The organism is Devosia sp. MC1541 (assembly GCF_012847305.1).
GTDB lineage: Bacteria > Pseudomonadota > Alphaproteobacteria > Rhizobiales > Devosiaceae > Devosia.
Window position 1 is genome coordinate 1 of sequence record NZ_JABBDZ010000016.1, and the last position, 55598, is coordinate 55598.

At 57.8% G+C, this 55598-nt stretch carries 59 protein-coding genes and 1 tRNA gene (1 of these 60 running past the window's edge); 33 read left to right on the forward strand and 27 right to left on the reverse strand.

Annotated features, from left to right (window positions below; all coding sequences use genetic code 11):
* Nucleotides 1-776: hypothetical protein (locus HKD40_RS14510; protein WP_169196506.1), on the reverse strand; the 776-nt coding region annotated here is incomplete at its 3' end.
* Between the two features lie 257 nt (nucleotides 777-1033).
* A tRNA-Ser gene (locus tag HKD40_RS14515) sits at nucleotides 1034-1123 on the reverse strand.
* A gap of 504 nt (nucleotides 1124-1627) precedes the next feature.
* Here HKD40_RS14515 and rplU point away from each other — a divergent pair.
* The 16 genes from rplU (at nucleotide 1628) to HKD40_RS14595 (ending at nucleotide 14879) form a co-directional block, all read left to right on the forward strand.
* The gene (gene rplU / locus HKD40_RS14520; protein WP_169196507.1) at nucleotides 1628-2122 is read left to right on the forward strand and encodes a 50S ribosomal protein L21; all 495 of its coding nucleotides are present in this window, start codon (nucleotides 1628-1630) and stop codon (nucleotides 2120-2122) included.
* Between the two features lie 12 nt (nucleotides 2123-2134).
* The gene (gene rpmA / locus HKD40_RS14525) at nucleotides 2135-2401 is read left to right on the forward strand and encodes a 50S ribosomal protein L27 (RefSeq protein ID WP_169196508.1); all 267 of its coding nucleotides are present in this window, start codon (nucleotides 2135-2137) and stop codon (nucleotides 2399-2401) included.
* Between the two features lie 118 nt (nucleotides 2402-2519).
* Nucleotides 2520-3047, forward strand: a complete 528-nt coding sequence (locus tag HKD40_RS14530; RefSeq protein ID WP_169196509.1) for a GNAT family N-acetyltransferase — start codon at nucleotides 2520-2522, stop codon at nucleotides 3045-3047.
* The gene (locus HKD40_RS14535; protein ID WP_169196510.1) at nucleotides 3044-3604 is read left to right on the forward strand and encodes a GNAT family N-acetyltransferase; all 561 of its coding nucleotides are present in this window, start codon (nucleotides 3044-3046) and stop codon (nucleotides 3602-3604) included. Before HKD40_RS14530 ends, HKD40_RS14535 begins: the two co-directional genes overlap by 4 nt.
* A gap of 5 nt (nucleotides 3605-3609) precedes the next feature.
* The gene (locus HKD40_RS14540) at nucleotides 3610-4137 is read left to right on the forward strand and encodes a GNAT family N-acetyltransferase (protein ID WP_169196511.1); all 528 of its coding nucleotides are present in this window, start codon (nucleotides 3610-3612) and stop codon (nucleotides 4135-4137) included.
* Nucleotides 4134-5171, forward strand: a complete 1038-nt coding sequence (gene obgE / locus HKD40_RS14545; protein ID WP_169196512.1) for a GTPase ObgE — start codon at nucleotides 4134-4136, stop codon at nucleotides 5169-5171. Before HKD40_RS14540 ends, obgE begins: the two co-directional genes overlap by 4 nt.
* A gap of 115 nt (nucleotides 5172-5286) precedes the next feature.
* On the forward strand, nucleotides 5287-6420 hold the full coding sequence (gene proB, locus HKD40_RS14550; protein ID WP_169196513.1) for a glutamate 5-kinase: 1134 nt from the start codon (nucleotides 5287-5289) through the stop codon (nucleotides 6418-6420).
* On the forward strand, nucleotides 6417-7703 hold the full coding sequence (locus HKD40_RS14555) for a glutamate-5-semialdehyde dehydrogenase (RefSeq protein WP_169196514.1): 1287 nt from the start codon (nucleotides 6417-6419) through the stop codon (nucleotides 7701-7703). The genes proB and HKD40_RS14555 overlap by 4 nt, the downstream gene beginning before the upstream one ends.
* Nucleotides 7704-7765: 62 nt before the next feature.
* Nucleotides 7766-8401 (forward strand): nicotinate-nucleotide adenylyltransferase, encoded by a 636-nt coding sequence (locus HKD40_RS14560; RefSeq protein WP_282567603.1) that lies wholly within the window; start codon nucleotides 7766-7768, stop codon nucleotides 8399-8401.
* Between the two features lie 181 nt (nucleotides 8402-8582).
* On the forward strand, nucleotides 8583-8972 hold the full coding sequence (gene rsfS / locus HKD40_RS14565) for a ribosome silencing factor (RefSeq protein WP_248306085.1): 390 nt from the start codon (nucleotides 8583-8585) through the stop codon (nucleotides 8970-8972).
* Between the two features lie 6 nt (nucleotides 8973-8978).
* Nucleotides 8979-9464, forward strand: coding sequence for a 23S rRNA (pseudouridine(1915)-N(3))-methyltransferase RlmH (gene rlmH / locus HKD40_RS14570; RefSeq protein WP_169196516.1), 486 nt, complete (start codon nucleotides 8979-8981; stop codon nucleotides 9462-9464).
* Between the two features lie 117 nt (nucleotides 9465-9581).
* Nucleotides 9582-10991, forward strand: coding sequence for a peptidoglycan DD-metalloendopeptidase family protein (locus tag HKD40_RS14575; RefSeq protein ID WP_169196517.1), 1410 nt, complete (start codon nucleotides 9582-9584; stop codon nucleotides 10989-10991).
* An 8-nt stretch (nucleotides 10992-10999) separates the two neighbouring features.
* Entirely contained in the window at nucleotides 11000-12412 is a 1413-nt protein-coding gene (locus HKD40_RS14580) for a S41 family peptidase (protein ID WP_169196518.1), read from the forward strand.
* A gap of 86 nt (nucleotides 12413-12498) precedes the next feature.
* Entirely contained in the window at nucleotides 12499-13653 is a 1155-nt protein-coding gene (locus HKD40_RS14585) for a divergent polysaccharide deacetylase family protein (RefSeq protein ID WP_169196519.1), read from the forward strand.
* Nucleotides 13654-13662: 9 nt separating this feature from the next.
* Nucleotides 13663-14196 carry an RNA pyrophosphohydrolase gene (locus HKD40_RS14590; RefSeq protein ID WP_169196520.1) on the forward strand — a complete coding sequence of 178 codons (534 nt, stop codon included), beginning with the start codon at nucleotides 13663-13665 and terminating at the stop codon, nucleotides 14194-14196.
* Nucleotides 14193-14879, forward strand: a complete 687-nt coding sequence (locus HKD40_RS14595) for an aspartate/glutamate racemase family protein (RefSeq protein ID WP_169196521.1) — start codon at nucleotides 14193-14195, stop codon at nucleotides 14877-14879. Before HKD40_RS14590 ends, HKD40_RS14595 begins: the two co-directional genes overlap by 4 nt.
* Before the next feature lie 81 nt (nucleotides 14880-14960).
* On the opposite strand, the gene HKD40_RS14600 is transcribed toward HKD40_RS14595, so the two are convergent.
* The 6 genes from HKD40_RS14600 to HKD40_RS14625 all read right to left on the reverse strand — a co-directional run bounded on the left by HKD40_RS14600 (nucleotide 14961) and on the right by HKD40_RS14625 (nucleotide 22393).
* Nucleotides 14961-15383, reverse strand: coding sequence for a F0F1 ATP synthase subunit epsilon (locus HKD40_RS14600; protein WP_169196522.1), 423 nt, complete (start codon nucleotides 15381-15383; stop codon nucleotides 14961-14963).
* Between the two features lie 92 nt (nucleotides 15384-15475).
* On the reverse strand, nucleotides 15476-16915 hold the full coding sequence (gene atpD / locus HKD40_RS14605) for a F0F1 ATP synthase subunit beta (protein WP_169196523.1): 1440 nt from the start codon (nucleotides 16913-16915) through the stop codon (nucleotides 15476-15478).
* 21 nt (nucleotides 16916-16936) lie between these two features.
* Complete coding sequence (locus HKD40_RS14610) at nucleotides 16937-17824, reverse strand: F0F1 ATP synthase subunit gamma (RefSeq protein WP_169196524.1); 888 nt, start codon at nucleotides 17822-17824, stop codon at nucleotides 16937-16939.
* Nucleotides 17825-17845: 21 nt separating this feature from the next.
* Nucleotides 17846-19381, reverse strand: a complete 1536-nt coding sequence (gene atpA / locus HKD40_RS14615) for a F0F1 ATP synthase subunit alpha (RefSeq protein ID WP_169196525.1) — start codon at nucleotides 19379-19381, stop codon at nucleotides 17846-17848.
* The gene (locus HKD40_RS14620; RefSeq protein ID WP_169196526.1) at nucleotides 19382-19942 is read right to left on the reverse strand and encodes a F0F1 ATP synthase subunit delta; all 561 of its coding nucleotides are present in this window, start codon (nucleotides 19940-19942) and stop codon (nucleotides 19382-19384) included.
* 282 nt (nucleotides 19943-20224) lie between these two features.
* Nucleotides 20225-22393 (reverse strand): primosomal protein N', encoded by a 2169-nt coding sequence (locus tag HKD40_RS14625; protein WP_169196527.1) that lies wholly within the window; start codon nucleotides 22391-22393, stop codon nucleotides 20225-20227.
* Nucleotides 22394-22640: 247 nt separating this feature from the next.
* Here HKD40_RS14625 and HKD40_RS14630 point away from each other — a divergent pair, with 247 nt between their 5' ends.
* From HKD40_RS14630 to HKD40_RS14645, 4 genes are all read left to right on the forward strand, one after another.
* Complete coding sequence (locus HKD40_RS14630; protein ID WP_169196528.1) at nucleotides 22641-23756, forward strand: FUSC family protein; 1116 nt, start codon at nucleotides 22641-22643, stop codon at nucleotides 23754-23756.
* A 41-nt stretch (nucleotides 23757-23797) separates the two neighbouring features.
* Entirely contained in the window at nucleotides 23798-24727 is a 930-nt protein-coding gene (locus HKD40_RS14635) for a tyrosine recombinase XerC (RefSeq protein WP_169196529.1), read from the forward strand.
* Between the two features lie 61 nt (nucleotides 24728-24788).
* On the forward strand, nucleotides 24789-25730 hold the full coding sequence (locus tag HKD40_RS14640; protein WP_169196530.1) for a DMT family transporter: 942 nt from the start codon (nucleotides 24789-24791) through the stop codon (nucleotides 25728-25730).
* 68 nt (nucleotides 25731-25798) lie between these two features.
* Nucleotides 25799-27139, forward strand: coding sequence for a hypothetical protein (locus HKD40_RS14645; RefSeq protein WP_169196531.1), 1341 nt, complete (start codon nucleotides 25799-25801; stop codon nucleotides 27137-27139).
* A 73-nt stretch (nucleotides 27140-27212) separates the two neighbouring features.
* Here HKD40_RS14645 and HKD40_RS14650 read toward each other — a convergent pair whose 3' ends face one another.
* The 6 genes from HKD40_RS14650 to sdhC are packed head-to-tail and all read right to left on the reverse strand — an operon-like array spanning nucleotide 27213 to nucleotide 31522.
* Entirely contained in the window at nucleotides 27213-27995 is a 783-nt protein-coding gene (locus HKD40_RS14650; RefSeq protein WP_169196532.1) for a succinate dehydrogenase iron-sulfur subunit, read from the reverse strand.
* Nucleotides 27996-28052: 57 nt separating this feature from the next.
* Nucleotides 28053-28349, reverse strand: coding sequence for a hypothetical protein (locus HKD40_RS14655; RefSeq protein ID WP_169196533.1), 297 nt, complete (start codon nucleotides 28347-28349; stop codon nucleotides 28053-28055).
* A 4-nt stretch (nucleotides 28350-28353) separates the two neighbouring features.
* Nucleotides 28354-28902, reverse strand: coding sequence for a hypothetical protein (locus HKD40_RS14660; protein ID WP_169196534.1), 549 nt, complete (start codon nucleotides 28900-28902; stop codon nucleotides 28354-28356).
* A gap of 21 nt (nucleotides 28903-28923) precedes the next feature.
* Complete coding sequence (gene sdhA, locus HKD40_RS14665; RefSeq protein WP_169196535.1) at nucleotides 28924-30735, reverse strand: succinate dehydrogenase flavoprotein subunit; 1812 nt, start codon at nucleotides 30733-30735, stop codon at nucleotides 28924-28926.
* A gap of 4 nt (nucleotides 30736-30739) precedes the next feature.
* Nucleotides 30740-31132 carry a succinate dehydrogenase, hydrophobic membrane anchor protein gene (gene sdhD / locus HKD40_RS14670; RefSeq protein ID WP_169196536.1) on the reverse strand — a complete coding sequence of 131 codons (393 nt, stop codon included), beginning with the start codon at nucleotides 31130-31132 and terminating at the stop codon, nucleotides 30740-30742.
* 3 nt (nucleotides 31133-31135) lie between these two features.
* Nucleotides 31136-31522, reverse strand: a complete 387-nt coding sequence (gene sdhC / locus HKD40_RS14675) for a succinate dehydrogenase, cytochrome b556 subunit (protein ID WP_169196537.1) — start codon at nucleotides 31520-31522, stop codon at nucleotides 31136-31138.
* 384 nt (nucleotides 31523-31906) lie between these two features.
* Between sdhC and HKD40_RS14680 the strand changes: the two genes are divergently transcribed.
* A complete protein-coding gene (locus HKD40_RS14680; RefSeq protein ID WP_248306086.1) occupies nucleotides 31907-33934 on the forward strand; it encodes a methyl-accepting chemotaxis protein in 2028 nt (675 codons plus the stop codon).
* Between the two features lie 114 nt (nucleotides 33935-34048).
* Here HKD40_RS14680 and HKD40_RS14685 read toward each other — a convergent pair whose 3' ends face one another.
* On the reverse strand, nucleotides 34049-34255 hold the full coding sequence (locus tag HKD40_RS14685; RefSeq protein ID WP_169196538.1) for a DUF1737 domain-containing protein: 207 nt from the start codon (nucleotides 34253-34255) through the stop codon (nucleotides 34049-34051).
* Nucleotides 34256-34322: 67 nt separating this feature from the next.
* On the opposite strand from HKD40_RS14685, the gene HKD40_RS14690 reads away from it, so the two are divergent.
* The 3 genes from HKD40_RS14690 (at nucleotide 34323) to HKD40_RS14700 (ending at nucleotide 35905) form a co-directional block, all read left to right on the forward strand.
* Complete coding sequence (locus HKD40_RS14690; RefSeq protein ID WP_169196539.1) at nucleotides 34323-34961, forward strand: carbonic anhydrase; 639 nt, start codon at nucleotides 34323-34325, stop codon at nucleotides 34959-34961.
* A gap of 330 nt (nucleotides 34962-35291) precedes the next feature.
* On the forward strand, nucleotides 35292-35537 hold the full coding sequence (locus HKD40_RS14695) for a hypothetical protein (protein ID WP_169196540.1): 246 nt from the start codon (nucleotides 35292-35294) through the stop codon (nucleotides 35535-35537).
* Nucleotides 35538-35608: 71 nt separating this feature from the next.
* Entirely contained in the window at nucleotides 35609-35905 is a 297-nt protein-coding gene (locus HKD40_RS14700) for a hypothetical protein (RefSeq protein WP_169196541.1), read from the forward strand.
* Here HKD40_RS14700 and HKD40_RS14705 read toward each other — a convergent pair.
* The 3 genes from HKD40_RS14705 to HKD40_RS14715 all read right to left on the reverse strand — a co-directional run bounded on the left by HKD40_RS14705 (nucleotide 35902) and on the right by HKD40_RS14715 (nucleotide 38777).
* Nucleotides 35902-36765, reverse strand: coding sequence for an EamA family transporter (locus HKD40_RS14705; protein ID WP_169196542.1), 864 nt, complete (start codon nucleotides 36763-36765; stop codon nucleotides 35902-35904). The two genes, HKD40_RS14700 and HKD40_RS14705, sit on opposite strands and share 4 nt — an antisense overlap.
* A complete protein-coding gene (locus tag HKD40_RS14710; protein WP_169196543.1) occupies nucleotides 36765-37640 on the reverse strand; it encodes an EamA family transporter in 876 nt (291 codons plus the stop codon). Before HKD40_RS14710 ends, HKD40_RS14705 begins: the two co-directional genes overlap by 1 nt.
* A gap of 102 nt (nucleotides 37641-37742) precedes the next feature.
* Complete coding sequence (locus HKD40_RS14715) at nucleotides 37743-38777, reverse strand: aspartate-semialdehyde dehydrogenase (protein ID WP_169196544.1); 1035 nt, start codon at nucleotides 38775-38777, stop codon at nucleotides 37743-37745.
* A 320-nt stretch (nucleotides 38778-39097) separates the two neighbouring features.
* Here HKD40_RS14715 and HKD40_RS14720 point away from each other — a divergent pair, with 320 nt between their 5' ends.
* Entirely contained in the window at nucleotides 39098-40288 is a 1191-nt protein-coding gene (locus HKD40_RS14720; protein ID WP_169196545.1) for an NAD(P)/FAD-dependent oxidoreductase, read from the forward strand.
* 56 nt (nucleotides 40289-40344) lie between these two features.
* Here the strand turns inward: HKD40_RS14720 and HKD40_RS14725 are convergent, their stop codons facing one another.
* Nucleotides 40345-40905: an acyloxyacyl hydrolase gene (locus HKD40_RS14725; RefSeq protein ID WP_169196546.1), complete on the reverse strand. Its 561-nt coding sequence runs from the start codon at nucleotides 40903-40905 to the stop codon at nucleotides 40345-40347.
* Nucleotides 40906-41085: 180 nt separating this feature from the next.
* On the opposite strand from HKD40_RS14725, the gene HKD40_RS14730 reads away from it, so the two are divergent.
* The gene (locus HKD40_RS14730) at nucleotides 41086-42096 is read left to right on the forward strand and encodes an LLM class flavin-dependent oxidoreductase (protein WP_169196547.1); all 1011 of its coding nucleotides are present in this window, start codon (nucleotides 41086-41088) and stop codon (nucleotides 42094-42096) included.
* On the opposite strand, the gene HKD40_RS14735 is transcribed toward HKD40_RS14730, so the two are convergent.
* Nucleotides 42093-42374 carry a hypothetical protein gene (locus HKD40_RS14735; RefSeq protein ID WP_169196548.1) on the reverse strand — a complete coding sequence of 94 codons (282 nt, stop codon included), beginning with the start codon at nucleotides 42372-42374 and terminating at the stop codon, nucleotides 42093-42095. The two genes, HKD40_RS14730 and HKD40_RS14735, sit on opposite strands and share 4 nt — an antisense overlap.
* 131 nt (nucleotides 42375-42505) lie before the next feature.
* Here HKD40_RS14735 and HKD40_RS14740 point away from each other — a divergent pair, with 131 nt between their 5' ends.
* The 3 genes from HKD40_RS14740 to HKD40_RS14750 all read left to right on the forward strand — a co-directional run bounded on the left by HKD40_RS14740 (nucleotide 42506) and on the right by HKD40_RS14750 (nucleotide 45885).
* On the forward strand, nucleotides 42506-43522 hold the full coding sequence (locus HKD40_RS14740) for an NAD-dependent epimerase/dehydratase family protein (RefSeq protein WP_169196549.1): 1017 nt from the start codon (nucleotides 42506-42508) through the stop codon (nucleotides 43520-43522).
* Between the two features lie 277 nt (nucleotides 43523-43799).
* Entirely contained in the window at nucleotides 43800-44420 is a 621-nt protein-coding gene (locus HKD40_RS14745) for a hypothetical protein (protein ID WP_169196550.1), read from the forward strand.
* 106 nt (nucleotides 44421-44526) lie between these two features.
* The gene (locus HKD40_RS14750; RefSeq protein WP_169196551.1) at nucleotides 44527-45885 is read left to right on the forward strand and encodes an anti-phage deoxyguanosine triphosphatase; all 1359 of its coding nucleotides are present in this window, start codon (nucleotides 44527-44529) and stop codon (nucleotides 45883-45885) included.
* On the opposite strand, the gene HKD40_RS14755 is transcribed toward HKD40_RS14750, so the two are convergent.
* Nucleotides 45882-46646: a FadR/GntR family transcriptional regulator gene (locus HKD40_RS14755; protein WP_169196552.1), complete on the reverse strand. Its 765-nt coding sequence runs from the start codon at nucleotides 46644-46646 to the stop codon at nucleotides 45882-45884. The two genes, HKD40_RS14750 and HKD40_RS14755, sit on opposite strands and share 4 nt — an antisense overlap.
* 137 nt (nucleotides 46647-46783) lie before the next feature.
* Here HKD40_RS14755 and HKD40_RS14760 point away from each other — a divergent pair, with 137 nt between their 5' ends.
* The gene (locus tag HKD40_RS14760) at nucleotides 46784-48172 is read left to right on the forward strand and encodes a M20/M25/M40 family metallo-hydrolase (RefSeq protein WP_169196553.1); all 1389 of its coding nucleotides are present in this window, start codon (nucleotides 46784-46786) and stop codon (nucleotides 48170-48172) included.
* Between the two features lie 41 nt (nucleotides 48173-48213).
* Here HKD40_RS14760 and trmD read toward each other — a convergent pair whose 3' ends face one another.
* From trmD to HKD40_RS14775, 3 genes are all read right to left on the reverse strand, one after another.
* A complete protein-coding gene (gene trmD / locus HKD40_RS14765) occupies nucleotides 48214-48894 on the reverse strand; it encodes a tRNA (guanosine(37)-N1)-methyltransferase TrmD (protein WP_169196554.1) in 681 nt (226 codons plus the stop codon).
* Nucleotides 48891-49427 (reverse strand): ribosome maturation factor RimM, encoded by a 537-nt coding sequence (rimM, locus tag HKD40_RS14770; RefSeq protein WP_169196555.1) that lies wholly within the window; start codon nucleotides 49425-49427, stop codon nucleotides 48891-48893. Before rimM ends, trmD begins: the two co-directional genes overlap by 4 nt.
* A 67-nt stretch (nucleotides 49428-49494) precedes the next feature.
* Nucleotides 49495-50097, reverse strand: a complete 603-nt coding sequence (locus HKD40_RS14775; RefSeq protein ID WP_169196556.1) for a DUF4893 domain-containing protein — start codon at nucleotides 50095-50097, stop codon at nucleotides 49495-49497.
* Nucleotides 50098-50174: 77 nt separating this feature from the next.
* Here HKD40_RS14775 and HKD40_RS14780 point away from each other — a divergent pair, with 77 nt between their 5' ends.
* A complete protein-coding gene (locus HKD40_RS14780) occupies nucleotides 50175-50480 on the forward strand; it encodes a hypothetical protein (RefSeq protein WP_169196557.1) in 306 nt (101 codons plus the stop codon).
* 2 nt (nucleotides 50481-50482) lie between these two features.
* On the opposite strand, the gene HKD40_RS14785 is transcribed toward HKD40_RS14780, so the two are convergent.
* Nucleotides 50483-50911, reverse strand: a complete 429-nt coding sequence (locus HKD40_RS14785) for a metallopeptidase family protein (protein ID WP_169196558.1) — start codon at nucleotides 50909-50911, stop codon at nucleotides 50483-50485.
* A 1-nt stretch (nucleotide 50912) separates the two neighbouring features.
* On the reverse strand, nucleotides 50913-52319 hold the full coding sequence (gene leuC / locus HKD40_RS14790; protein ID WP_169196559.1) for a 3-isopropylmalate dehydratase large subunit: 1407 nt from the start codon (nucleotides 52317-52319) through the stop codon (nucleotides 50913-50915).
* A gap of 203 nt (nucleotides 52320-52522) precedes the next feature.
* Here leuC and HKD40_RS14795 point away from each other — a divergent pair, with 203 nt between their 5' ends.
* Together HKD40_RS14795 and HKD40_RS14800 are read left to right on the forward strand one after the other, a co-directional pair.
* A complete protein-coding gene (locus tag HKD40_RS14795; RefSeq protein WP_169196560.1) occupies nucleotides 52523-53827 on the forward strand; it encodes a hypothetical protein in 1305 nt (434 codons plus the stop codon).
* A gap of 57 nt (nucleotides 53828-53884) precedes the next feature.
* Entirely contained in the window at nucleotides 53885-55084 is a 1200-nt protein-coding gene (locus HKD40_RS14800; RefSeq protein ID WP_169196561.1) for an ATP-grasp domain-containing protein, read from the forward strand.
* 22 nt (nucleotides 55085-55106) lie between these two features.
* Here HKD40_RS14800 and purH read toward each other — a convergent pair whose 3' ends face one another.
* Nucleotides 55107-55598, reverse strand: partial view of a bifunctional phosphoribosylaminoimidazolecarboxamide formyltransferase/IMP cyclohydrolase gene (gene purH / locus HKD40_RS14805; protein WP_169196562.1) — the final stretch only. Its footprint extends 1092 nt past the window's final position; only the last 492 of its 1584 coding nucleotides appear in the window; its start codon lies off the right edge, out of view; it ends in the stop codon at nucleotides 55107-55109.

Consider the following 55598-nt stretch of genomic DNA (forward strand, 5'->3'; position numbering starts at 1 on the left):
TCGAGGTACCCCTTCCGGATCAGGTAGTCGAATATGCCGCGTATCGTGCTCAGATATTTGGCATCGACAGTTGTGGAGCTGATCGGCGGCAGCGGACTTGCACGCTTGGCGTTCAGAGCAATGGCCTTCATCGGATCGTCGGTCTTGAGATGCTTTATAGCATCAACGGGCATTTGATCGATCAAATCCCGATACCGCAGCATGTCCTCCTTTTTGTACTGAAAGACCGGCTTGTCGCCCATGGTGGCAATAAAGATTTGCAGCTTCGTGCGGATTTCAGCCAGATATTTCGGGGACCTCCGCTTCCTGAGCAGATCTGCAAAATGTCCCTCAATATGCGCCGTTAATGGCTTCTTCGCTTCAGGATGGAGTGTCCCCAGCCGCATCGCTTCCGCAACTGCCAGCGCCAGTGCCTCTGGCGTCTGGTTACTAATGGCCGGCACGGGAGATGCTGCTCGCGCAGAATCCGTTGAGAATGCAAAAGATGAGGGAGCCATATCGGCAGGCTTTTGACCGTCGATCATACACTGCGTGGGAGCCGGTGCAGCCACCGCAGCATCAATGGTGTCTTGCCCGATCTTGCCAACGGAAGCCTCATCATTGATCCCGGCATTCAGGCTGTCGAGAAGCATGCGATATTTTGCGCGCTCTGCCCAGGCCCGGCTGTCGCGGTCAAAGTCGTCCATCACACGGCCCAGGACGACATTCAACGCATCGCGTGCGCCCGGCTTGAGCCCAGCGTCGCGGAGTATCGCGAAAGCCTCTTCAACCAGCAAAACCAGTGTCCACGCTCTTTGCCGGGCCACCCGCTTATTGCACGTACGCAATGACCTGCGGATGTCCGTATTGCCAAGGCGATCGATCAGGTCAACCGGAACCGAGCGACGGAACCAGTAGACCGGACCTCGCCGGTGAACAAAGGATGAAATGGAACTTGGCAAGGAACAAACACTCCCGTCACTGTGACGGGATGCTGTGACAGAATCCGTATTTTGATTCGGATTCAACTCTAACAATATCAATGGCTTAGAAGTGGCGGAGAGGGGGGGATTCGAACCCCCGATAGAGTTGCCCCTATGCCGCATTTCGAGTGCGGTGCATTCAACCGCTCTGCCACCTCTCCGCGAGGTCTTCAGCGATCTTTTCCAAGACCGCCGTGGTTGATGGGCGGCTTATGACATAGGCTTTTTACCCTTGCAACTCCCCCGCCCCAAGATTTCCTCGCTGATATTGCGACATGTTTTCCGCCTCACCCCGCAGACGTAGGCCAAACACAAGGGGAAGTCCCGCAAACCCACGCCTTCAGTAGGGCTAAGAGCGGTCGCTTTGCAATTTTGCTGGACAGAGAGGCGATTGTGGAAAACACCATGATCACAGTTCAGCAGAACCGACGAGCAAAGCCCGGTTTTTCAGGGGCTTTGCCTTGACTCTGGCGCCATTTCCCTCGATAAGCCGAGCAACTGGCGCGCTGGTGTCTAACCAGAGCGTTTGTTTCGTTTGAAAACGCTGTTCGAGGCTACGGGTCAAACTCGATTTGACCAATCGCGAAGACCGCTGATCCCAAAAGGGTTTGCGGCGCCGTAGAGCGCGACAACAAGGGACCGATTGAAACCCAATCGGACTATATATGACTTTTGCCGTTATCAAGACGGGCGGTAAGCAGTACAAGGTTGCTGCTAACGACGTCATCAAGATCGAAAAGCTGGACGCAGCTCCAGGCGACATCGTCACCTTCGACGAAGTCCTCATGGTTGGCGACACCGTCGGCGCTCCGCTGGTGGAAGGCGCTCTGGTCGCTGCTGAATTGGTTGAAACCAAGAAGCAGAAGACCGTCATCATCTTCAAGAAGCGTCGTCGCCACAATTCGCGTCGTCGTAACGGTCACCGCCAGCAGCTCACCACTGTTCGCATCACCGAAATCCTGACCGGCGGCGCAAAGCCGACCATTCAGGCTGCTGCTAAGGCTGAAGCCCCAGCTGCTGTTGCTGATGAAGCTGCAGCACCAAAGGCTGCTAAGAAGCCAGCTGCTAAGAAGGTTGCTGCAACCGACGACGCTGCTGCTGAAAAGCCAGCAAAGAAGGCCGCTGCCAAGAAGGCAGCTCCTAAGGCCGATCAGGAATAAGGAGCCCTAGAGATGGCACATAAAAAAGCAGGCGGTTCATCCCGCAACGGTCGTGATACCGCTGGCCGTCGTCTTGGCGTGAAGAAGTTCGGTGGCGAAGCTGTTATCGCTGGCAACATCATCATCCGTCAGCGCGGCACCAAGTGGGCAACCGGCACCGGCGTTGGTCTTGGTAAGGACCACACGATCTACGCACTCGTAGACGGCAACGTTGCGTTCCGCACCCGCGCGAATAACAAAGTACACGTGTCTGTCATCCCGGCAGCAGCAGCCGAATAATCCGGCAAGCTGACAATCTTGCCGGTGACCCTAGGTCTCCCGGCAAGTTTGGTGACACACCGAAGATGAAGGGGGACCGGGAAACCGGTTCCCCTTCTTTCATTTCGGAGTTTTCGCCATGACCAGCTTTAAAGACCTGCTGCCAACCACGATCACCACTGCGCGCCTGGTTCTGGCCACTCCGACCCTCAATGACGTCCAAGCCATCGCGCGCGCGTGCAATAATCGAAATGTGCATCGATTCATGTCGCGATTGCCCTTCCCATACGGCGAAGACGACGCCCGCTTTTTTATCGAAAACATTGTTCCCAGTGATGGCGAGCACGTGCTCGGCATTTATCTCGAGGGAGCGCTAATCGGTATCGTTGGCTTTCGTCTTGAAGGCGGACAGGAGCCAGAACTGGGCTACTGGCTGGCGGAAGAGCATTGGGGGAACGGCTATATGAGCGAAGCCGCCGAGGCCTTGGTGGCTGCGGCGCGCAAAACAGGCGTCGCATCGCTTAGGTCGCGCGCCTTGGCCGAGAACACCGCCTCGCGCGGGGTTTTGCGTAAAATTGGCTTTATCGAAGTGGGGGAAGGCCCTGACCTCGAAGGCAATCTGATCGGACAGCCCGTCGTTTATATGAGATTGGAACTCATAAGATGACCACGCTCAGAACAGAACGCCTGACCCTCAGGCCGCCAAGCCTTGATGATGCGCCAGCCTTTGTTTTGACCATGGGCTCTTATGATGTTGCGCGCTGGATGACGCCTCTGCCGTGGCCGTTTACCCTGAGCATGGCGCGCGATTGGCTGGCCGATGTGATCGCACCGAGCTCAGTGCGCACCATGTTTGTCGTTGAACAGCACGGCATCATGGTGGGTGGAGTGACCATCACCCCTGAGCTCGGGTTTGGCATAACCCGCAGCCATTGGGGACGCGGCCTCGGCACCGAGGCGGTGCGCGCCGTGCTCGATTGGTATTTTGCCTCATCCGAGCGGGACACCATCACCACGGCGGTGCAGGTCAACAATTTGGCATCGCTCCGCTTGCAGGAGAAACTGGGTTTTTTGCCCATTGATCGCGATCGACGCTTCTCTCATGCGTTGCAGCACAATGTGGAGCATGTGATCTCCCTGCTGACGCGCAGTGCTTGGGTGGGACGAGAGATGCTCGCCGAACCGCAAGCGCAAGAGGATAACAGACGCGTGCTGGAATGCTGAGCCCGATGATCAAAACCGCGCGCCTGACGCTGCGTCAGCCAATATTGGCCGACGCCGAGCTGATTACCCGCTATCTCAATAATTTTGAGGTATCGGGCAATCTGGCGCGCGTTCCCTACCCTTATGAGCGCAGCTATGCCGAAACTTGGCTGCGGTCTTTGCGCCCACCCAGTGTTGCAGACGAGGTCAATTTCTCAATTGATCTCGACGGACGGGGATATGTGGGCCATATCGGCTATCAATCTGGTCCATCCGGTCCCGTTTTGGGATATTGGTTGGGTCAACCCTTTTGGAACCAAGGGATCATGAGTGAGGCCGCGACGGCAGCTGTCGCGTGGTTTTTTGCTCAAACCCAGGCTCCAGCCCTTTACTCGGGCGTCTACCATTTCAACCATGCCTCGCTGGCCGTGCAAAAACGGCTCGGGTTTACCGAGATGGAACGTTCCACTTTGCACTGCCTTGCACGAGACGCTGAGGTAGAGCATATCGATACCATATTGACGCACAGCGTCTGGAAGGCACGACAGGCATGAAATTTCTCGACCAGGCCAAGGTCTACATCAAATCAGGTGCTGGTGGCGCTGGCGCTGTCAGCTTCCTGCGCGAAAAATTCGTTGAGTTCGGCGGCCCCGATGGCGGCAATGGCGGACGCGGCGGCAATATTATCGCTGAATGCTGCGAAGGGCTGAACACGCTCATCGACTTCCGCTATCAGCAGCACTTCCGCGCTGACACCGGCGTCCACGGCATGGGCAAGAACCGCACCGGCGCCGACGGCGAAGACATTGTTCTGCGCGTGCCCAAGGGCACCCAGATCTTTGAAGAAGATCAGGAAACGCTGATCGCCGACTTCACAGAAATCGGCCAGCGCGTCGTGCTGCTGCAGGGCGGCAATGGCGGCTTCGGCAATGCCTATTTCAAGACCTCGTCCAACCAGGCACCGCGCCGCGCGAACCCTGGCCAGGAAGGCATTGAAAAGGGCATTTGGTTGCGCCTGAAACTGATCGCGGACGCGGGTCTCGTCGGCCAGCCAAACGCAGGCAAGTCAACCTTCCTCGCGGCCGTTTCGGCGGCAAAGCCAAAGATCGCCGACTATCCCTTCACCACGCTGCACCCCAACCTTGGTGTTGTGCGCATTGGCGAGCGTGAATTCGTTCTGGCCGATATTCCGGGCCTGATCGAAGGCGCGAGCGAAGGCATTGGTATCGGTGACCGTTTCCTCGGCCACATTGAACGCTGTAAGGTTCTGATCCACCTCATCGATGGCACCAATGAAGACGTGGCACACGTCTATGAAGCGGTGCGCTATGAGCTTGGCGCTTATGCGGACGTTTTGGCTGAGAAGGAAGAGATTGTTGTTCTCAACAAGATCGACGCTTTGACCGAAGAAGAGATCGCCGAAAAGGTCGCCGCCATTCAGGAAGTGACCGACGCTGAAATCCGCCTCGTTTCCGGCGCGACCGGTAAGGGTGTTGATCAGGTTCTTTACGACGTGCTGAACCTGCTCGACGCAGAAAAGGCCGCTGAGGACGCTGGCAAGACTGCCCACGTTCCGTGGACACCATAATCTGACCCAATCTGGGGGTTCTCGCTGCGTTGAGAACCCCTTTTTTCCGACGACCCACGCGCCTCTTGAGAACCAGGCTCTGGCGCACCAAAGACCCACAATCGGATCTAAACAGATGACCGCCCTCGCCTCCTACCGCCGCATCACCATCAAGATCGGCTCGGCCCTTTTGGTGGACAAAGCTGGCAAATTGCGCGCCGAATGGCTGGCGCAGCTGGCCCAAGACGTGGCGAGCTTGAAAGGCGAAGGCAAGGAGATCGTCATCGTCTCCTCAGGCGCGATTGCGCTCGGTCGTGGGCTACTGGGACTATCGGCGCTGTCGCTGACGCTCGAACAATCGCAAGCGGCCGCCAGTGCCGGGCAAATTGCGCTGTCCCAGGCTTGGGCAGAGGCATTGGGCAAGCATGGTATTGTGACCGGGCAAATCCTGATCACGCCCAATATCACCGAAGAGCGCCGCTACTTCCTCAATGCGCGCACCACCATCCGCACCCTGCTCGGCTTAGGCGCAATTCCGATCATCAACGAGAATGACTCGGTGGCGACGGCTGAAATTCGCTATGGCGACAACGATCGCCTGTCGGCGCGCGTCGCCACGATGATCGAAGCAGATTTGCTTGTGCTGCTTTCCGATATTGATGGGCTCTATACCGCGCCTCCCGCCAAAGACCCCAACGCGACCCATATTCCGGTCGTGGAGCGCATAACGGCTGAAATCGAATCCATGGCCGGGGGCGCTGCAAGCCACCTCTCGCGGGGCGGCATGACCACTAAGGTCGAGGCAGGCAAAATCGCAACGCTTGCGGGGACCGCGATGATCATCGCCAAGGGCACCGAAGCGCACCCGCTGGCCCGCCTCAACACGGGCGGCTTACACACCCTATTCAAAGCGGCCACCAGCCGCGCCCAATCGCGCAAACGCTGGATTATGGGCACGCTTTCAGTAGCAGGCACGCTGCAGCTCGACGCTGGTGCCGTACGTGCGCTGCGTCAGGGCAAATCGCTGCTGCCCGTTGGCGTGACCAAGATCACCGGTGATTTTGAGCGCAGCGACACTATTGCTATTCTCGATGACGCCGGGCGCGAAATTGCGCGTGGTCTGTCGAGCTTTGACAGTGCAGACGCCCGTCTGGTGATGGGCAAGAATTCTGATCGCATGGGCGAACTTCTGGGCGTGGGCAACCGCTCGGAAATGGTGCATCGCGACAATCTGGTTATGATCGGTATCGACGAGGAGGCTTTGGTATGAGCGCAGCAGAAATGACCGCGGACGCCTCCCTGCCTCAGATCATGGCCGATCTGGGCCGCAACGCGCGCAAGGGCGCGAGTGCCCTCAAGATCGCGACCGCCGAACAAAAGCGCACGGCCCTGCTCACTGCCGCTGGCGCGATCAACGCGCATCGCAAAGCCATTTTGAAGGCCAATGCGCTCGACATGGCAGCCGCAACCGAAAAGGGCATATCCGGGGCTTTCCTCGATCGGCTTTTGCTCAATGATGCGCGGATCGACGGCATTATTGCAGCGGTCAAAACCATTGCTGAACTGCCTGACCCCGTTGGCACCGTCATTTCCGAATGGGATCGTCCCAACGGGCTTCATATCGAGCGCGTGCGCACCCCGCTCGGCGTGATCGGCGTGATTTTTGAATCGCGTCCGAATGTGACTGCTGACGCGGGCGCGCTCTGCATCAAGGCCGGCAACGCCGTTATTTTGCGCGGCGGCTCGGACAGTTTCCACTCGTCGCGCGCCCTAGTTGATTGCCTGCTCGATGGGCTGCATCTGGCCGGCCTGCCGGTTGAATGCGTGCAGCTGGTGCCGACAACGGATCGTGCAGCCGTGGGCGAAATGCTCAAGGGTCTCGACGGCAATATTGATGTGATCGTGCCACGAGGCGGCAAATCGCTGGTGGCGCGCGTACAGGCAGAAGCGCGGGTGCCAGTGTTTTCCCATCTTGAGGGACTGGTGCACGTCTACGTCGATAAAAGCGCTGACCTCGAAAAGGCCGTGGCGATTACCGCCAACGCCAAAATGCGCCGCACGGGCATTTGCGGCGCGGCTGAAACCCTGCTGGTTCACAAGGACGTAGTGGACACCCATCTCAAGCCGATCATCGCAGCGTTGATCGAAAAAGGCTGCGAAATCCGTGGCGATGCGCAGGTTATGAGCTTGATCCCCGACGCCATCGCGGCGACGGAGCAGGACTGGAAGACCGAATATGAAGACGCCATCATCTCGGTGAAAATCGTCGATAGTGTTGAGGCCGCCATCGCCCATATCGAGCATTATTCGAGCCATCACACCGAGGCGATTATCGCTGAGGATGCTGAGGCGGTTGAAAAATTCTTCAACGAGATCGACAGCGCCGTGATCATGCACAATGCCTCGACCCAATTCTCCGACGGTGGTGAATTTGGGTTCGGCGGCGAGATCGGTATTGCGACGGGCAAGATGCATGCACGCGGGCCGGTTGGCGTCGAGCAGCTGACGAGCTTTAAATATCGTGTGCGCGGCAACGGGCAATTGCGGCCTTGATGCTGAAGCCCCCCTCACCCGCCGCTTCGCGTCGACCTCTCCCCCTAGGGGCGAGGTAAAGAGTGCTCCGGCCAAAACTCAAGATTGCGGGTATCACCGAAATCCCACCTTCGGGATCGGGGATGCGCATTGGGCTTTTTGGCGGGAGTTTTAATCCCCTGCATGACGGGCACCTCCTCGTGATGCAGGAAAGCCTACGGCGTTTGCAGCTTGATGCGCTCTGGGTTTTGGTGACACCGGGCAATCCGCTCAAGAACAACGCGGGCCTACCGAGCTTAAAAGAGCGGGTGTTGGCCGCGCGAGCACGCATCCGCGATCCGCGCATAAAAGTCACCGGGTTCGAGGCAGCCCTCGGGATAAAATACACTTGGCAGACGCTGAACCATCTTGTCACAGCCCTGCCCGACCGACGCTTTGTTTGGATCATGGGGGCCGACAGCCTCGCTGACATGCACAAGTGGGAGCGCTGGCGGCAAATTTTTGCAACCACGCCGATTGCCGTCTATGCGCGTCCCGGTGCTGCGCGCAAAGCCTTGGCCAGCCGAGCCTCTGCCACATTTGACTACGCAAAACGTGATGAAGACGCCCCGGCCCTGATTGTCGGGGCGCAAACGCCAGCCTGGGTTTATCTCCAAGGCAGGCAATCAAATCTGTCGTCTAGCGCCATTCGAGCGGCTCAAAATCCCGCTGTTTCTTGATTTTCAGCCTGACCTTGCGAAATCCTCGGTAAACGCGTATTTTTAGGGCCAATGGTGAATTCACCGGAACAGGAAATGACGGCTTGCCGTATTCACGTCGCCGCGACATTCCGAGCAACAATTTTAGGATCGATATCCCTCGCATGACCCATGCACGCGCATGGGCGGAAGGCCTTTGCTAATGGCCACGCCCGAAAACACCGCCCCTGCTTCCCGAGACGACGTAGTGGCACAGAAGAAAACTCTCATTGAGGTTATCCTCAACACGATCGATGACGCCAAGGCCGAAGACACTGTTTCTGTCGACCTCGAAGGCAAGTCCTCGATTGCTGATTACATGGTGGTGACCTCTGGTCGCTCGAACCGTCACGTCGCCGCTGTTGCTGACCAGCTGGTCATCGCCCTGCGCGACGCCGGTTTCGGTAAGCCACGCGTTGAAGGCCTGCAGCAGGCCGACTGGGTACTGATCGATGCGGACGACGTTATCGTTCACATCTTCCGCCCAGAAGTGCGCGAGTTCTACAGCATCGAAAAGATGTGGCAGGCCGATTTCTCGGCGGATCAGCACTAAGATCTCATGCGCATCGCAATCGCGGCCGTTGGCCGGATGAAGAACGGGCCAGAGCGCGAGCTTGTGGCCCGTTATCTTGAGCGCGCTCAGGGCAGCGGCAAACCATTGGCTCTGACCGGCTTTGACGTATCAGAACTCAATGAAAGCCGGGCCGGGTCGGCGCCTGCGCGCAAGAGCGAGGAAGCCAAAGGCCTCCGCGCCGCTCTGCCCGAGGGCGGGGTTTTGGTGGCGCTCGATGAGCGCGGCAAAGCCATCACCTCGGAAAGCTTTGCCAAGCAAATCGGTCGTTGGCGAGACGATGGCCGCTCGTCAGTGAGCTTTATGATCGGCGGCGCTGACGGACTTGATCCAGAACTGGTGAAACAATGCGATTTAGTGGTGAGCTTTTCACCCATGGTCTGGCCACATCAGCTGGTTAGGATCATGCTGGCTGAACAACTTTATCGCACAACCACAATCCTTTCGGGCCATCCCTATCATCGCGGCGACTAGGCTTTCGCCATAGTCTCGCCGCTGTGATGGTTAAGCAGAGTTAACGGGCGATTGTCCGAAGGCTTGCTAAATTGCCGCTGAATTGATTCGGGATCGTTTATCCCTCGAGGAGACGCCATGCCTCTGCGGCCGGCCCGCACCGTTAAGACCCTGCTTGCCGGCGCCGTTCTGGCAGGCCTTGGCGTATTCCCTATTCTCTCGCAAGACGCGGAACCTATTCCCAATCCAGCGGCGGAACTGCGCCCGGCGCTCGACGTCGCTCAACCTGCTGGTGAGACCGGTCTCGACCTAACAACTGAACAGCCTGTGGCCCCCCCGGTCGAAGTCCTGCCGCCCGAAGAGCCGCAGCTCGATGTCGGCAATCTGGAAGAGGTTGAAGCCTCGCTGACCATCTCGCGGGAGCGCATCGATGCGCTTAAAGCCGAGATTGAAGCGATGGAAGGGGATCGCACCCAGCAAAACGCGGCGCTCATTGGCGCGGCGCAGCGGGTCAAATTGGCGGAAATCGAAATCGCCGATGTGGAAGAGCGCCTCTCCGAGCTGATCGTCAAAGAGATGGACGTCCGCGGGCGTCTTGATGGCGCCGACGCTGAGGTCGCCAACGTGCTGGCAGCGCTTCAACGCATATCGCTCCATCCGCCTCCGGCACTCATCGTCGATCCGAGCGATGCTTTGGGTTCGGCGCGTGGGGCTATGCTGATCTCAGCGATCGTGCCGCAATTGCGCGCCAAGGCGGATTCTGTGTCGGCAGACCTAAAAGAGCTGACCGATATTAAGATCGCGGCCATGGCCGAAGAGGAAACTCTACGCGCCAATCAGGACGTTCTCGAAGAAGAACAATTGCGCATTGCGACCCTGATTACGGCACGCAAGACCGGTATCAACCAACGCACCACGCAATTGCAGGCGGAAGAGGAAGCGGCTGTCGCCCTGGCTGAAAAGGCCGCGACGCTGCGTGAACTTATTAGCGCCCTCTCCGACCGCGCCAATGCCTCAACGCGTCCCGCTTCGCCTGACGAGGACCTGCCGCGCCTCTCGCCAGAGGCCGTACAATTGGCCTTTGCCAACACCAGCCGCACGCAACCTGCAGTGCCCTTCCCACTGGCACGCGGGTATTTGACCCAACCAGCCAATGGAACACTGGCGCTCGATTGGGGGGCCAATGACGGCAAAGGTGGGGTCTCTCAAGGCCAGTATCTGATCACCCGTCCGACGGCGCAGGTTCTCGCTCCATCAGATGGTTGGGTGCTTTATAAGGGCCCTTACCTCAATTACGGCGAAATCATCATTCTCAATACCGGGGATGGCTACACCACGCTCCTCGCCGGTTTGGAATCCATTGCGACTGAGATTGGCCAGTTTGTCCAAATGGGCGAACCCCTCGGGACGATGGGATCGCGCACCATTGGACGAACAGTCACCACAGGTGCTGGTAACAACGAACCAACGCTTTATATTGAGCTGAGAAGAGACAACGAGCCTTTCGACCCGAACGGTTGGTGGGCCACTATCGAACAGACTGGATAAACACATTTATGCATCCTCCTAAGCACCGTGTCGCCGCAGTCTGTGCGGCCCTGCTCCTGTCCTCCACCAGCCTGGTTCTGGCGCAAGACGCAGCTCCAACCGATCCTGCACCCACTGAGCAACCCGCTGAGGAGGCGCCAAACCCGAGCGGGGAAGAGCCAGAGCCCAGCAAGCAGGAGAAGGCCGAGCCGCGGAGCGATGATGAGATCTATAGCGATCTCAATCTGTTCGGCGAAATCTTCGACCGCATTCGCGCTGAATATGTTGATCCGCCGGATGAGCAGGAGCTGATCCGCGCCGCCATTCAGGGCATGCTGACCTCGCTTGATCCGCATTCGGGCTATCTGCCGCCTGCCGATTACGACGATGTGCGTGAAGACACCTCGGGCCAGTTCGGTGGTCTGGGCGTCGAGATCCAGATGGAAGACGGCTATATTAAAGTGGTCTCGCCCATCGACGACACCCCGGCTGCCAAGGCTGGCATTCTCTCCAATGACCTTATCATCGAGATCGACGGCGACGACGTTCAGGGCATGACCCAGGACGAAGCCGTTGGCAAAATGCGCGGCCCCGTCGGCACCAAGGTAAAAATCACCATTGCCCGCGAAGGCGTGAACGAGCCTCTCGAGTTCGAACTGACCCGCGGCACCATTTCGATGCGCGCTGTGCGCTGGAGCATGGAAGGGGATGACGAAGTCGCGGTTCTGCGCCTGTCGCGCTTCTCCGAACAGGCTTTCGTCGGCATCGAAAAGGCCGTGGACGATATCTGGAAAGAACGTGAAGGCAAGGCGCCCAAGGGCATCATCCTTGACCTGCGCAACAATCCAGGCGGACTGGTCGATCAGTCGGTCTATGTTGCCGACGCCTTCCTTGAACGCGGCGCTGTTGTGCTGACCCGTGGCCGCACCGAACGCGAAAGCGCTCGCTATGACGCAGCGCCCGATCCACTCGATCGTCGCCTCAAAGACATTCCGATGATTGTTCTGGTCAACGGTGGCTCGGCTTCTGCTTCGGAAATCGTCGCCGGTGCTCTGCAAGACCACAAGCGCGCAACCGTTGTTGGCACGCGCTCATTCGGCAAGGGTTCGGTGCAGTCGATCATCGGGCTTGGTCCTGATGGCGCAATGCGGATCACAACCGCGCGCTATTACACGCCATCAAACCGGTCCATTCAGGCGCTCGGCATCACGCCCGACATTGAAGTGCTGCAGAAGGTTCCTGACGAGATCAAGGGTCGTGACGAGATCATCGGCGAAGCTGCACTCGAAGGCCATATCGAGATCGAAGGCCAGGAAGAAGCGACAGTCGGCTCGTCGGTTTACGTGCCGCAAGATGCAGCCGAGGACGTACAGCTCCAGTATGCGGTGAAGCTGATTACCGGTGAAGAAACCCACGAAGCCTTCCCGCCAAAGGCGGAATAAAGGTTTTCGCACTAAACTTGTGATGCGGCGTGATTCGCGCCGCATCCTGACAACTGAACTACCCCAGTGGGCACGAGCGCAACGATATGGCCAATGACCTTTCGACGCCTTTGAGAGGGCGCAAACATCGGGTCGATGGCGGCCGGCATCATTTCCCGCTGGCCCGCACATTGTTCGGGGTCAGTATCGTTATCTTGCTTGGCGCCCTTGGGCGGATCGTCTTGGTAGACGACCCGCTCGGCGGCCGCCCAATGGCTGAAGTGGCTATCACCTCGACGCGTGACGCCAATGCGGTCGCAAATGCTGTCGCCGTGCCGAACGCCTCGGCTGGCGCGACCTCACCCGTCACAATCACCGCAGACGATCAGCAATTTCCTGCAGGGCAAGTCCCCCTCGTTCCTTATGAGCCTGCCGAAACCACACCACGACCATCGCTGGAAGTGAGTTTGATCGGCACAGGCGTTCTGCCTGAATTGGCGGAAGAAACCGTCAATGGCATCATCCCGCGCATGTCGCCCACGGGCCTTGGCCCCTTCGACGCCTACCGGCGTCCGTTCGATGAAATTGCGCCAAATCTGGCCAAAATCGCCATTGTCGTGACCGGTCTCGGCATTAACGAGCAGGGCTCGATGAACGCCATTGATCAGCTCCCGGCTGACATCACTCTCGCTTTTGCGCCCTATGGCCGCTCGCTGGTGGGCACCGTCAATACCGCAAGGGCATCCGGCCATGAGGTGATGCTGGAAATCCCGCTTGAGCCCTTTGATTATCCGCAAAATGATCCCGGCCCGCACACGATGCTGACCGGCGAAACACCACGCGCAAATCTCGACAAGCTGTTTTGGCTGATGTCGCGCTTCGGCGGTTATTTCAGCGTGATGAACAATATGGGCGCGCGGTTTACCGCTTCGGCCGGAGACATGAGCCCAGTCATGGAAGAGCTGGGCCTGCGCGGCTTGGGCTATCTCGATGACGGCTCCTCGAACCGCTCGGTGGCTGGGCAGCTGGCAGAGGCCAATAATGTGCCTTTTACCCGCGCCACGACAATGCTCGACGCCAACCCATCTCGTCCTGCTATTCTCTCAGCGATTGCCAGCCTTGAAGCTCAGGCCATGGAAACTGGCTCGGCGATTGGTATTATTAGTGCGCTGCCCATCTCGGTGCAGACCGTGTCGGAATGGGCACAGGAGCTAGACGCCAAAGGGATCGTCCTGGTCCCCGCCAGCGCACTTATGAAATAGGCCTTATCAATGTCCGATCGTCCAGATCGTGAGAGCCTGCCCTATCGTGACTGCGTTGGGGTGGCTCTGTTTAATGCCCAAGGCAAGGTTTTTCTCGGCCATCGTCTCTCGGAAGGCGACCCAGAAAAGTCCAGTTCTTCGGGCTTTGCCTGGCAGATGCCGCAAGGCGGCATCGACAAGGGCGAAGACAGTCTCAAGGCCGCTCTGCGTGAGCTTTATGAAGAGACAAATGTCACCTCCGTGAGCCTCCTCGCTGAGGCCCCTGAGTGGATCTATTACGATTTTCCGCCCGAGATCATGGGTGTTGGGTTTAAAGGCAAATATCGCGGACAGCGCCAGCGTTGGTACGCCTTCGCCTTCACAGGCGATGAGAGCGAAATCAATGTTCTGGCCCCTGCAAAAGGCAAGCATAAGCCCGAGTTCAACGGGTGGCGTTGGGAGGACCTAACCTTGGCTCCCGAATTGATCATCCCGTTCAAACGCGATGCTTACGACAAAGTCGTCGACGCATTTGCTGACATTCCTCGGCGGTATTTCTCGTGAAAACAATTGGTCTGATTGGCGGCATGAGCTGGGAATCGACCGCTCACTACTACCGCATTCTCAACACCGAAACGGCGCGCCGTCTCGGGGGCCTCCATTCAGCGCCCGTGATCATTCACTCCGTCGATTTCGCGCCAATCGCCGCCATGCAAGCCGAAGGTCGTTGGCATGATGCAGGCGTTGTGCTCAATGGCGCCGCCAAAGCCCTTGAAGCGGCTGGAGCGCAAGTTCTGGGCTTGGCCACCAACACCATGCATCTTGTCGCTGAAGAGGTCACAGAGGGCGTTTCAGCGCGCTTTATCCATATCGCCGACCCAACGGCTGATGCCCTGCTGGCTGATGGCTATGATACGGTTGGGCTTTTGGGCACGCGGTTCACCATGGAGATGGGATTTTATAAGGATCGCCTCTCGGCCCGTGGCTTGACGCCTCTTACTCCAGACGTCGATCACACCAATCTCAACGGCATTATCTACGACGAGCTCTGCAAAGGCATCATCCGCGAAGAGTCGCGAAAAATCTATCTCAACGCGATTGAGCGCTTGGCCCATCGCGGCGCGCAGGCGGTCATTTTGGGCTGTACGGAGATCGGTATGCTGGTGGATGACAGTGTGAGCGCTTTGCCCTGCTATGACACCACGGAACTGCATGCGCAGGCGCTTGTCGACGCGGCCCTAGCGTAACCCGAAACTATTCCAGCTCAAATGCAAGAAGGCCGCCTCTGGGAGGGCGGCCTTCTTTTATATCAGTACTAATCGCAGGGATTAGTGGATGTGCGTGCCGTTCAATTGAGCAGCTTCCGCAGCCAGGTTCACGAGACCTGTGACGATTTCCTGCGCGAAGGTCATTTCTTCGACCTTGGCGTTCTTCAGGGTTTCCTGTGCAGCAGCGATCTGGGTCTTGAGACCTTCATGATCGAATTCGCTGAAAGGAACCGATTCTTCGGCGAGAATGGTCAAACCACTCGGCGAAACGTCAGCAAAGCCGCCGCGCACGAAATAGATCGATGCCTTGCCGTTGACAGGAGTCACGGTGATGAAACCGGAACGGAGGGTGGTCATGAACGGCGCATGGTCGGGCATGACGGTAAAGTAGCCTTCGGTGCCCGGAGCAGTGACAGACACTGCGGTCTCGGACAGCACAAGCCGCTCTGGCGACACGATCTCGATCTTGAGGCCTTCAGCCATTCTCTTGGTCCTTTGGCAATGAAGCCCGAAATGGATCCGGGCCCCTTGACGAAAAGGGTGGGCCGCCGGGGCGGCCCACACCGATTTTTAGCTTAGGCTGCCTGAGCGGCCAGCTTCTGTGCCTTGGCAACAGCGTCTTCGATGGTGCCAACCATGTAGAAGGCTGGTTCTGGAAGGTGATCGTAATCACCGTTCACGAGACCCTTGAAGCCCTTGATGGTGTCTTCGAGCTTTACGAACACGCCTGGCGAACCGGTGAACACTTCTGCCACGTCGAACGGCTGGGACATGAAGCGTTCGATCTTACGAGCGCGCGCCACGGTCAGCTTGTCTTCTTCCGACAATTCGTCCATCCCGAGGATGGCGATGATGTCCTGGAGAGCCTTGTACTTCTGCAGGATCGACTGAACCTGACGAGCGGTATCGTAGTGCTCCTGGCCAACAACGTTCGCGTCAAGGATACGCGAGTTCGAAGCCAGTGGATCCACTGCAGGGTAGATACCCTTTTCGGAGATCGCACGGTTCAGAACGGTCGTCGCGTCCAAGTGAGCGAAGGTGGTTGCTGGTGCCGGATCGGTCAAATCGTCCGCTGGAACGTACACGGCCTGCACCGAGGTAATCGAACCCTTGGTGGTGGTGGTGATGCGTTCCTGCATCGCGCCCATGTCGGTCGACAGGGTTGGCTGATAGCCCACTGCCGATGGAATACGGCCGAGCAGAGCCGACATTTCAGCACCTGCCTGAGTGAAGCGGAAGATGTTGTCGACGAAGAACAGAACGTCCTGGCCCTTGTCACGGAAGTTTTCCGCGATGGTGAGGCCCGTCAGAGCAACGCGAGCACGCGCGCCTGGTGGTTCGTTCATCTGGCCGAACACGAGAGCGCACTTAGACCCAGCGGCAGAGCCGTTGTTCTCATGTGGGTCCTTGTTCACGCCCGATTCGATCATTTCGTAGTACAGGTCGTTGCCTTCGCGGGTACGTTCACCCACGCCAGCGAACACCGAGTAACCACCGTGTGCCTTAGCAACGTTGTTGATCAGTTCCTGGATCAGAACGGTCTTGCCCACGCCGGCGCCACCGAACAGACCGATCTTACCACCGCGAGCGTATGGAGCGATCAGGTCAACAACCTTGATCCCGGTGACGAGCACTTCGGAAGCAGGGTTCTGTTCAGCAAATGCTGGAGCGTCCTGGTGAATTTCACGCAGGCCTTCTGATTCGATCGCACCAGCTTCGTCGATCGGCTCGCCGATAACGTTCATGATGCGGCCGAGGGTGCCTTCACCAACTGGAACGCGGATCGCGGTGCCCAGATCGGTTACTTCGGTGCCACGGACGAGACCTTCGGTCGTGTCCATAGCAATGGTGCGTACTGCGTTTTCGCCCAAGTGCTGAGCTACTTCGAGTACCAGACGCTGACCATTGTTAGTGGTTTCAAGCGCGTTCAGGATTGCGGGCAGGTGATCGTCGAACACCACGTCAACGACGGCGCCAATGACCTGCGATACGCGACCGGCCTTTTTATCTGCCATTTGTTCGTCCTCGCTGAGGGGTTAGAGCGCTTCCGCGCCGGAAATGATTTCGATAAGTTCTTTGGTGATCTGAGCCTGACGCTGGCGGTTATAGCTCAGCTGCAGCTTGCCGATCATGTCGCCCGCATTACGGGTAGCATTGTCCATTGCGGACATCTGCGCACCGTAGAACGAAGCACTGTTTTCGAGGAACGCGCGAAGGATCTGCACGCTGATATTGCGTGGCAGAAGGTCTTCGACGATCGCTTCTTCGCTGGGCTCATATTCGTAAAGTACGGTCGAGTTATCGACCTTACCCGCACCCTCAACAGCTTCGATCTTGGCCGGGATGAGCTGGACTGCCTGTGGCACCTGGCTGATCACGGAGTTGAACTTAGCAAAGAACAGGGTGGCGATATCGAATTCACCAGCTGCGAACATGGTCTGCAGACGCTGAGAAATCTCAGACGCCTGAGCAAAACCAACGGTCTTCACTTCGCGATAGCTGACCGTATCAACGATCAGATCGGCGAACTGACGACGCAGAATGTCGTGGCCCTTGCGACCGACGGTAAGAATTTTGACGGTCTTACCTTCAGCCTGAAGCTTCAAGACGTGATCGCGCGCAAGACGTGCGATCGACGAGTTGAAAGCACCAGCCAAGCCGCGCTCACCAGTGGCAACCACCAGCAGATGAACCTGGTCGCGGCCGTTACCAGCGAGCAACACCGGAGCATCTGCCTGGCCGTCATAAACGGCGGCCAAGGAGGAGAGCACCGCGCCCATACGCTCAGCGTATGGACGGGCAGCGACAGCCGCTTCTTGTGCGCGGCGCAATTTTGCGGCCGCGACCATCTGCATGGCTTTGGTGATCTTCTGGGTCGATTTGACCGAGTCGATCCGGTTTTTTAGGTCCTTTAGCGACGGCATAGCCTGTCGTCTCCTTCGGGCTTAGGCCGCGTAGGTCTTCTTGATATCATCAAGAGCCGACTTGAGCTTTGCACGGGTGTCGTCGCTCAGAGCCTTGTCCTTCGCGATGGTGGCGAGAATGTCAGCATACTTGCCGCGCAGAGCGGACAGGGTGTGCTGTTCAAAATCCATCACCTGCGAAACTGGGATCGAGTCGAGGTAGCCGTTCGCACCAGCGAAGATCACCGCAACCTGCTCTTCAGTCTTGAGCGGGCTGAACTGTGGCTGCTTGAGCAGCTCAGTCAGACGCGCACCACGGTTCAGAAGGCGCTGGGTTGCAGCGTCAAGGTCGGAACCGAACTGAGCAAATGCAGCCATTTCGCGGTACTGGGAGAGTTCACCCTTAAGCGAACCAGCAACCTGCTTCATCGCCTTGATCTGAGCCGAACCACCAACGCGGGAAACCGACAGACCGACGTTAACGGCTGGGCGGATACCCTGGAAGAAGAGGTTGGTTTCGAGGAAGATCTGGCCGTCGGTGATCGAGATCACGTTGGTCGGGATGTAAGCCGAAACGTCGTTTGCCTGGGTTTCGATAACTGGCAGAGCAGTCAGCGAGCCAAGACCATTGGCTTCGTTCATCTTCGCAGCGCGTTCGAGAAGACGGCTGTGGAGGTAGAAAACGTCGCCTGGGTAAGCTTCACGGCCTGGTGGACGACGCAGAAGAAGCGACATCTGGCGGTAAGCAACAGCCTGCTTGGTCAAATCGTCATACGCGATAACGGCATGCTTGCCATTGTCACGGAACCATTCGCCAATCGCGCAACCGGTGAACGGTGCGATGTACTGGAGCGGTGCTGGGTCCGAAGCGGTCGCAGCGATAACGATCGAGTACGGCAGGGCGCCGGATTCTTCGAGCTGACGCACGAACTGAGCAACGGTCGAACGCTTCTGGCCGATTGCAACGTAGATGCAATAGAGCTTGTCAGTGTCCGAAGCGCCTGCGTCGTGAGCTGGCTTCTGGTTGAGGAAGGTGTCGAGAATGATCGCGGACTTACCGGTCTGACGGTCGCCAATGATCAATTCACGCTGGCCACGGCCGATTGGGATCAGCGCGTCGATAGCCTTGAGGCCGGTCGACATTGGTTCGTGAACCGACTTACGTGGCAGAATGCCAGGAGCCTTAACGTCAACGCGACGACGTTCGGTGTGGTCGATTGGACCCTTGCCGTCGATCGGGTTACCCAGACCGTCGACAACGCGACCCAAGAGGCCTGGACCAACTGGGGTGTCCACGATGGCGCCGGTACGCTTAACGACGTCGCCTTCCTTGATCTGACGGTCGGAACCGAAGATCACGACACCGACGTTGTCGGTTTCGAGGTTAAGAGCCATGCCCTTAACGCCACCTGGGAATTCAACGAGCTCACCAGCCTGAACGTTGTCGAGGCCGTATACGCGGGCAATACCGTCACCGACGGAGAGCACCTGACCAACTTCGGAAACCTGGGCTTCCTGGCCGAAATTCTTGATCTGGTCCTTGAGGATCGCAGAAATTTCCGCGGCTTTGATGTCCATTTATCCGACCTCTTTCATGGCGACTTTCATCGCGGCGAGTTTTGTCTTGAGCGAAGAGTCGATCATCTGGCTACCGACTTTGACCTGAAGGCCACCGATGAGCGAGGGATCGACGAATTGATTGAGCGTGACTGTCTTGCCAAGCTTGGCCTTGAGCGTTTCCGCCAAAGCTGCTGCTTGTTCCGCGGTCAGCGGAGCGGCAGAGGTCACGTCTGCCGTGGTCTCGCCACGTGCTTCTGCGGCCAGTTCACGGAAAGCCGTGATGATCTGATCGAGAGCAAAGAGGCGACCATTCTGGGCCACCACGCGAAGGAAGTTAGCGACGGTCTGGTTGACCTTCGCGCGCTCAAGAATAGCGTTGAGCGCGGATGCTTTCACATCGCTGGAGAGAACTGGAGAACGGAGATAGCGAGAAAAATCTTCGCTTTCACCGATAAGCCGGGAGACGTCAGACAGGCCAGTTTCAACCTGAGCCATCTGGTTCTCGCTCCGGGCGAGGTCAAAAAGCGCCGACGCATATGGCCGCGCGATCTGGGTAAGCACTGAGTTCTGCGCTGCCAATGCTGCTTCACCCTCTAATTGGCCGTCTCCGGATGGGTACCCGGGGCGGAATATGAACGCTTGGACGTGCTCGGAAACGGGCCACGAGCCGGACCCCTAAATTCGCGCCCGCTCTAACACAGGAAAAGCAGGCACTGCAAGGCTTGCGCATGGGATTCAGTCGTTGCGAAAGTGTCGCAGGCCCGATTGCGCTTTTTATTGGGATAAATTTCCAAGCACGACTTGCTTTTCGCGCCAAGAACGGTCGGGTTTTTCACAGGGAAAATCTGCTCCGACAGAAATTTACATGAAGCTGACGGGGTCTATGTCAATTTGGACGCGCAAATCACCCTTGGCTTTTTCTGCACTCGCCAGCCAAAACCGCACATAACCGGACAAATCGAAGTCTCGGCCAGACTGCGCGAGAAGACGCACGCGGTGACGCCCCCTTATCATAGAGACAGGCGCGTCCGCTGGCCCAAAGAGCCGGACCCCATCGGCCATGGGCGCGGAGGTGAGGAGCATACGGGCATGAGCCATGGCCAGCGCCTGCTCGCCTGAGGAAACGATTAGCGCCGCAAGACGCCCGAAAGGCGGCATGCCACCGGCTTCTCGGGCATGAAGCTCGGAGGCATAGAAGGCCTCTCGATCCCCGCTTACCATGGCTTTCATCACCGGATGATCGGGGTGGTAGGTCTGCAAGAACGCCTTGCCGTGCTGCGAGGCGCGGCCAGCGCGGCCTGCAACCTGCGTGAGAATCTGGAAGGTTTTCTCCGAGGCGCGGGGGTCGCCGTGAGCGAGCCCGAGATCGGCATCCAGCACGCCAACAACAGAGAGCTTCTCGAAATGGTGACCTTTGGACACCAGCTGCGTGCCGATGATGAGATCAAATTCGCCACGTGCCACTTCAGAGAATCGGTCGCGCAACTGTGTATGCGAACCCATGTCCGTGGAGAGCAACACCCGACGCGCGTCGGGGAATCGCACCGCAGCCTCCTCAGCCACGCGCTCAATGCCCGGCCCAACGGCTGTTAGGCTTTCTGTATCCCCACATTCGCCGCAGACTTTGGGCGTTTTCATCTCATGGCCGCAGTGGTGGCACATGATGACACCACGGAATCGGTGTTCCACCATCCACGCCGAGCAGTCGGGGCATTTATATTGATGCCCGCAGGAGCGGCAGAGGGTGAGCGGCGCGTAGCCGCGACGATTAAGAAAGAGAAGCGCCTGTTCGCCCCGATCCAAGGCAGCAAAAATCTCGCGGGCCAGCGTGGGCGCGATCCACTCCCCTTTTTCCGGCCCATCGGTGCGCATGTCGAGCGCAGTGATATTGGGCATGGCCGCTTCGGCAAAGCGCGAAGTGAGCCGAACATGGGCATAGCGCCCCTGATTGGCATTGTTGCGCGATTCGACCGAAGGGGTGGCCGAGGAGAGGATGACGCGTGCCTTAGCAAATTGAGCCCGCACGATCGCCATATCGCGGGCGTGGTAGGTAAAGCCTTCTGATTGCTTATATGCGCCGTCGTGCTCTTCATCGAGCACCAGCAGCCCCAGCTCGCGGAAGGGCAAAAACAGGGCCGAACGCGCGCCAACGACAGCACGGACCGTGCCATCCAAGACGCCACGCCAGATCTTGGCGCGTTGCGCAGGCGTCAAATCCGAGTGCCATTCTGCCGGGCGCGTCCCAAAACGGCGGGTGAAGCGATCGATGAATGTATTGGTGAGGGCGATTTCAGGCAGAAGAATCACCGCCTGACGCCCGGCACGCAGCGTATCGGCCACCGCTTCAAAGAAGACTTCGGTTTTGCCGCCCCCAGTGACGCCATCGAGCAGAGCAACGCCAAAATTGTGGGCGCCCGTCTCTAATATCTGATCGAGCGCACTGTGCTGTTCAGGGCTAAGCGTGGATGGCGCCGCATCAGGATCGGGAATTTGGACGATGGGAGCGGCGGGCAATTCGATTCGCTCAACCACACCCGCCTTTTCCAACCCCTCCACCACAGAGGCTGACACCCCGGCCGCGCCAATGAGCGCAGGCTTGGGCCAAGCCATGTCATCGACCAAAATCTCAAGCACGCGCTCACGCGCGCTGGTCATTTTATCAGGCACAACGCCGGTGCGACGGAACGCAGTTGTCGGCTTGGGCGCATCCAACGCTTCGGGGGAGCGCAGAACGCCGCGCAAAACCTGACCGGGCGGGGTAATCGTATAGCGGGCAACCCAATCGACCAGACGCATCAGCTCGTCAGAGAGCGGGGGAACATCATAGGTCTGGGCGATATCGCGCAGACGATTATGCGCAAAACTGTCTTTGGGCACACCCCAGACAACACCCAAAACCAAACGCGGCCCCAAGGGCACAGACACGATGGAGCCACGCTCAACGCTCATGCCGTGAGGCACGCGATAGCTATAGGGCCCCTCTACGGCGACCCCGACCATGACGGCGACAATGTCTGGGCGATCTAACATGAGCCCTTTTGTGCATGAGAGCGCAGGCGTGACAAGAGCCGAGGGCCAAGCTGTCAGCGCCAAATTTGTTCGCTCAATGTTCTAGAAGGTTAAGGCCTCGTCTACAATCCACAGCCGTTGTCGCAGGGCAGCTAGAACCAAAGTCGGGGCTCCGCCGCCCCTAGTGAATACCTTAAGAACGCGAACTTATCCGGTCCCGTCGGACCGTCTGGCCCAATGGCCCTATCCTCACTCACGTCTGCTGCCTATGGACACCCCGCCAACGAGCGACCGCCCGCGCCGTCGCGACGCCGCTAAACATATTTTGCACCCGCACACCCTTCGCGACGGCATGAGGATAGCCCCTCAGCCGCATGTTCGCGCCTCAGCGATGGCCGGGGTACAAGCGGCGCTGACCGGCGCGATTGCCATGCCGCTGATCTATATCTCGCCCTTCGCCCATCTCCTCAGCTTTGCCGCGCTTGGCTCTATTGTCGCCCTTTACGGGCGCTTTGCGCCCGCGCAACGAAGGAACTGGTTGCTGCTCTATTGCATGCTGTCGCAGACCGCTGTGGTTCTGGTCACATCGACCGCGGCTTGGCTGGGCGCCCCAAACCTTGTCATGCTGATCGTGCTGGCGCTGTGCTGCGGCGGACTGATGTTCGTTCAACAGACGGTCAAGATGGGCGCGCCGGGAGCGCTTTTGATGGTGTTTGCAGCAGGGGCATCCTTCGACACGCCCGTGCGCTTTGTCGAAATCATCGAACGTGGCCTGACGGTGATGCTCGTTGGTTTGCTCGCCTGGGCAATCTGTTTTCTCACGGAGAAATTCCGCAACGACCCATCGGCCTTTGTGCCCGGTGAGCCCGCCCTGCCCCGCAAGCGGCGCATTGAAGTAGCGCTCTCTATTACGCTCGCGACGTTTCTAGCAGCGGCGGCCTCCCAGCTGATCGGCGCTTCTCACCCGTCGTGGGCGGCCATGGGGGCGATGGCAGCAATGACCGGGCCACACCTCTACCATGCGCTCCATCGTGGGGTTCAGCGCCTTTTGGGCGTCGTGATTGGGGCCGCCATTGCTGGCGTGATTCTGATATTCGAACCCAATGTCTGGCAGATGATGGGGCTCATCGTCGGGCTCCAGATCATCACCGAAATCATCATCGGCTCGAACTATGCGCTTGGGCAAATGCTGGTAACGCCCATGGCGCTGCTGATGACAGTGATCGGCATGCCGGGCGTATCGGGCTTTCACATGGCGAGCGAGCGTATCTGGGACACGCTGATCGGAGCGGCGATTGGATTGGTGCTCGCCATATTGCTCTCATCACAACCAGACCGCCTAGAGTTGGCCGCCTATAAAGCTGCCAAGGGCAACAAGAGCTAATCGGCTAGAGTTTATTCATGCAAAGGCGCTAGGGTCTCTCTATGACCGATAGCGCCTTTGCCACCGATCCTTTTGTCCGCGATAGCGTTGAGAACTGGCTCAGAGAGCTGGGCTCGATCAAGCGTCTCGCCCCCAAAACGCTGGAAGCCTATGGGCGCGACATTGGCCAGTTCATGAGCTTTTTGTCTGGCCATATGGGCGGAGCGGTGACGCTCGCCTTTCTAAAAGACCTGCGCGGCGCTGATATTCGCGCCTTTATGGCGGAACGGCGCAATGACAGCTTGGGCTCCCGCTCGCTGGCGCGGGTCCTGTCGTCGCTGCGCAGCTATTTTCAATTCCTAGAGCGCGAGGGGATCCTTACCTCCGAAGCCCTCAATGTCATCCGCAGCCCCAAAATCCCCAGAACACTGCCAAAGGCCCTGACTGTTATTGAGGCCAAGCAAGCGGTGAGCATGGCGGGCGAACGTGAGGACAGGCCGTGGGTCGCGGCAAGAGATATGGCGGTGATTGCCCTCTGCTATGGGGCGGGCTTGCGTATTTCGGAAGCCTTGGCCCTGCGGAAAGCCGATTTGGAAAGCACGACACTGCGCGTCACCGGCAAGGGCGGCAAGGTTCGCATGGTGCCCCTCATCGCCTCCGTGCGCGCTTTTATCGACAGCTATCTTGGCCTTTTGCCCTTTGCAGTGAACACAGACGAACCCATGTTCCGCGCTATTCGCGGCGGTGTTCTGGGCCCCAGACCAATCCAAGCGCGCATGGAATTGTTACGCTCGGCCCTTGGCCTGCCACAAACTGCAACACCGCACGCGCTGCGGCACTCTTTTGCAACCCATTTGCTCGGCAAGGGGGGCGATCTGCGTGCCATCCAAGAGCTATTGGGCCATGCCAGCCTATCGACAACGCAGATCTATACGGCTGTCGACACCGAGCGGCTTTTGGAAAGCTACGCCCTGGCGCACCCGCGCGGCTAATTGGACGAATTTGCAGGCTTTGGGCTTTCGCGCTGTCCAAATCAGCGTCTAAGCTTCTTGCATGACCACACAAATTTCCCCGGCGCCGCGCAGTGACCTTTTGGGCTATGGCCTTGCCTTTGCGGGGGCGGCGCTGTTCTCGACCAAGGGCGTTTTCATCAAGCTCGCCTTTGCTGCTGGGGTAACAACCGAGGGCACGCTGGCGCTGCGCATGCTGGTCGCCCTGCCCGTCTACCTCGTGATTCTGGCGATACTGCTCTCACGCCGACCGGAACTGAAGGCGCTGCTGACGCCCAAAACGCTCGCGGCCTCAATGGCGGTCGGAGCCCTAGGTTATTATCTCTCAAGCTATCTCGATTTCGCAGGGCTGGCTTTTGTTTCAGCCCAATATGAGCGGCTGGTGCTGTTCACCTATCCGTTCTTTGTGCTGCTCTTTGGCGTTTGGTTTTTCGGTGACCGGATGATCTGGCAATTGGTGCCGCCCATGTTGGTGAGCTATGCCGGACTGCTGGTGATCTTTGTCTGGAACCTCACCGTGTCGCCCGATGGGCTTTGGCAGGGTACGCTTTTGGTCTTGGGATCTGCACTGACGTTCGCGCTCTATCAGCACTTGGCCAAGCGCCAAATGCTGATTCTGGGCTCAGGGCTGTTCACCTGCATCGGCATGGCGACAGCGGCTGTGCTGGCCATCGGCCAATCTGCCGTGCTCGACGGGGTCGCTGCCTATGCCCAGTATGACAGCTACATCTGGTCTCTTGCGTTCATGCTCGGGATTTTTGGCACGGTGCTGCCGTCGTTCTTGCTGAACACGGCAATCTCGCGGATTGGCGCCCGCGCCACCTCGTCGACGGCCAGTTTTGGACCCATCGTGACGATTTTGCTCGCCGTTGTCATTTTAGGTGAAGCCTTCACCCCTTATCACGCGTTAGGCACTGCACTTGTTCTTTCAGGTTCATGGCTCTTTGCCAAAAAGGAGCGCCAGTACAAAATCAAAAGCGCATGACGCTTGGTTCCCATACGAAACGGCCTTAGGCTTGGAACCAATTCAAGTGCATCTGGGGTAAGACGACTATGAGAACATCAAGCAAGGGCCTGAGCTCTTCCCTCCTGATCGCAGCACTGATGGCCGGCCTGACATTGCCAGCATCAGCGCAAGACACGTCGGTAAATTTTGGCGACGACACTTCCGAATGGGCCAATGACGGGGAATGCGATGATCCTCGCTTCGCGGGCGAAAACATGGCCGAGGAACTGGAAGCCGCCGACACTCTAAAAGACGCGACCGACTGCCAGACACTGTTCGATGCGGGCAAGATCACCCTCGCGGAAACAGCAGACGAAGCTGATGCTGCTGGGGCCGTGGCACGCGCAGAGGCTATTGCCGATGCTGAAATTGATTTTGGCGATGACAGCTCCGAATGGGCCAATGACGGGGAATGCGATGACCCGCGCTTCACCGGCGCGAAAATGGCGACGGAGCTTCTTCCCGAAGATGCTCTAAAAGACGCGACGGATTGTAAGGCGCTGTTTGACGCCGGAGACATCACCCTCGCAGATGGCGGCGGCGACGCTAGCCTCGAACGCACAAGCATCGACGACATCGACTTTGGCGATGATTCTTCGCAGTGGGCCAATGACCTCGAATGCGATGACCCACGGTTTGCCGGCCCGGGCATGAACAGCGCCCTGCTGCCGGAAGACGAGAAGGCTGACGCCTCTGACTGCCGCGAAGCCTATGAAGACGGGACCGTCCACCTTGTCGGCGAAGGCGAGGACGAAGCGGCAACGCCGGTTCGATCCGCTGCGGCGACTGCATCTCTTGAGGCCATCGCGCGACGCATCGATTTTGGGGACGATAGCGGCGAGTGGGCCAACGACGGCGAATGTGATGACCCAGACTTTTTCGGGCCTGGCGCGTCGAATTTGACGGATGGCGGGACACGGTCGGCGGATGCGAGCGACTGCCGCGCAGCGTTTCTGACAGGCGATGTTTCGTTCAAGACAGTCGACCAGCTCAACGTCGCATTTGACTTTGGCGACGATAGCTCGCGTTGGGCCAATGACGGGGAATGCGATGATCCACGTTTTGCCGGGACAGGGCTCAATAAGAAGATGCTGTTCGAGGACATTATGAGCGACGCCAGCGACTGCGAGGCGCAGTTTAACGCAGGCAGTGTCACCATCAAGCCGGTCTACACGCCCGAATATGCCCTCGGCGCGCCCTATGATAGCAGCGAGATCGACTTTGGTGACGACACCTCAAGCTATGCCAATGATGGCCAGTGCGATGATCCGCGCTTTGAAGGGCCAGGGGTCGCAGGCACCGTGTTCGAAAGCGATACACGCGCCGACGCAACTGACTGCAAATCGGCTTATGAGACCGGCAAGGCAATGCTGATCGACGCCGAGTAATCTCTCTGGTGGTCAACAAAAAACGGCGGGGTCAACCCCCGCCGTTTTTCATTTCACTATAGCGATAGCGCTATTAAGCGACCTGACGCTCGACCATCATCTTCTTGATCTGCGCAATGGCCTTGGCGGGGTTGAGACCCTTGGGGCAAACCTTGGTGCAGTTCATAATGGTGTGGCAGCGATACAGCTTGAACGGGTCTTCAAGATTATCGAGACGGTCATTGGTGGTTTCATCGCGGCTGTCGATGAGCCAGCGATAGGCCTGCAGCAGCGCCGCCGGACCAAGATACTTCTCACCGTTCCACCAATAGCTTGGGCAGGAGGTCGAGCAGCAGGCGCACAGAATGCACTCGTAAAGACCATCGAGCTTGGAGCGGTCTTCAACCGACTGCTTCCATTCTTTTTCCGGCGTCGGCGAGGTGGTCTTGAGCCAAGGCTCAATGGCACGGTGCTGCGCATAGAAATTGGTCAGATCGGGAACCAGATCCTTGACCACTGGCATGTGCGGCAGCGGGTAGATTTTCACCGGACCGGTGGAATCGTCCATGCCCTTGGTACAGGCCAGCGTATTGAGCCCGTTGATATTCATCGAGCACGAGCCACAGATGCCTTCACGGCAAGAGCGGCGCAGCGTCAGCGTGGGATCGGTGTTGTTCTTGATATAGAGCAGCGCATCGAGAACCATTGGGCCGCAATTGTCGAGATCGACGAAATAGGTGTCGATCCGCGGGTTCTCGTTTTTGTCCGGGTCATAGCGATAAACATGATATTCGCGCAGACGCGTCGCGCCTTCAGGCTTGGGCCAGGTTTTGCCCTTCTGCGGCTGGTCTGCCTTGCGCAGGGTCAGTTCGGCCATTTCTCAACTTCCTTTCGACACGCCGCTCAACTCGGCGCGAACACCGTAAAAGCCCGATTAGTAGTTCGGCTTGCACACTTGGTTCGATTTGGCGACGTAGGCATTGTAGGCGACGTAGTCTTCAGACTTGGGCGATCCGCCCTTCATCGAAGAAATCACGACAGCCATAAAGCGCTCATCAATCAACGACATGGCCGCATCGGCCTTGCACGCACACAGCTCTTGGTTCTGCGAGATATTCAAGCACACCTCGAAGAACTCCTGCTTTTGTGCGGCCGTCGGAGTGGCTGCATAAGCGGGAACCGCCAAAGCGAGGCTCATGCACACGGCACCTGCAATAGTGAGCTTATTCATGCGCTTACCTACGTGTAATTTTTACAGGACGGGGACCGAACATGGAGTCGATCGTGCCCGCATAGCTGTCGTTACCATCGCTGGCGAACTGGCCAATAATTCGTCCCGACGCATTGGTCAGCGCAAAGCCCGTCCCTGCACTCATCCAGCCGCGCGCATCGCTAAAGTCGCTCGAACAGAAACCGGTCTGATCGAGCACCTTGGCGCCAGCACTGCCGCTTAAGGAGCCATTGCCGAACGACACCTGGCAGCTGCGGGCAAATTCGTCGCGAATGTACCAAGTGCCCATCGGCGCGAACAAGGACGAGGGCGAGCCATCGCTGGAGACGTGGAACGAGCCGCCCGTGACCACACGCTGTCCGGTCTGCGGATCAATCTGGCTCGTCGTCGTGATAAAATTATTGCCCTCTGACGAGGTCACCGACTGCTGGCCGAAGGTGCCCGACCCAGAGCTATAAGTGCTTGGGCCGGTGTCGGTGGTTTCACAGCCAGCCAAAAGAAGCGCCACGCCGAGGGTGAGGCAGCCTGCGGCTATGCGTTGCGGTTTAGTCATAACCATTGCTTCCACCAAACCTTAGTAAACGCGTGCTTTTGGCGCAATTTTCTTGAGATCGATGCCGCCCTGATCCTGCGGGGTCAGCGGGTCAAGAATGACCGGGCGATAGCTCAGTTCGACCGCGCCAGTGTCTACATTAACCCGGCTCAGCGTGTGCTTGCGCCAATTGCCGTCGTCGCGATTCGGGAAATCCTCGTGCGCATGCGCGCCGCGGCTTTCCTGACGCGCTTCCGCCGAGACAACTGTGGCAATAGCGCAGGTCATCAGGTTTTCCAGCTCCAGCGTTTCCACCAGATCCGAATTCCAGATCAGCGAGCGGTCAGTAACCTTCACGTCTGGCAGACGCTTGTAGATTTCGCTCATCTTGACGACGCCCTGCTTGAGCGAGTCATCGGTGCGGAACACAGCGGCATCGGACTGCATCGTGCGCTGCATTTCATCGCGCAGCTTGGCGGTCGGCTGGCTGCCGTTGGCATTGCGCAGACGATCAAAGCGCGACAGGATTTTAGCGTCTTCAGCCGCATTGATGCCCGGCACCGGTGCTTCACGGTCAATAACCTGACCGGCACGGATTGCGGCCGCACGGCCAAAGACCACAAGGTCGGTCAGTGAGTTCGAGCCAAGACGGTTGGCGCCATGCACCGATGCACAGGCCGCTTCGCCAACGGCCATCAGGCCCGGCACGATGCGGTTTGGTTCGTCTTCGGTCGGGTTGAGCACTTCGCCGTGGTAGTTCGCCGGAATGCCACCCATATTGTAGTGAACGGTCGGTAGAACCGGGATCGGTTCACGGGTGAGATCGACACCAGCGAAGATCTTGGCGCTTTCGGTAATGCCCGGCAGGCGCTCATGCAGCACCTTTGGATCAAGGTGATCAAGGTGCAGATAGATATGGTCCTTGTTTGGACCGACGCCGCGACCTTCGCGAATTTCAAGCGTCATGCAGCGCGAAACCACGTCGCGCGAGGCAAGGTCCTTAGCGTTGGGCGCATAGCGCTCCATAAAACGCTCGCCCTCGGAATTGGTCAGATACCCGCCTTCGCCACGCGCGCCTTCTGTGATCAGAACGCCAGCGCCGTAAATGCCAGTCGGGTGGAACTGCACAAACTCCATGTCCTGCAGTGGCAGGCCAGCACGGGCGACCATGCCATTGCCGTCACCCGTGCAGGTGTGAGCGGAGGTGGCCGAGAAGTAGGAGCGACCGTAACCGCCGGTGGCCAGAACCACCATCTTGGCGCGGAAGCGATGCAGCGTGCCATCGTCGAGCTTCCAGGCAATAACGCCCTGACACTCGCCGTTTTCGCCCATGATCAGGTCGAGCGCGAAATATTCGATAAAGAACTGCGCTTCGTTCTTGATCGATTGGCCATAGAGGGTGTGGAGGATCGCGTGGCCGGTACGGTCAGCGGCAGCGCAAGTGCGCTGGACCGGAGGACCATCACCAAACTCGGTCATGTGACCGCCGAACGGGCGCTGGTAAATCTTGCCGTCCTGCGTACGGCTAAATGGCACGCCATAGTGCTCGAGCTCATAAATCGCCGCAGGCGCTTCACGCGCGAGATATTCCATGGCGTCATTATCGCCGAGCCAGTCCGAACCCTTGACGGTATCGTACATGTGCCACTGCCAGCTATCCGGGCCCATGTTCTGGAGCGAAGCGGCAATACCACCCTGCGCCGCCACAGTGTGCGAGCGGGTTGGGAAAACCTTGGTGATGCAGGCGGTGTTAAAACCCTGCTCGGCCATGCCGAGGGTCGCGCGCAAACCCGCACCACCCGCGCCAACAACCACCACGTCAAATTCGTGGTCGATCAATTCGTAGTTGGCCATGAGTTCAACCCCAGAAGACAAGCTTGAGCACGGCAATGATGCCGAGCGCGCCAAGCAGCAGACAGAAAAGCGTATTGAGAAGCATGGCCAGATCGTAGATCTTGCCGTGCATATAGTCCTCAAGCGTATCGCGCATGCCATTGCGCATGTGGATCGCGGCCACCGCGATCAACACAGCCAATGGCAGGCCGATGTACCAAGCACCAATCAGCTCAACCACGTCGGAGCGATCTTCGCCCGCCAGTTGAACCATGATGAACAGGGTCAGTGCGAGAAGGACAATATTGACCGCGCCGCTTACGCGCTGGGTAATGAAGTGGCGTGTCGAAGCGCGCGCATTACCATAATGCGATTTCGGATTGGCGATCTGCTCATAAGAGATTTTTTTGTCGCTCATGGCTTAGCCCACCCACACAAAAACAGTCCAGATCACGAGCGTGATCACAACCGAAGCAATAATCGTTGCCCAAGCCATTTTCTCGCGCTGGCCCGGCTCCATCATTGCAGCGCTGTCCCAGACGAAGTGGCGAATGCCACCGCACATGTGATGAACAAGGCTCCAGGAAAACAGGAACATCACGATCTGGCCAAACCAGCTGCCATAGACGCCGTTGACCACATCCAGCGCATCAGCGCTGAAGGCAGCCGCCAGCAGCCAAATGACGAAAAGCGAAACACCAAAGTAGTTCGCAATGCCTGTGGCGCGGTGAAAGATGGACATCGTCATGGTGACGGTCCAACGGTAAATCTGCAAATGCGGCGAAGTGGGGCGGGCTCTGACCGTCATGGGGACTCTGTTCCGGGACCGGCTGGCGCGACGAGGTGTCGCGGACAGTTTGGAATTGGTCTAGGTTTTAGACTCACGGCGTCCGGAAATCAAAGCCCTCCGACAGCCGGAAGCTCATACTTTCTGCGCAAGCCGCACTTTGTTCGCAGAGCGCACAAGACGTTCGCACCCCGCCTCGGACTTAATACTGCGGATATTTTACTAGATTGGCAGCGATTTAGGCGATCGGCGTAATAAAGTTTTGACATAAAACTATCGGTAAACATCTGTCACCAAGCAGAATTCAGAACTACACTACAATCAACGCGCCGCAGCGCAAAGTATTGTAATCAATAAGTAATATCTGAGTGGGAAGCTTTCAAGCATCAACAGGAGGTTGGTGCTATGCGTATGTTCCGAAGTGTTCGGTCCAGAATTTACGGCGCGTTTGGCGCCTTAACAGTACTAATCATCGCTACTGGCGCAGCGGCAATTATGCTGATGTCAAATGCCGAACATTTATTTCATGAATACCGTGCGACAGCCCGAGAATCCCTGACCGTCGACGAGCATGCTGCAGACGTTTCTCTGCTGCGAATTGATTTCTTGAACTATTTGCTCAACCCAACGCCCGAATGGGCTGATGAGGTTCGCAAAGTCGCCACACGCATTGCAACGGCAAATGAGGAGACTGACCAGCTCTTCGAGCATGACCCACATGCGCTTGAGGTCACCAACCAGGTGCGCGTTCTCGCGGCGCAGTATCTGAACAATTTCGAAACGGTCGCCCGTGCCCAAGCCACCGGAGCAGACCCACGCAATCACGCGCTCACCTCCACGCTGACCGCTCTGGGCCCACCGATGTACGAGCTCTATCAGGGCCTGTCGTCGGAAACCCACACTCGGCAGAACGAACTTGGCCCGCGCATCTCTGAACAAGAAGCGCTGCAGCTGACCATCATCATGATTATTTCAGCTGTAGGTCTGGTCATTGGCCTAGCGCTGGCTATCATCACCGGCCGCTGGCTGAACGGTACATTCGCCAAGCTCACGGGCACCATGGGCAAGCTGACGGACGGCAATTACGATATTGCCATTGAAGGCACCCAAACCCAGAACGAATTGGGCGAAATGGCGCGTGCACTCGAAACCTTCCGCGTCAACGGCATCAATGTGCAGTTGGCCGAGGAAGAAAAACAGGTGCGCGCCGCTGAGATTGCAGCCCGTGCTGACATGATGGCGAACTTCCAGAGCGCCTTTGACGGCGTCATCGAAAAAGCCATTGCGGGTGATTTCAGCGCCCGCCTCGCCACCCGCTTTGGTGATCCTGAAATCGATCGCATCGCAGGCAATCTTGATGGCATGCTCGATAGTATCGAAGAAGCGCTCGACGAGGCAGATCGCGTGCTCAGCTCGATGGCACGAGCCGATCTGCGGGACCGCATGAGCGGGGATTATCGCGGGGCCTTCTCGCGCCTCAAGCAGAGTACAAACTCGGTTGCTGACAAGATCGAGTCCATTACATTGCAGCTGCGCGATACCTCCCGCTCGCTCAAGCGCGCCACTCGCGAAATTCTCGAAGGCGCGAACGATCTGTCTGAGCGCACGACCCGCCAGGCTGCGACCATTGAGGAGACCTCCGCCGCAATGGATCAGCTGGCCAATACCGTGACGCTGAATGCGACACGAGCCCGCGAAGCCAGTGACAGCGCCGAACGCATGAGTTCAATTGCAGAAGCCAGCAATGAAGTTATGGGCCAGGCCACCAATGCAATGGAGCGCATTTCCACCTCAGCTGCCAAAATCTCCAACATCATTGGCTTGATCGACGACATCGCCTTCCAGACCAACCTTCTAGCGCTCAACGCCTCGGTGGAAGCGGCGCGCGCTGGGGAGTCCGGCAAGGGCTTTGCGGTTGTGGCCGTGGAAGTGCGGCGTCTGGCACAAAGTGCGGCGCAAGCCTCGTCCGATGTTAAGGCCTTGATCGAACAGTCTGGCGACGAAGTGCGGAACGGCACCAAGCTCGTCAGTGATGTGGCAGGTCGTTTGACGGAAATTGTCGAAGGGGTCAGCTCTTCAGCGGCTCTGATGGGCAATATTGCGAGCGACAGCCAAGCTCAGGCTTCTGGAATTGGTGAAGTGAATATCGCTGTGCGTCAGATGGATGAAATGACCCAGCACAACGCGGCGCTCGTTGAAGAAATGAACGCTTCCATCGAGCAGACCGAGGGTCAAGCCAGCCGCGTGGATTCGATCGTTGAAACCTTCACGCTGCGCGATTCTGCGGCGATGGACTCGGCCAACGAAACCTCTTCCTCTGGTGCGACCGAAAAAGTATCCGGCGCACGGGGGCTGATTAAGAGCGTACAGAAAGCGGCTAAAACCTACTTCGGCGGGCAAGCTGCGACCGCCGAAGCGTGGAACGAGTTCTAGTCTTCGCAAAGAAACCAGTGAGGGCGCTAAAACAGCGTCCTCGCCAATCGGCTCCTCCCGAGTGTTTCTCCCGTTTCAGTACCAGCGCGCTGGTAATGGGCGGGAGAAATGCTTTTAGTAATCGGTGAGTTTACGGCTCGGATCGTAGACCTGTTCATCAACAATACGCGTGACAGCTTGGCCGCACCGCATTTTTTTCGTCACCTGATCATAAGCGTAAGTTGGACTACCATGTAATTGCCACCCTTCGGTCAATGCCTTTGTGACCTTGTGACAGAAAGAAGAGTCGTCCTCGCCCGTCAGAAAACGATAGATCTGCATAATTGCCCCCCATATACGGCTAAAGCCGGTGTTGATCTTGAAGGCTCTTACAGCTAATCGAGTGGTTATGCATAGCTTTCCTCAGCATCTTCTCGATGGCCACGCGAACTTCATGTCCGGGCGTTATACCCGGGAAAAGGAACGCATTCGCGGTCTAGCCGACCTTGGCCAAAACCCCACCACAATGATTATTGCCTGCTGCGACAGTCGCGCCGCGCCAGAAATGATTTTCGACTCTGGCCCGGGTGAAATGTTCGTGCTGCGCAACGTCGGCAATCTTGTGCCCACGTACCAACCAGACGGTGGGCAGCACGGCACCTCAGCCGGCATCGAATATGCCGTTAAGGCGCTCGGCGTCGCCAATATCGTCATCATGGGCCATGGGCGCTGCGGCGGCATGCAGGCGGCGCTCAACCCAGCGACGACCCCTCTGGATAGCGGCGACTTTATCGGCAAGTGGCTCGGCATGCTCGGCGATCTGCCAAGCCAGCTGGCTGGCGCGGATCTGTTGACCCAGTCTGAACGCCAGACGGCAATGGAGCGCATTTCGATACGCAACTCCATTCAGAACCTGCGCAGTTTCCCTTATGTGAGCCAGCTGGAAGCCGAAGGCAAACTGGCCGTACATGGCGCATGGTTTGATATTTCGACCGGGGAATTGTGGGTTATGAACCAGAACGGCGACTTCATCCGCCCCTTCCCATAATAAAACGCCCCCAACCCATCTTTATAAAAAGCAGGCAGGTCTTCCCGCCTGCTTTTTGCCTTTTATGGGCATTTGATCTGCCACGATCGTGATCAATTGATCGACAGAGACACTTCACTCTAGTTCAGATCTGTCACTTCAGACGATTATTTTCATTTAACGGCGGGGGATTATCCCGGCCTCAAAATGGTCCCGACATGGGTCCAGCCTCGCCCCATGAGGGCGCACAACTGGCCATATTACCCCGTCAGATTGTTTCTCGCGGGGCCATTCAGCGCCGCCAGTGCCCCAAAAAGGCATTGCATGAAAGCTATCAGCATGGAGAAACCCATGAAGAAGACATTGCTTACATCTGTTATCGCCCTTGGCCTGACTAGCGCTGCTTTTGCGCAGGTTGCAACGCCCACGGACTTCGCTTCTGTTGACACCGACGCGGACAGCGCAATTTCTATCGCTGAAGCACAAGTGGCTTGGCCAGACCTAACGCCTGAGGCATTCGCTGCGGCTGACACCGATGGCAATGGCGCACTCTCTGCCGAAGAATATGACGCCTTGCTGGCAGCAAGCGCACAATAATCGACCTGCCGTCGGCCGCCCTAACTGATTAGGGCGGCCGCAGCCATTCCTATTCAGATGGAGGACCCTCCATGCGCATTATCCTTAAGGCTCTTGCAGCGTTGACCCTTTCATCGAGCCTAAGCTTTGCCCAATCCCCACTGACCTTTCAGGCCGTCGATACCGATGGCAATGGGCGACTAAGCTTTGAAGAATTGCGCGTAGTCTGGCCCGATCTGAGCCAAGACGAATATGCGCGAGCGGACGCGGATGGATGGGGCGGGCTCACGCCAGAACAACTCAATGGCCTGCAACCCACGGCTTTACCGTCGCCAGCCATGATGCTTGACCCAGCGCCATCCGAGCCCATTGAGCCCGTTTTGGACTAAGCCACAGGGCGCCTTTTGGCCAAGGTCACCGCGAGGCCTGCAATGACAAACATCGCGCCCAAAATTTCAACACCCGTGATTGTTTCACCCAAGACCAGATAGGCCGAGACCAAGCCGGTGACAGGAACGAGCAGGGTGAATGGTGCCACCACTGAAGCGGGGTGACGCATCAGCAGCCACGCCCAGATAACGCCGCCCAGCATGGATGATGGATAGGCCAAAAATGCAATCAGGCCTGCGTCGCTCAAACTAAAGCTCGATATCGCCGTGGCGATCGCGGCTCCCCCTTCGGTGAGGAGCGACAAAGCCAGAAGGGGCAAGGGCGCAGCAAGCGAACCCCAAACGGTGAGCGATAGTGGATTGACCCGCCCAGCCATGCGCGTCAGCACATTGGCAACTCCCCAAGCCAAAGCCGCAAGAACAGTAAAGCTGAGCGGCAAAAGTTCAGTGCCGCTCAAACGCTCAGTGGCAATGACGGCAATGCCAAAAAACGCCACACCCGCCCCCATGATCTGAAACCGATTGGGTCGCTCTCCTAAAATCAGGAAGGCGATGATCATGGTAAAAAAGGCCTGCACCTGCAGCACCAGCGAAGACAGGCCCGCAGGCATGCCCCAGGCCATGGACAGGTTGAGGAAGGCATAGAGTGCAAAGCCAAATGCCAAGCCATAGGCAATGACCAACCACGCCGGGGCTTTAGGGGGCTTGATGAAAAAGACCGCCGGAATGGCGACGGCGAGAAAACGCAGCGCCGCCGCGAACAGTGGCGGCATCGCCTCAACGCTCAGTTTGATGACGACGAAGTTAAAGCCCCAGATCGCGACAACCACAAGAGCGAGCAAAACATGACGGATAGGCATTAGTTGGATCGCACGCGGTTAAGAAAACGAGGCCCAAACACATTGAGCAGAAGGCCCAAAAAGATCAGCAGACTGCCCCCAATCTCAAACCAGCTCATCTGCTCACCTAAAATGAAATAGGCCGCAACAAAGCCAACTATGGGCACCAGCAGGGTAAATGGCGCGACCATGCTGGCGGGATATTTACCCAGCAAAAACGCCCAACAGCCATAACCCAAAAGCGTCGAGCCATAGGCGATAAACAGCACCGAGCCGATAGCTTGCGGCGAAACGGCGAGAAGACCAGTTATGGCGCTCGGACCATCAAAGATCAGCGCCAAGACGACCATCGGCAAGGGCGGGATCAGCGCGCCCCAAACAACGAAGGCCAACATATCGATTTTGCCCGCCTGTTTGGTGACGATGTTGGAAACAGCCCACCAGAAGGCCGCGACAATGGTCAGCAGCAGCGGCCCCCAAATGGCGCCGCCCACATGTTCGGCCCCGATGACGCTCAAACCGATAAGCGCAAGTCCCGCGCCGGCCCACTGCACCCACGCCGGGCGATCGCGCAGAACCAGCACCGCCAGCGCTAGGGTGAAAAACACCTGCATTTGCATGACGAGACTGGCGAGCCCGGCGGGCATGCCTTCGCGCATGGCCAAGAATAGGAAACTGAACTGCAGCACCCCAACGCTAAAGCCATAAGCGGTGAGCAGGCCAAGGCTGACTTGGGGCCTTCGGATAAAAAAGACTGCCGGGAGCGCACACCCGATATAGCGCAGCGCAGTCAGCATATAGGGCGAGATTTCTTCGACGCCCCATTTGATGGCGATAAAATTGATGCCCCAAACCAGCACCACAATGAGCGCCAGAACCAGATCGCGCGGCTGCATTACACTGGTCCTTCACAGCAAAAAGGCGAGCATCACTGCCCGCCTTCTAGTCTTGTTCCGCGATTTTGCGAAGCGCCAATAGTGAGCGCTTGCATCACGAGATTACGCGCGGGGCTTGAGACCCTTGGCGATCAGCGTTTCCGCGATCTGAATGGTATTGAGCGCTGCGCCCTTACGCAGATTGTCTGAAACAACCCACATAGCCAAACCATTTTCGACGGTGACGTCTTCACGGATACGGCTGACATAGGTGTCGTAATCACCAACGGTTTCAACCGGGGTCGCGTAGCCGCCTGGTTCGCGCTTATCGAGCACGGTGATGCCATCAGCTTCACGCAGGATTTCGCGGGCTTCGTCAGCGGTAATCGGGTTTTCAAACTCGATATTGACCGATTCCGAGTGACCAACAAAAACCGGAACGCGCACGGCGGTGCAGGTGACCTTGATCTTGGGATCGAGGATCTTCTTGGTCTCTGCCAGAACCTTCCACTCTTCCTTGGTGTAGCCGTCTTCCATGAACACATCGATGTGCGGGATGACGTTGAAGGCGATCTGCTTGGGGAACTTGGCTGGGGTTGGGCTATCGTTGACGAAAATGCCCTTGGTCTGGTTCCACAGCTCGTCGACGCCTTCCTTGCCAGCGCCGGAAACGGACTGGTAGGTCGAGACAACAACGCGCTTGATCTTGGCGGCATCGTGGAGCGGCTTGAGGGCCACAACCAGCTGGGCGGTCGAGCAATTTGGGTTGGCGATGATGTTTTGACGCTTGTCGTCAGCCAGCCAACGCTCAAGGATCGCGCCGTTCACTTCAGGAACCACCAGCGGCACTTCGGCGTGGTAACGCCAATAGCTCGAGTTATCGATGACGATGGCGCCTGCCGCTGCGATCTTTGGACCCCAATCCTTGGAGATAGAGCCGCCAGCCGACATGATCGCAAAATCGACGGTCGAGAAATCGAAGTGCTGCAGATCGCGCACCTTCAAAATCTTGTCGCCATAGGACAATTCTTTGCCAATCGACTTTGACGATGCGAGAGCGAAAACTTCATCCGCCGGGAACTTGCGTTCGGCCAGAATGTTCAAAACTTCGCGGCCCACATTGCCCGTGGACCCGACGACTGCGACGCGATAACCCATTTTGGAACTCCGGTCCCTTACCATTCACCGCCCCCGCGCATCGTTTGATGCGGCCAGTGGTTTTCTGAGCCTCTCCCCGACGGGAGACGACCCGGGGAAAAGCTCTAAGCGGTTTTGGTGGTTTTAGTCATGGCAGTATCGCACTCGGCTTTTGGCCAAGTTTTTATTGCGATAGTGGCGATGGAGCCGAAGCTGCGCATGACGAACTCTAACTTCCTATTGAAGTGCAGGACTTGTCATACTCCACTGTAGGACAGAGTCAATGCGCTTGCTGAAACTCTCGGCCCCAGATACGCCTCGGATAGACGAAAGGACCACACATGGCCGACTACGATGTATTGATTATTGGCGCGGGCGCTGCAGGCATGATGGCTGGCATTGAAGCCGGCAAGCGTGGGCGCAAGGTGCTGGTGGTCGACCATGCCCGCGACCCCGGCGAGAAGATCCGCATTTCCGGTGGCGGACGTTGCAATTTCACCAATGTGAACGCCACTCACGTTCTGGGCCGCGAGCGCTTCCTGAGCCAAAATCCGCGCTTCGCGCTGTCGGCGCTGTCGCGTTACACTCCTGAAATGTTTATCGCGCGCGTGAAAAAGCAGGGCATCGCCTATCACGAAAAGACCCTCGGCCAGTTGTTCTGCGATGGCCCCGCCACGCAGATCATCACCATGCTGACCAATGATCTGCGCGCCGCTGGCGCAACGATCTGGACTGGCCGTTCCGTTGGTACCATTGAGAAAACCGACGAAGGCTTTGACGTTATGGTTGGCGATGGCCGCGTGACCGCGACAAGCCTAATCATTGCAACGGGTGGCAAATCCATTCCGAAAATGGGCGCGACCGGCTTTGCCTATGAGATTGCGCGCCAGTTCGGCCTTAAGGTCACCAACACCCGCCCGGCCCTCGTGCCGCTCACTTTTGAGCCCGGCGCGCTGGAAATGCTGAAGCCTTTGGCTGGCGTTTCGACCAATGCCATTGTCTCGCACGGCAAGACCAAGTTTGAAGAAGCGCTGCTGATCACCCACCGCGGCCTTTCCGGCCCAGCAATTCTGCAGATCTCGTCCTATTGGCGCGAAGGTGATGCGATCTCGGTTGATCTTCTGGCGGGCGAAGACGCACTTGAATTCCTCAAGTCAGCCCGCAAGGCTACGCCGAAACTGCATATCCAGACCGCGCTGGGTGACCGCCTGCCAAAGCGCTTGGCGCAGCTGATCGGTGAAGTCATCAACCAGCCCGGCATGATCGGCGATTTCTCGGACAAGAAACTCGCGACCGCTGCCGAAGTGATCAACAAGTGGACCCTAAAACCAGTTGGCTCAGAAGGTTATCGCACAGCGGAAGTCACTTTGGGTGGCATCGACACCACTGACCTCGACGCGAAAACGCTGATGGCGCGCGATGTGCCCGGCTTGTTCTTTGTCGGCGAGGCGGTAGACGTCACCGGCTGGTTGGGCGGCTATAACTTCCAGTGGGCTTGGGCCTCTGGCTATTCCGCGGGCCAAGCGGCCTAAATGATAAAGCCCGGGGCGACCCGGGCTTTTTTTATATCTGCTGTGTCGCGCTGGGCTTAGAATTTATAGCCGAAGCGAACACCCATATTGGTCAGACCGCGATTGCCATCGCAAAGGTTCGCATTGGACGCGTGTTCGACCGTCGCCATGATCGACGCGTTCGTGTTGAGCATCACGCCCAAGCTGGCCGACTCGCGGAACACAAATGAACAGCCAAGGTCGCGCGCAGGGGCAACAGCCTGTCCATTGGTTGAGCCATTGTGGACCGCACCACCAAAACTGAGCTCGGCGAAGATGGGTGTGTCAAATAGCGGCACAGTCCAGCTGACGCCAGCATAGGCCATAGATTCGAGCCCGGCGTAATTGATGGTGGCGCCAAGATGAGGGCGCAGCTCACCAAGAGTGACCCACTCTGTCAGACCGGGGGTGTCGAACAAAAGCTCGACATTGAGGTCCTGCATGCGGGAGACGTTGAAGACGCCGAACAGCGCGCCTGGCTCGTCAGCACTGTGAGCAAACACGCCGCCGCGCACTTCAGACAGTCCAAAATCCTGCGCCAACACTGGTGTTGAAACCACGCCAGCCACAACGGCAGCGGCGGCAAGAATACGCTTCATGGAATCTATCCTCATACAGAGATGGGAATTACTGCGTGAATGAAGGCTTAGCCGCAAGCTCATTTCAGCCACACTGGACAAGGAAGCGACTCCCCTGACTCTATTTTTCACCTGAAGGGTTGATTTTTCCCAGCTTCATCGTGATCTAACGATGAAACGAAATTGTACTAAGGTTGAGCCATGTCTGCGCCCTTCGCTCTGTCGCTTCAGGATCTGGCCCCCATCGCTCAGGGCTCAACCACGCCACAAGCGATGGCTGAAACCATCAAACTAGCGCAGGCGGCCGATGGGCTAGGATACACACGCCTCTGGTATGCCGAGCACCACGGCATGCCGTCCATTGCATCCTCTGTTCCCGAAATTCTGATCGGCAGCGCTGCTGCGGCGACCAAGAATATTCGCGTTGGCTCCGGAGGCGTCATGCTTCTCAACCACGCGCCGCTCCGTATCGCCGAAGCTTATCGCACCCTTGAAGCTCTGCATCCGGGCCGCATTGACCTTGGTATTGGCCGCGCGCCAGGGGGCGACGGATATGCCATGCGCGCGCTACGCAGTGGTGGCGGTGAAGAGTTTTCAAATTATCTCGCCGAGCTGATGGCGTTTGACGACGACAGTTTTCCAGCTGACCACCCCTTCTCACGTGTTCCGGTCTCCCCAGGCGGCATCAAACTGCCACCGAAGTGGCTGCTCGGCTCATCGGGCGCATCGGCGCAAGCGGCGGGACAGGTCGGCTTTGGTTATGCATTTGCTGCGCACTTCAGCCACACCCCGGCTGCGCCCGCTTTTGCCGCCTATCGCAATGCCTTTGTGCCTAGCGCAGAGTTTCCAGAGCCCAAAACCCTGCTGTGTCTATCGGTCATCTGCGCGCCGACCGACGAAGAAGCAAAATACCTCTCCACCTCGCAGGCGGTAAATTGGGCGCGTTTCCTCACGGGGGAACAGCGTCAACTGACCTCTCCAGAAGAGGCCTCGGCCTACAAGCTGACCGCGCAACAACACTCGATCATTGAGCATCAATCCGCTCTTTGGATGGTCGGCAGCCCCGAGCGCATGGCAGAAGAAATTTCCGCCAAAGCGAAGGCGGCGGGCGCTGATGAAGTGATGGTGACCACAACCATCCACTCCTATGATCTGCGCCGCCGCTCCTACAAACTGCTGGCCGAAGCGCTGGGCATTCAGGCCCGCGCTTAGTGCACGGTATTTCGGGGCACTAGAGCGTAATCGCCAGACGGCTCGACCCTCAATGCCAATTGCTGGCGGTCGAGTTCGGCAAGCCACGCCGTCCACGAGCACGGTGTGGTTTGCCCATCGAGCGCTTCCTCATCGCCGTAGCGCACGAATTTAAGGCGGAGCTGAGCCTTTTCAGCCCCGTCTCGATCGCGTGTCAAAGCGATCGCCGGACACCCGTGCTGCTCAAGCACCCAGGCTCGGATGTCGTGGTGCGCAGTTAAGAAATGACTGTTGAACATATTTTCGCTCCTCCCGGTGTTCTGCGTGTCGAACGAGTGGTCTGTGCAAGAGTTCCTAGAAGCGCAATCACACTGGCTTGAGCCGGACGCAGCCCTTAAGATGCCGCTATAGCAATGGCAGGGGCGCAGGCATGACCGACACAGTTCTTCTCACGGGCGTTTCTGGCTTTCTCGGCGGGCATGTCGCCAAGGCCCTGCTCGACGCGGGCTTTACCGTGCGCGGCAGTGTGCGCGATCTGAAAAAGGCCGATGCCGTTCGAACCACTCTGGCCAAAGCCAAGTGTGATGTCTCCCGACTAAGCTTTGTGTGTTTGGATCTGACCAACGACGATGGCTGGGACGCAGCGATGGACGGCGTGCGCTATCTGCAGCACACAGCGTCGCCCTTCGTGCTTAATATGCCCAAAGACAAGAGCGAGCTTGTTGGCCCGGCGGTTGCTGGTACCGAGCGTGCAATTACGGCAGCGCTCAAGGCGGGTGTCGAACGCATCGTGCTCACCTCTTCTATGGCCGCGATGGCCTATGGCCACGACAAATCCCGCACCAAGCCCTTTGGACCAGAAGATTGGACCAATCTCGATGGCCGACCGCAAAACGCCTATATCGAGAGCAAGACCCGCGCCGAGCGCCGCGCTTGGGAGCTGGTGAAGGCTGCAGGCCAGATGGAACGGCTCGCCGTGATCAATCCCAGCGTTATTCTCGGCCCTCTTCTTGACGATGATGTCGGCACCTCGGGCCTGCTGATCAAACGCCTGATGGATGGCTCCGTGCCGGCCGCTCCGCGTATTCCCATTACCTGCATCGATGCGCGCGATGTGGCCGAGGCCCATGTCAAAGCGATGACCACGCCAAGCGCTGGCGGGCAGCGTTTTCCTATGGGGGACGGCACGCTGCTCTTTCTTGACACGGCAAAGATTCTCAAGGCCGCCTACCCCAGCTATCGCATTCCGCGCTTTGAAATCCCGGACTGGCTGGTACGGTTCTATGCGCGTTTCGATCAGCAAGTGCGGGATAATGTTGGGGAGTTGGGGTACCCTAAGCCGCTCGATTCAAAGGCCGCGATTGCTCTGCTTGGCCATGATTTCATTCCCGCCAAGCAAGCTGTGCTGGCCACAGCGAAAAGCCTTGTTGAACGGAAACTCGTGTAAGCATCCGCAGAGCGCGGGATAGCGTCCACGCCAGTTATTCGATCGGAGCCCCTCAGTTACATCCGATCATTCTTGGAGGATGCGACCGAACCGTCGTTGGGACGCTCAGGCTGGCCGTTGTCGAAAGCGCGTTAGCGAAGTCTTAGAAAATTCCGCGCCACGGTGACAGGTATTGATTGTGGATAGAGCGCTTTACAACGCCCGCATAAAAAAGAACTAAGTTACACTGATATACCACAATATTGGCAAAGGGATAATGGTGGACAGTCGTATTTGCTTGGCCACGATCGTGGCCTCAACACTGGCATTTTCCAGTCCCTCCATCGCAGCAGAATTTGCCAGCGAAACGGCGTATCTGAACCAGCGGGCACAGGCGACAGAAACCATGTCAGGCGCTCAGGCGCTTGGTCTTATGCGCGCGGTAGAATTGGTTGTCAGCGATCAGGTCAACGGTTCGTGCTGGACCAATCAGAGTGAGGTTTTTCACGCGCTGCGTTCGGAATTGGTCATGGCAGGGGTCACTGTCTACACCGAACCCCTCGCCAGCTATGATGCGCTGAGCCCCATTTTGCGGCTCTCGACCATCGGTTATCAGGCTGCGGGCGGCGCGTGCATCGGTCATATGACCTTGGAAACCATCATCCGCTCGAACAGCGAATTGGGCAGCCTCACCCACACTCAAAAAGTCTTCAATATTGCTGCCGAGGCGCGACTTTGGAGCGTCTCGACAATCTTCTCGGGCAAAAATCTCAACGCCACTATTGTCGAAACGGCTCGCCGCTGGGCCGATCGCCTTGCCAATGACATTCGCATTGCCCGCAATGACCCGTCTGTGCAGCGCTTCAACGCAGTTTGGCCCAAGGCCGCACCGCGCACCCGCGCAGAAACCGGGAAGTAAGCGCCAAAGCCATTGGCAGTTTGGCCGGTTTATGCTCGAAGGAACGGGCCATTCAGTCGCCTAAAATGCTGCCGAATGGACGTGTTCGGCAGTGGGGTTTTGAGCGATGTCAGAGGCAGGTGCGGTGTGGTTTGAGCGTCGGGAAGCAACGGACGCCCAAACGGACGATATTCGCCTGCCAGAAGAGATCGACTACGCCCGCGTCGTGCATTCCGCTTCCTTCCGGCGATTGCAGGGCAAGACCCAGGTCCTCGGGCTCGGTGATGGCGATTTTTATCGCACCCGCCTGACCCACAGCCTGGAAGTGGCGCAGATCGCGGGCGGCATTACACGGCAACTGGCGCACACCTATGCGAACGGCCCGCGCAGCCAACACCTGCCAAGCCTGATAGCCATTCAAGCCATTAGCGCCTTGCATGATCTGGGGCACCCGCCTTTTGGCCACGGCGGCGAAGTCGCACTCAACTATTGCATGCGCGATCACGGCGGCTTTGAGGGCAATGGCCAGACCCTGCGCATCATCGGGCGCCTAGAAGAGTTTTCTCATGGCGCAGGTTCAAACCTCACGCGGCGCACCATGTTGGGTATTTTAAAATACCCCGTCGCCTATTCGACCGCCGCCAATCCCGAATTAAAGCCCGCGCTTAACCAAGGCCTATCCACGCTACAACTGATCGATCGTCAGCGCTCGAAGCCCCCCAAGGCCTATCTCGATAGCGAGGTCGATATAGTCGGTTGGTTGATCGATCCGCTCTCTCCAGCGGAACGCGATGCCTTCACCAGTGCCCGCGCCAAGCCTGGCAAACATGCCGAAGCCCTGCACAAATCCTTCGATTGTTCGATCATGGACGTGGCCGACGATATTTCCTTTGGCGTCCATGATTTCGAAGACGCACTCAAACTGCGCCTCATCAGCGAAGAGGCTTTTTTGGCGAGTGTCACCGAAGACAAATGTGCCAGCATTTTGGAAGCACTGACCGCTCGCTACCCGGAAGAGTTCGGCACCAATCCATACGCGACCTTCGTGGCGGGCCTCTTTGGTCGCTCAACTTTGAGTCTCAAACGCTGGATCGGACGTATCATCCACCATCTCATGGCGCGGATCGAAATCGTCGAACACGCTGAGTTTGACGACCCTATCGTCAAATACCGCGCGGAATTGCCTGCTCCAGACCGCGCCTTTGTCCGTGCTTTGAAGGATGTTGTCTATCACAACGTCATCCGCTCTCCCTCAGTGCAGCAGATGGAGTTTAAGGGACAGCAGATGGTGGTGTCGGTGTTTGAAGCGGTCTCATCCGAGCCGCAGGCCTTTTTGCCGCCAGACGTGCTGAAGCGCTGGCAGGACGCGGACGAAAACCCACGGATCATTTGCGACTATATCGCCAGCATGACCGACGGCACGCTGATGAAAACCTATGAACGCCTTTTCACCCCAAGAATGGGCTCAGTGTTCGATCTGGTTTAGGCCTCTTCCATCCGTCCAGCAGCGCGTTCAAAACCCTGAGCGATCGCCTCGCGCATAGCGGCGCGGGCGAGAACCGGATCACGATCCCGAATGGCTTCAGCGATACGGCGATGGACCCCCACCGTAATCGCGAGCGCATCGGGCTCGTTGACCGGCGAGGAAATGGTAAAGGCCGCTGTCAGCGCCATTTCAACCAGTGCCGAGATCGACGCCATAAAGGGATTGCCCGAGGCGGCGGCAACGGCTTTGTGGAATTCGAGATCGCAGCGGGCAAACTCGACCGGCTCGGTGGCGGCAGCCATTTTATCGACCCAAGCGATTAGCTCAGCGGCCGCTTCCGGATCGGCGTGTTCCGCCGCCAAGGCTGCGGCCTCAATTTCGATACCGATTCGCACTTCAGCGAGACTTCTGAGGAAGCCCACCTCTGGCCCCAGTTCAAAGAACCAGGCCAGGACATCGCCATCAAAAAGGTTCCAACGGTTGCGCGGCAGGACGCGGGTGCCGATACGGGCACGTGCTTCGATCATACCCTTGGCGGCAAGAGTTTTGAGCGCCTCACGCAGAACAGTACGGGACACAGAGAAGCGTTCGAGCAATTCCGCGTCGGAAGGCAGGATCGTTCCTTCGGCATATTCGCCCGACACGATGCCCAAGCCGAGGCTCCAGAGCACATCCGAGTGCAGATTTCGCGCCAGATTTCGCCCGGATAGCGTTGCAATCAGATCCCCTGAATGCCGCGTCTTCCCGCCTGACCGATCCATGCACATGCTCCTCAAATCTTCGCGCGCACCATAGGCGCAGTAAGATAACAAGAATAGACCCACAGAGGCTGGACATGATGAAGCGCCCCGCGCCATGGTGTCCAAACGCGTTGCCCATACACCAAGGACCTCAGTTCATGACCAGCAAAGAAACGATCGACAAAGTTCTCAGTGAAGTCGATCACGGGCTCCAAAACAGCTTGGACCGGCTCTTTGACCTTCTGCGGATCAAGTCGATCTCGACCGATCCGGCATATGCCGCAGAATGCCAAAAAGCTGCCGACTGGATCACCAATGAGCTGACCGACCTCGGCTTTGATGCCGCCGCCCGCCCAACGCCGGGCCATCCGGTGGTTGTTGCCCACGGCCCAGAACAGCCTGGTACGCACGTGCTGTTCTACGCGCACTATGACGTTCAGCCCGTCGACCCGATCTCGCTCTGGGACACCGATCCGTTCAATCCGCAGATCAAGGAAAAAGACGGCCGCAAGATCATCGTCGCCCGTGGTGCGTCCGACGATAAGGGCCAGATGCTGACCTTTATCGAGGCCTGCCGCGCTTGGAAGGCGGCAACGGGCGCGCTGCCTGTTCGCGTCTCGCTAATGCTGGAAGGCGAAGAAGAAAGCGGCGGCAAGAACCTGCCTCCGTTCATGAAAGCCAATGCCGAAGAGCTGAAGGCCGACATCGCGCTCGTCTGTGACACCGATATGTGGGACCGCACGACCCCGTCGATCACCACCATGTTGCGTGGTCTGGTGGGCGAAGAAATCATCGTCACCGCCGCCGACAAGGACCTGCACTCGGGCATGTTCGGCAATGCTGCCGCCAACCCCAATCAGGTGGTTGCCAATATTGTCGCGGGCCTTCGCGCCGCCGATGGCTCCTGCACCCTGCCCGGCTTTTACGACGATGTTGCCGAGCTTTCCGATGAACTTAAGGCGCAATGGGCAGGCCTCGGCTTTGACGAAAAGGCCTTCCTCGGCGCCGTCGACCTGCACACCCCTGCGGGCGAAAAGAACCGCTCCGTTCTTGAACAGCTCTGGGCCCGCCCAACCTGCGAAATCAACGGCATGATCGGTGGCTATACCGGCGATGGCTTTAAGACCGTCATCCCAGCCAAGGCTAGCGCCAAGATTTCCTTCCGCCTCGTCTCCGGCATGGACCCGAAGAAAATCCGCGCCGCTTTCCGCGCCTATGTTCAGTCGATGCTGCCACCAGATTGCTCGGTCGAATTTATCGAGCACGGCGGTTCGCCAGCTATGACCGTTCCGGCTGATGGTGCACTGCTCCGTCAGGCACTCGCCGGCCTTACCGACGAATGGAACAAGCAGGCTGTCATTACTGGTTCGGGCGGTTCAATCCCGGTCGTGGGCGAATTTAAGAAGATCCTCGGCCTCGACACCCTCCTCATTGGCTTTGCCCATATCGACGATCAGATTCACTCGCCTAACGAGAAGTACGATCTCGAAAGCTACCATCGCGGCATCCGCTCATGGGTGCGCGTGCTTGGTGCACTGGCGCAGTAAGAAAAGAAAAGGTCCCGATTTCGGGGCCTTTTTTATTGCGCTTATTTTAGGAGATCCGGGCGCCGCGCCTTGGTCAGCTCGAGCGATTGCTCGGCCCGCCACTTGGCAATTTTCTTATGATCCCCCGAGGTCAAAACCGCCGGGATTTCTCGATCCTCAAACACCTGTGGACGGGTGTAGTGGGGATATTCGAGCATGCCGTTCTCAAAGCTTTCCTCGTCGCGACTATCCAGCGCTCCGAGCACACCGGGGATCAAGCGCACCACAGCTTCGAGCAGCACCATGGCCGCCACTTCACCACCGGCGAGGACATAATCTCCGATGGAAATTTCTTCGAGCTGACGCGCATCGATAACGCGCTGATCCACGCCCTCAAAACGTCCGCAGACAATCACCACGCCCGGCCCCACCGCAAGCTCATGCGCGCGTTGCTGGGTGAGCGGCTTGCCGCGTGGGGACATCAGAATACGCGGACGCGGATCGCTTGCCGGCGCTACGGCATCAATTGCTGTCGCTAAAATATCGGGTTTGAGCACCATGCCGGCGCCACCGCCAGACGGCGTATCGTCAACAGTGCGATGGCGGTCCGTGGCAAAATCTCGCAAATTCGTAGCGTTCAGCTGCCAATGGCCATCGGCCATGCCACGCCCCAGAACCGAAGCGCCCAAGGTGCCGGGGAACAGATCGGGGAATAGGGTGATAATATCTGCCGAAAAACTCACGCTGGCTCTTCCTCGCCCGGATCAGCGTCCAATGGCGGCGAAATCACCAAATAGCCGCCCTTGATATCGATCTGGGGCACCACCGCCTTGGTGAAGGGATAAAGGAATGTGTCGCCATAGCGCGGGTCGCGCACTTCAATCAAATCCCCAGCGCCGAAATTGGGCAGAGCCGAGACTTCACCGATCGACACGCCGTTTTCCAAGCGCGCATCGAGGCCAATGAGATCGGTATGATAGAAATCATCCTCGTCATCGGTCTCTGGCAAGCGCTCGCGATCAACGAACAGCGAAACGCCATTGAGCAGTTCGGCCGCATTACGATCAGCCACGCCCTTCAAGCGCGCCACCAGTACGGTCTTGCTGAGACGCGCCTTTTCAATGGTGATCACGAGCCCCGGACGATCTGTATCGAGCGGACCGTAGCTGCCAATTGCCTCTGGGTCTTCCGTGTGCGAAATAATCCGCACTTCGCCTTTAATGCCGTGGGCAGCACCAATCTTACCCAAGAGGATGCGGTTGGAGTTCTGAGCCATCTCGCGCCTTTGTATTCTATCCGTTGCCGCTCATATCAGGCTTCACGCACTGGGCAAAAGAGCTGGTTCAGTCTTTCGGGACCAATTCGATCACATCAAAGGTAGATTCGTAGAGTGGCAGCGGTAATTCCATCCGATACCGCGGCGAAGTGGCCGAAATCTGGAACACACAGCCCACCTGATTGCGCTCAGCATCGTCGCCGAAGAAGATCGGCTCAGGCTCGTTCTGATAGTTAAGCGCACCTTTGTAGAATACGGAGCCGCTGTCATTGCTGTGCAGTGTCCCGAGAAAACGCTGAGAGCCGGTAAACTTTTCAATCGCGGTGCTCATCTCCGAAACAACACACTCGAAATAGGGGTAGATGCTGACGGGCGTGATCCCACCCAATTTGATGACGCGGCATTGGTAGGCACCCATAGGAATTTCATTGAAGGGCAATGTTTTAGCCCACACTACATCCGTGAGAATTTTGCTCTCAGCCTTGGTGGCGCCAGCCATGGCTTCTTTTAATCCGCGCGTTCGGGCGGTCTCGAAACTGTCAATCCGCTGTACATCTGCGGCCCGTAGCTCAACATATGCAGGAACAGTGCAGCTGTCAGCGCTCGCTGACCCAGTCAGGGCCAGAAATGAGAGACACGCCCCCGATAGCTCTAAACCCAAACGTGGCATCGACTGGCCTCCTCAACAGGCGTCGGAACTTTGCATGGTAAAAATGTATTCTCAACTCATCCAGTAAGGAGAGCATGATGAGCAAAATTCTCACCGACCGTGAAGACATCCGCGAGTGGACAATTGCGCGGGCCGGAAATCCGGTGCTGATGGAAGTGCCTGATGGCCTGGACAGCCGCACCATTTTACAGCTCGCCTTTGGCCAAGAGGCCATGAACGCCAATGGTGACCAGGGGCCTGACCGCGTTGGCGGCTTTCAACTGGTGAGTTGGGAAGAGTGGTTCACCGCACTCGACGAGAACAATCTCGCACTGCGCGTGTCGGATGATCCGTCGGGCGGCAATGAAGCTGAATTTGAGTTCGTCAACAAAGACGAGATTTGAGCTTAGAGCTCTTCGGCGTCGGCCTGCGCTTCAAGCGCTTCCATGTCCTCATCGGAGAAGCCGAAGTGATGGCCCAGTTCATGGATCAACACATGGGTAACGATCTCACCCAAGGTGTTGTCATCATGCTCGGCCCAATAATCGAGAATGGCGCGACGATAGAGAAAAACGGAATTGGGTGCTTGCCCAGTTTGCGGCACTGCCCCGTCTTCGGTGAGACCAATGCCTTGGAATAGGCCCATCAATTCAAACGGGCTGTCCATGCCAAAGCCTTCAAGCACGTCGTCTTCGGCAAATTCGGCCACCTGACAGGTGACATCCGCCGCAAGGCTCTTGAAGGGTTCGGGAAGAGTGGCGAGCGCTTGGCTCGCCAATGCTTCAATGTCATCCAATGTCGGGGCGAACCGCCCCGACCAATCGGCGGCACTCAAATTAGTGCAGGTCGCGAATGTCGACGAAATGGCCAGCGATTGCAGCAGCTGCTGCCATGGCTGGGGACACCAAGTGGGTGCGGCCCTTAAAGCCCTGACGGCCTTCGAAGTTACGGTTCGAGGTCGAAGCGCAACGCTCTTCTGGCTTGAGCTTATCTGGGTTCATCGCCAGACACATGGAGCAGCCTGGCTCGCGCCATTCAAAGCCAGCATCCTTGAAGATCACATCAAGACCTTCAGCTTCAGCCTGTTCCTTGACCAGACCGGAGCCTGGGACGATCATCGCGGACACGGTCGAAGCAACCTTTTTGCCCTTCACAACCGACGCGACTGCACGCAGATCTTCGATACGGCCGTTGGTGCAAGAACCAACGAAAACGCGGTCGATCTTGATGTCGGTGATCGGCGTACCGGGCTTGAGACCCATGTAGTCAAGCGCGCGCCACTTCGATGCACGCTTGGTTTCGTCAGCGATATCATCTGGGTTGGGAACAACGCCCTGAACCGAGATAACGTCTTCTGGCGAGGAACCCCAGGACACAATTGGCGGCAGCTTGGCTGCGTCGAGAACGACGACCTTGTCGTAATGTGCACCTTCGTCGGTGTAGAGGGTCTTCCAATAATCGACGGCCATGTCGAAGGCTTCGCCCTTCGGCGCGCGTGGACGATCCTTTACGTAAGCAAAGGTGGTTTCGTCTGGAGCGATCAGGCCAGCGCGTGCGCCGCCTTCAATGGTCATGTTGCAGACCGTCATACGGCCTTCCATGGACAGCGAGCGAATGGCTTCGCCAGCAAACTCGATCACGTGGCCATTGCCGCCGGCCGTGCCGATTTCACCGATGATAGCGAGAATGATGTCCTTGGCCGTGACGCCTGCTGGCAACTGACCGTCAACACGCACCAGCATGTTCTTGGCCTTCTGCTGAATCAGCGTCTGGGTCGCCAGAACGTGTTCCACTTCGGAGGTACCGATACCGTGGGCCAAAGCGCCAAAAGCGCCGTGGGTGGAGGTATGGGAATCGCCGCACACAATGGTCATGCCCGGCAGCGTAAAGCCCTGTTCCGGCCCAACGATATGGACAACACCCTGACGCTTGTCGAAGGGGTCGTAATATTCAATGCCGAAGTCGCGGGTGTTCTCAGCCAGAGTCTCGATCTGGATCGCACTATCTGGATCCGGATTGGGCAGCGAACGATCGGTGGTCGGGACGTTGTGGTCAACGACAGCAAGCGTACGCTCTGGATGACGGACCTTGCGACCGTTCATACGCAGACCTTCAAACGCCTGTGGGCTGGTCACTTCGTGAACGAGGTGGCGGTCGATGTAGAGCAGGCTCGTACCATCTTCGTTATTCTGAACGAGGTGGTCGTCCCAGATCTTATCGTAGAGCGTGCGGGCCTTGGTCATGTCCGTATCCGAGCGGAGAAATGATAGATTGGATTGGTTCTAAGCCTAAGCACGGACCTGCGTCAACTAGAACCGTACCGATGAGTACGGCTGATTTTGGAGAGAGTGCCACCTGAAACAAACTGGCGCGTGATTTAACCGAAATGACACGCATGCGGAGGCAGTGTCGCTCTCCACGCTGGGGGGAAATAGGCAGTGGCCCGATGACGCGTATCTTAATGGCAATTGCTGGCGTTATGGGGGCCCGACTTGCCGGAGCAGGCTTCGGCTTCTTAAGCCAGCTCATGCTCGCACGCATGTTTCTGCCGCATGATGTGGGCATGGCGTTTCTCGCAATGTCGGTGACCGCCTTCGTCAGTCTTATGGCGACAGGCGGGTATCACACGATCGCCCTGACCTATCTCGCCCGATTTAGAGCTTTTGGCCGTCTAAATCTTGAGCGTGCGTTTTTAAGCGCGGCAAGACGGGATATCTTCGTTCTTATCGCGCTTTTTCTGGTGGTGACGCCGTTCGCCTTCGTCCTCCCACTTGAAGACGGCTTTGCAAAAGCGGCGCTCTTCGGAGTGCTCGCGGCAATTCCCCTTGCCGTCATCCGCATGAACAATAGCGTCGCGAACGCGCATAAGCGTTTCAGCCTCTCCTACGTGCCCGACTTCGTCATTCGCCCCGGACTTTTGCTGCTTTTCCTCGCTGCGCTCGCTCTATTAAGGCTGAACGCGCCAATTGATTATGTGCTGATCGCGATGGTGGTCATTGCGCTGACCGTGGCCATTGGACAGGCACTGCTGCTGGGCAAAGACCACGCCTTTGCCCGGGTGGAGAGCGCACACTTGCGCGATCTTCGCCCCTATTACCGTAGCCGAGCGGCGGCCATGTTGATGGTCACAATCGTATCGGGTGCTACAGCAGACCTCGTTATCCTAATCGGCGGCCTCTTCTTGCCACCCAGCCAAGTTGCCGTGCTGGGCGTTGCAGTGCGGCTCGCGGCTCTTGTCGGCTTCTTCAGCGCCGCATCTCAGCAATTTGTGCTCCGAGATTTGGTGGCCACAATGTCGAGTGCCAACCGTTCGGAATCAGATGCCTTGCTGCTGCGCACCAATATCATCAGCATTGGAAATATGATCGCGGCAACAGTCGTCGCCATCATAATAGGACCATTCGTCCTCGCACTATTTGGTCCTGCCTATGGTGCGGGCTACTGGCCGCTTGTTATCTTCCTCATCAGCCAATCGATCCGCGTGATGGGCGGGATGAACGGGCATCTGCTCGCCTTGGGTGGGCACCAAATCCGCAGCGCAGCACTATGCGCACTGGCTGTGATAGTCCTGCTGCTCCTCTCAGCGCTACTTACCCCTCTATGGGGCCTTACTGGCATCGCGACTGCACTCTTAGTGGCTGAACTTGTGTGGGCAGTGGGGCTTGGATGGCTCACCCAGAAACTTCAGGGGAGGCGCGGTGACATCTTCGAAACTATTCGCACTCACAAATTATTTACGGCCGGACGGTAAGTAGAGAGGGTTTACTTGGGGCAGATTAATCGGCCCCTGATTGGCAGTCTGCTTGTTATGACCATCGACGCTCGAAAGACTCTACTGCCAACGAAACTACCCGGCGTCATTCTTCTCGGTGGATCTTACGGCAGCCTCGCGGCGGCACGCAGTTTTGGTCGACATGGCATCCCTGTTGCCTTCTTCTCAACCCAACACACGGCCGCGCAATATTCGCGATACATTCAGCACCATGTGGCCTGGCAGGGCCCTGACCAATCCAATGCGCTAGAGTTTTTCCTCGAGCAAAGCCTGAAGCTGGGGTTTGCGAACTGGCTGCTCTTGCCAAGTAGCGATCACGAAGTGCAATTCGTGACTCAGAACTATGACGCCCTTGCCGCCCATTTTGCCCTTGTCACCATGCCTTGGGCCGCCCTTGAGCCACTGAATGACAAGGCGCAACTTTGCAGCTTGGCCGAGCGGCTCGGTATTGATTTCCCGAAAGTCTACTGGGATGGAGACGCCCACACGACCAGCGCTGAGGACATTCGCTATCCAGTCGTTCTCAAACCCTCTTCAACCGAGAAGATCAATCCGCTGACGAAAGCCAAAGCTTGGCGTGCCGATAGCATCGCTGAGTTCGAGCCTAAGTTCACTGCCGCAACGCAATATATGGGCGAACACGGGTTTGTTGTGCAGGAGCTGATCCCGGGCGACGGCAGCGCCCAATTTTCATACGCGGGCCTGTGGGATCACGGAATTGAACTCTGCAGCCTGACCGCTCGGCGCTCGCGTCAGTTTCCGGCAGAGTTTGGCACAAGCCCCTTTGTAGAAACTGTAGAGCTGCCAGAGGTTGGAGCCCAAGCGCGGCGGCTCCTCGAGGCAGTCCACTATCACGGGCTTGTCGAGGTTGAGTTCAAACTCGATCAGCGTGACAATAGCCTAAAGCTCCTCGACGTGAACACCCGCATCTGGGCCTGGATCGGCCTTGGTGAGGCCGCAGGGTTTGATTTTCCGACACTTGCGGCTCTATTGGCTAAGAGCGAAATGCCAGAGACGCACACGGCAAAATATGGCCCAAGCTGGCGCCATCCGGTGCCCAACACGCTTTCGCTTCTGCAGTCTCTGGTGCGCTCAGGGCGGCTGGGTTACGCGGGACGCCGATCCATCTTCGCGCGCTCCGTATCGTCAATTTTCGCGGCTGACGATCTCAAGCCGGCGCTCGCAGAAGTCCCCGTGCATCTTCTGCGCAAGATTAAAAGGCTGCTCCCGCGGTAGGCGAAAGCAGCCCAGTTTTATTTTAGTGACGGAAGTGACGCATGCCCGTCATGACCATTGCGATACCGGCCGCATCGGCCGCGGCGATCACTTCGTCGTCACGCATCGATCCACCCGGCTGGATAACAGCTGTTGCGCCAGCGGCAACAAGCGCTTCAAGCCCATCGGCAAATGGGAAGAACGCATCGGACGCAACGACAGAACCTTGGGTCAGAGCGCCTTCAATACCAGCAGCCTCAGCCGCATCAATTGACTTGCGGTGCGCCACACGAGCGGAGTCTACGCGGCTCATCTGGCCAGCGCCAATGCCTGCAGTCGCGCCATCCTTCACGTAGATAATCGCGTTGGATTTGACGTGCTTGGCGACCTTTGCCGCAAGCTTGAGATCGGCCAACTCGGCTTCAGTCGGCTGGCGTTTGGTGACAATTTTGAGCTCGCAATCATCGACATTACGATTGTCACGCCCCTGCACCAAGAGCCCGCCCGAAACCGACTTCACCACGAGGCCATCGGC

Excerpts from the sequence above, each read along its gene's own strand:
- rplU (WP_169196507.1), top strand. The coding sequence starts at position 1,628 with ATGACTTTTGCCGTTATCAAGACGGGCGGTAAGCAGTACAAGGTTGCT.
- rpmA (WP_169196508.1), top strand. The coding sequence starts at position 2,135 with ATGGCACATAAAAAAGCAGGCGGTTCATCCCGCAACGGTCGTGATACC.
- HKD40_RS14530 (WP_169196509.1), top strand. The coding sequence starts at position 2,520 with ATGACCAGCTTTAAAGACCTGCTGCCAACCACGATCACCACTGCGCGC.
- HKD40_RS14535 (WP_169196510.1), top strand. The coding sequence starts at position 3,044 with ATGACCACGCTCAGAACAGAACGCCTGACCCTCAGGCCGCCAAGCCTT.
- HKD40_RS14540 (WP_169196511.1), top strand. The coding sequence starts at position 3,610 with ATGATCAAAACCGCGCGCCTGACGCTGCGTCAGCCAATATTGGCCGAC.
- obgE (WP_169196512.1), top strand. The coding sequence starts at position 4,134 with ATGAAATTTCTCGACCAGGCCAAGGTCTACATCAAATCAGGTGCTGGT.
- proB (WP_169196513.1), top strand. The coding sequence starts at position 5,287 with ATGACCGCCCTCGCCTCCTACCGCCGCATCACCATCAAGATCGGCTCG.
- HKD40_RS14555 (WP_169196514.1), top strand. The coding sequence starts at position 6,417 with ATGAGCGCAGCAGAAATGACCGCGGACGCCTCCCTGCCTCAGATCATG.
- rsfS (WP_248306085.1), top strand. The coding sequence starts at position 8,583 with ATGGCCACGCCCGAAAACACCGCCCCTGCTTCCCGAGACGACGTAGTG.
- rlmH (WP_169196516.1), top strand. The coding sequence starts at position 8,979 with ATGCGCATCGCAATCGCGGCCGTTGGCCGGATGAAGAACGGGCCAGAG.
- HKD40_RS14575 (WP_169196517.1), top strand. The coding sequence starts at position 9,582 with ATGCCTCTGCGGCCGGCCCGCACCGTTAAGACCCTGCTTGCCGGCGCC.
- HKD40_RS14580 (WP_169196518.1), top strand. The coding sequence starts at position 11,000 with ATGCATCCTCCTAAGCACCGTGTCGCCGCAGTCTGTGCGGCCCTGCTC.
- HKD40_RS14585 (WP_169196519.1), top strand. The coding sequence starts at position 12,499 with ATGGCCAATGACCTTTCGACGCCTTTGAGAGGGCGCAAACATCGGGTC.
- HKD40_RS14590 (WP_169196520.1), top strand. The coding sequence starts at position 13,663 with ATGTCCGATCGTCCAGATCGTGAGAGCCTGCCCTATCGTGACTGCGTT.
- HKD40_RS14600 (WP_169196522.1), bottom strand. The coding sequence starts at position 15,383 with ATGGCTGAAGGCCTCAAGATCGAGATCGTGTCGCCAGAGCGGCTTGTG.
- atpD (WP_169196523.1), bottom strand. The coding sequence starts at position 16,915 with ATGGCAGATAAAAAGGCCGGTCGCGTATCGCAGGTCATTGGCGCCGTC.
- HKD40_RS14610 (WP_169196524.1), bottom strand. The coding sequence starts at position 17,824 with ATGCCGTCGCTAAAGGACCTAAAAAACCGGATCGACTCGGTCAAATCG.
- atpA (WP_169196525.1), bottom strand. The coding sequence starts at position 19,381 with ATGGACATCAAAGCCGCGGAAATTTCTGCGATCCTCAAGGACCAGATC.
- HKD40_RS14625 (WP_169196527.1), bottom strand. The coding sequence starts at position 22,393 with ATGTTAGATCGCCCAGACATTGTCGCCGTCATGGTCGGGGTCGCCGTA.
- HKD40_RS14630 (WP_169196528.1), top strand. The coding sequence starts at position 22,641 with ATGGACACCCCGCCAACGAGCGACCGCCCGCGCCGTCGCGACGCCGCT.
- HKD40_RS14635 (WP_169196529.1), top strand. The coding sequence starts at position 23,798 with ATGACCGATAGCGCCTTTGCCACCGATCCTTTTGTCCGCGATAGCGTT.
- HKD40_RS14640 (WP_169196530.1), top strand. The coding sequence starts at position 24,789 with ATGACCACACAAATTTCCCCGGCGCCGCGCAGTGACCTTTTGGGCTAT.
- HKD40_RS14645 (WP_169196531.1), top strand. The coding sequence starts at position 25,799 with ATGAGAACATCAAGCAAGGGCCTGAGCTCTTCCCTCCTGATCGCAGCA.
- HKD40_RS14650 (WP_169196532.1), bottom strand. The coding sequence starts at position 27,995 with ATGGCCGAACTGACCCTGCGCAAGGCAGACCAGCCGCAGAAGGGCAAA.
- HKD40_RS14655 (WP_169196533.1), bottom strand. The coding sequence starts at position 28,349 with ATGAATAAGCTCACTATTGCAGGTGCCGTGTGCATGAGCCTCGCTTTG.
- HKD40_RS14660 (WP_169196534.1), bottom strand. The coding sequence starts at position 28,902 with ATGACTAAACCGCAACGCATAGCCGCAGGCTGCCTCACCCTCGGCGTG.
- sdhA (WP_169196535.1), bottom strand. The coding sequence starts at position 30,735 with ATGGCCAACTACGAATTGATCGACCACGAATTTGACGTGGTGGTTGTT.
- sdhD (WP_169196536.1), bottom strand. The coding sequence starts at position 31,132 with ATGAGCGACAAAAAAATCTCTTATGAGCAGATCGCCAATCCGAAATCG.
- sdhC (WP_169196537.1), bottom strand. The coding sequence starts at position 31,522 with ATGACGGTCAGAGCCCGCCCCACTTCGCCGCATTTGCAGATTTACCGT.
- HKD40_RS14680 (WP_248306086.1), top strand. The coding sequence starts at position 31,907 with ATGCGTATGTTCCGAAGTGTTCGGTCCAGAATTTACGGCGCGTTTGGC.
- HKD40_RS14685 (WP_169196538.1), bottom strand. The coding sequence starts at position 34,255 with ATGCAGATCTATCGTTTTCTGACGGGCGAGGACGACTCTTCTTTCTGT.
- HKD40_RS14690 (WP_169196539.1), top strand. The coding sequence starts at position 34,323 with ATGCATAGCTTTCCTCAGCATCTTCTCGATGGCCACGCGAACTTCATG.
- HKD40_RS14695 (WP_169196540.1), top strand. The coding sequence starts at position 35,292 with ATGAAGAAGACATTGCTTACATCTGTTATCGCCCTTGGCCTGACTAGC.
- HKD40_RS14700 (WP_169196541.1), top strand. The coding sequence starts at position 35,609 with ATGCGCATTATCCTTAAGGCTCTTGCAGCGTTGACCCTTTCATCGAGC.
- HKD40_RS14705 (WP_169196542.1), bottom strand. The coding sequence starts at position 36,765 with ATGCCTATCCGTCATGTTTTGCTCGCTCTTGTGGTTGTCGCGATCTGG.
- HKD40_RS14710 (WP_169196543.1), bottom strand. The coding sequence starts at position 37,640 with ATGCAGCCGCGCGATCTGGTTCTGGCGCTCATTGTGGTGCTGGTTTGG.
- HKD40_RS14715 (WP_169196544.1), bottom strand. The coding sequence starts at position 38,777 with ATGGGTTATCGCGTCGCAGTCGTCGGGTCCACGGGCAATGTGGGCCGC.
- HKD40_RS14720 (WP_169196545.1), top strand. The coding sequence starts at position 39,098 with ATGGCCGACTACGATGTATTGATTATTGGCGCGGGCGCTGCAGGCATG.
- HKD40_RS14725 (WP_169196546.1), bottom strand. The coding sequence starts at position 40,905 with ATGAAGCGTATTCTTGCCGCCGCTGCCGTTGTGGCTGGCGTGGTTTCA.
- HKD40_RS14730 (WP_169196547.1), top strand. The coding sequence starts at position 41,086 with ATGTCTGCGCCCTTCGCTCTGTCGCTTCAGGATCTGGCCCCCATCGCT.
- HKD40_RS14735 (WP_169196548.1), bottom strand. The coding sequence starts at position 42,374 with ATGTTCAACAGTCATTTCTTAACTGCGCACCACGACATCCGAGCCTGG.
- HKD40_RS14740 (WP_169196549.1), top strand. The coding sequence starts at position 42,506 with ATGACCGACACAGTTCTTCTCACGGGCGTTTCTGGCTTTCTCGGCGGG.
- HKD40_RS14750 (WP_169196551.1), top strand. The coding sequence starts at position 44,527 with ATGTCAGAGGCAGGTGCGGTGTGGTTTGAGCGTCGGGAAGCAACGGAC.
- HKD40_RS14755 (WP_169196552.1), bottom strand. The coding sequence starts at position 46,646 with ATGGATCGGTCAGGCGGGAAGACGCGGCATTCAGGGGATCTGATTGCA.
- HKD40_RS14760 (WP_169196553.1), top strand. The coding sequence starts at position 46,784 with ATGACCAGCAAAGAAACGATCGACAAAGTTCTCAGTGAAGTCGATCAC.
- rimM (WP_169196555.1), bottom strand. The coding sequence starts at position 49,427 with ATGGCTCAGAACTCCAACCGCATCCTCTTGGGTAAGATTGGTGCTGCC.
- HKD40_RS14775 (WP_169196556.1), bottom strand. The coding sequence starts at position 50,097 with ATGCCACGTTTGGGTTTAGAGCTATCGGGGGCGTGTCTCTCATTTCTG.
- HKD40_RS14780 (WP_169196557.1), top strand. The coding sequence starts at position 50,175 with ATGAGCAAAATTCTCACCGACCGTGAAGACATCCGCGAGTGGACAATT.
- leuC (WP_169196559.1), bottom strand. The coding sequence starts at position 52,319 with ATGACCAAGGCCCGCACGCTCTACGATAAGATCTGGGACGACCACCTC.
- HKD40_RS14795 (WP_169196560.1), top strand. The coding sequence starts at position 52,523 with ATGACGCGTATCTTAATGGCAATTGCTGGCGTTATGGGGGCCCGACTT.
- HKD40_RS14800 (WP_169196561.1), top strand. The coding sequence starts at position 53,885 with ATGACCATCGACGCTCGAAAGACTCTACTGCCAACGAAACTACCCGGC.